Raw genomic sequence first — 55,124 nt, forward strand, 5'->3', positions numbered from 1 at the left:
TTCCATGCCGCACCGATCGTCGACACCGGCCGCGACGGGTACTACCTGCACACCGTCGAGTTCGGCTCGATCGGTCTCGGCCTGGGGACCGCGCTCGGCGTCGCCGCGGTCGACCCCGGGTCGGCCTCGATCCTGATCTGCGGCGACGGCGGCTTCATGCTGGGCGGGCTCACCGAGTTCAACACCGCCGTGCGCCACGGGCTCGACGTCGTCGTGGTGGTCCTCAACGACGGGGCCTACGGAGCCGAGCACATCCAGTTCGTCGACCGCGGGCTGGACCCGGGCATGTCGGAGTTCGACTGGCCCGAGCTCGCCGACGTCGCGACGGCGCTCGGGGGCACCGGATTCGCGGTCCACACCGACGCCGACCTGACCACCGCGCTGGTCGGCATCGAGGAGCGCACGGGGCCGGTCCTGGTCAACATCCACCTCGACCCGCACGGCATCACCTCGGCGCCCCACTGAGGCGAAGCACCACCTACGCGAAGGAGAGACCATGTCCACCACGTTCACCGTCGCCGCCGCCCACGCGGCACCCGTCCTGCTCGATCGCGACGCCACGATCGACAAGGCGTGCGCCCTGATCGCCGAGGCCGGCGGGAAGGGGGTCCAGCTGCTCGTGTTCCCCGAGGTCTTCGTGCCCGGCTTCCCCTACTGGATCAACCTGTACGCGCCGCTGGACCAGTTCGGCCTGAACCTGCGCTACCGCGAGGCCTCGGTCGAGGTCCCCGGCCCCGAGATCGCGCGCGTCCGGGCGGCCGCCCGGGAGGCCGGGGTCAACGTCGTGCTCGGCGTGTCCGAGCGCGACGGCGGCACCCTCTACAACACGCAGGTGCACATCGACGAGCACGGCGAGCTGCTCGGCAAGCACCGCAAGCTCCAGCCGACGTACGCCGAGCGCTACGTCTGGGGCCAGGGCGATGGCTCGACGCTGAGCGTCTTCGACACCCGGCTCGGTCGCGTCGGCGGGCTCGCGTGCTGGGAGCACACGATGAACCTGGCGCGCCAGGCCCTCATCGTCCAGGGCGAGCAGATCCACGCGGCGAGCTGGCCCAGCCTGTCGACCCAGCGCGGCATGGAGGACTCCTTCGACCTGCAGGTCGAGGCGATGTCGCGCACCCACGCGCTGACCGGCCAGTGCTTCGTCATCGTCGCCCAGAACCCCTGGACCCAGGAGATGGTCGACGTCATGGAGTCCGAGCTCGGGCCCCAGGACATCCAGCCCGCCGGCGGCGGCTGGTCGGCGATCATCCACCCCACCGGCACCGACGTCGTGCCGCCGCACACCGGGCTGGAGGAGAAGCTCCTCATCGCCGAGATCGACCTGGCCGACATCCAGTTCCTCAACCTGCTGATCGACGGCAAGGGGCACTACGCCCGCCGCGAGGTGCTGCGGCTGTGGATCGACGACGAGCCGAAGGACGCCGTCGTCGAGCGCGGCACGATCCCCGGCGAGGCCGACCGCTGAGCAGCCGTCGACCCGCACCGCCACGGCGCTGACGGCCGGGGGACACTGGACCCGTCGAGCCGCACGCCGGAGGGAGCCCGATGGGTCGCGTCGCGTGGACAGCGCTGCTCGCGAACTCCGTGCTCGTGCAGGCCGTCACGTTCCTGCTGCGCCCGGCCAGCACGTACCAGGCGATCGCCCTCGACGTGCCCGGCGGTGCGCTCGGGGCCATCGGGGCGACGTTCGCGATCGTGCCGCTGCTGCTCGCGATCCCGGTCGGGAGCCTGGTCGACCGGCTCGGCGAGAAGCGCCTCATGATCGGCGGCGCGGTGCTGATGATCGCGGCCTCGACCGTGTTCCTGACCGCGACCGAGTCGGTCGCGGGGCTCGTGGTCGCCAATGCGCTGCTCGGGGCGGCGCACCTGGCGTGCGTCATCGGCCAGCAGTCGCTCGTGGCCAACACCGCGCCCCCGGGACAGCTCGACGCTCGGTTCGGCTACTACACGTTCATGGCCTCGCTGGGCCAGGCCGCGGGCCCCAGCCTGATCGGTGCCGTCGCGGGCACCTCGGTGCAGCCCGACACCCGGCCGATCTTCGTGGTCGCCGTCGCGATGAGCGCCGCGATGCTCGCGACCTCGGTACTCGTGCCCCTGCACCGCCGGTCCGCGGCCGACCGGGCCGAGGCCCGCGGTGGCCTGGTGGGTCTGCTCCGCACGCCGGGCCTGGGCCGCGCGCTGACGACGAGCGCGATCATCCTCGCCGCCGTCGACCTGACACTCGTGTACCTGCCGGCCCTCGGCGCCGAACGGGGACTGACGGCGGCCACGGTCGGCGCGCTCCTGACCGTGCGGGCGGTCTTCTCGATGGCGTCACGCCTCCTGCTGGGACGGTTGTCGGCCTGGCTGGGACGCACCCGCCTGATGGCGACGTCGATCGTCGCGACGGCCGGTGCACTGGTGCTCTGCGCCGCGCCGCTGCCGCTGCCGCTGCTGCTCGTCGTCGTGGCCGTGCTCGGTCTGGGGCTCGGCGTCGGGCAGCCGCTCACGATGTCCTGGCTCACCGAGCAGGCGCCGCCGGCCCGGCGGGGTCAGGCGCTGTCGCTGCGCCTGGCCGGCAACCGCATCGGCCAGGTCGTGATCCCGACGGCGCTGGGCGTCGCCGCTCTCGGCACGGGCGCCCCGGGCGTGCTCGCCGCCACGGGCATCACGGTGGGCGCCTCGGGCCTGCTCCTGCGCGGCTTCAGCATCGACCGCCCCGATCCCCCCACCTGAGGAACGCTCGCGAGAGACTTTGTTGGTGGTCACGAGCGATTTTGTTGGTGGTCATGAGCGACTTCGTGCCAACAAAGTCTCTCCTGTGTACCAACAAACTCTCTCGCGAGCGGAACCTCAGGTGGGGGGCGTGAGGGCGGCGGCGAAGAACGCGCGCTCGTGGTGGGCCGAGGTGGCGAAGGCCTGCCACATGCGGTCGCGGACCTCGGGCGTCGTGGCCGGGTCGGCGGCGACGCGGTCGGTGATCGCGCGGGCCCGTGCGGCCGCCACGGCGAACGCCGGGTCGCCGTAGGTCAGGAGCCAGTCGCGATACGGATGGTCGTCGGTCACGGCGGCCGCCAGACGGGCCCCGATGTCGGCGTACATCCAGTAGCACGGCAGCACCGCTGCGACCGCCTCGGCGTAGCCGCTCTCGGCGGCGCGGCGCAGGTGGTCGACGTACGCGACGGTGGCCGGTGCCGGATCGACTCGACCACCTCCGGTCCACTGCTGGTGCAGGCGGAGCTCCTCCTCCAGGCACTCGGCGGACCCCGCCGCCCAGAACGCCGCCTCCGCCGGATCGTCGGCGAGCTCGGCGGTGCGGGCGAGCACCTCGGCGTAGGCGTGCAGGTACTCCGCGTCCTGCGCGAGGTACCAGCCGAAGGCCTCGCGGGGCAGGCTTCCCGCGGCCAGGCCCGCGACGAACGGATCGGCGTCGGTGCCGTCGCGAACCTCCTCGATCTGTTCCCACCAGTCCGACGTGACGCGCGTGACGACGCCCCCGCGGTCCCACAGACCGGCGAAGTGGCTGACCGGCCCATGACCCTGACCCACCTCGAGTGCCGCCCCGTGCCGCAGGCTCTCGGTGAGCCACTGCTTCGCCCGGTCGACGCTCGCGAACCAGTCCCCACCCCCGCCGAGGACCGCTGCCCCCTGCCACGTCGCCACGGCCGACGACAGCGAGCATCCCGTGCCATGGGTCGCGCGCGTGTCGACCCGCGGCGCCGCGAGCGGACGGACCGTGTCCGGCGCTGCGGCGTCGACCAGCGCGTCGTGCACGAGGTCGCCCTGGAGGTGCCCGCCCTTGGCCAGCACCGCGACGCCGTAGCGCTCGGAGACGGCCAGCGCCTGCGCGACGACGCCGTCCCACGTCGCGGCCGGATCCTGACCCGCGAGGACTGCCAGCTCGGGCACGTTCGGGGTGATCAGGTCGGCCGCCGGCAGGAGGTCACGCACGGCCTGCTCGGCCTCGGCGGCGAGCAGGCGGTCACCGCTCGTCGCCACCATGACCGGGTCGAGCACGACGACGGGCGGCCGCACGCGCTCCAGCCACGCACGGACCACCTCGATCGTGGGGACCTCGCCGAGCATCCCGATCTTGACCGCGTCGATCACGACGTCGTCGCTCACGGCCTCGAGCTGCTGCCGCAGGAAGTCCGCCGGGGGCGTGTGGACTGTCCGGACGCCCTGGGTGTTCTGCGCGACGAGCGCTGTCACGACGGCCATGCCGTAGCCGCCGTTCGCCGCGATGCTCTTGAGGTCGGCCTGAATGCCGGCACCTCCGGTCGGGTCGGTCCCGGCGATCGAGAGAACCCGCGGCACGGCGGGACGGTTCGAGGTCATGCGGAGGTTCCTCTCCAGGCAGTGGCGTAGGACCGAGCAGCGGCGGCCGGGTCAGGCGCACCGCAGATACCGGAGACGACCGCGAGCCCGGCGAGCCCGGACCCCCGAAGCGCTCGCGCGTCCGCGACCGTGATGCCGCCGATCGCCACGGCCGGCACGGGCGAGAGCGCGACCCGCGTCCGCATCCCGTCGATCCCGAGGGGCTCGGGCGCATCGGGCTTGGTCGCGGTGCCGCGCAGCGCGCCGATGCCGACGTGGTCGACGACCTCCGGGTCGACTGCCCCGAGCTCGGCCGGGGTCGCGGCGCTCAGGCCGAGCAGGGCTGACGGGCCGATCGCGGCCCGCACGTCGGCGGGCGGGTCGTCGTCCTGGCCCACGTGCACCCCCGCCACGGCGATCCCGTCGGCCCGCGCCGCGAGGAAGGCCTCGACGTCGTCGTTGACGACGAGGGGCACCTGAGCGGGCAGCACGGCAGCCACGCTCCCGAGGGTCTCCAGCAGCTGCTGGGTCGTCGCGCGCTTCTCCCGGACCTGCACGACCGTGACGCCGCCCGCGACCGCCGCGGTCACGACCTGCGCGAGCGTGTGCCCGGCCGCCGCGGCCACCGCGGTGTCGGTCACGAGGTAGAGCGACAGGTCGGGCGTCGCGCGAGTCGTCACGAGAGCCGGGCGCGGACCCGCAGGTCATCGCCCGAGACGGAGGCCAGGGCATCCAGGAACCCCACCGCGAAGGACCCGGGGCCCGCTGCGCGGGCCGCCGCCAGCTCGGCCGCGACGGTGTAGGTCGTCACGGCGGCGACCGTGGCGACGAACGGGTCGTCGGACTCGGCGGCGAAGGCCGCCATGACCGCACCCAGGGCGCAGCCGCCACCTGTGACCTTGGTCAGCAGCACATCGCCATTGGCGACTCGCGCGGTGCGCGCGCCGTCGGTCACCAGGTCGACCGGGCCGGACACCGCCACGACGGCACCCGTCGTCCCGGCGAGCCGGGTCGCGACCTCGGCGGCGGCATCGACCTCGTCGAGCGCGTCGACCCCGCGACCACCCGCGCCTGCCTCGGCGAGCGCGAGCACCTCGGAGGCGTTGCCGCGCACGACGGTGGGCCGGGCGTCGCGCAGCCGGTGGGCCAGCTCGGTGCGGACGGGCAGCGCCCCGATGGCCACCGGGTCCAGGACCCACGGCGTGCCGGCCTCCCCCGCGGACGCCACGGCCGCCTCGATCGCGGCGCGCTGCTCGGCGTGCGGCGTGCCCAGGTTCACGAGCAGTCCCCCGGCGACACCCGCGAACATCCCGGACTCCTCCGGGATGTCGACCATGGCCGGCGCGGCACCCACCGCGAGCAGCGCATTGGCCGTGAAGTTCACGACCACGTCGTTGGTCAGGCAGTGCACGAGCGGGCCCGTGGCCCGCAGCCGGTCGAGCGCCTCGATCACGGACCCGAGCAGGTCGGTGTCGGACGGGTGGGCGGTGGTCGAGGACGACGTCATCGCAGGACATCCCTTCGCTAGTGCGAGCTAGAGCAGGTTGTGCGGGTGTGTTCTCAGCCCCGAGCGGGGCACCCCGTGTCTGGTCGTCAGGCTAGCCGACCGTCGGGCTCCCGGAGCACGGGGCCCGGGCGCACTACCGTGGACCCATGCATGGGGTCCGGGTGCCGTGGTGGCCGCTGTTCGGTGTCGTGGCGGTGACGCACGTCGTGTTGCTGGCGGGCGGGGTCACCCCCTGGGACAGCATCACCAAGTGCCTGGCGGCTCCCCTCCTGATCGGGTGGGTGCTGACCAGCGGGGCGCCTCGGATCCTCGCCCTGGCCCTCGCGTTCTGCCTGGGTGGTGACGCGTTCCTGGAGATCGACGGGATGTTCCTGGCCGGAATGGCTTCCTTCGCCCTGGCCCACGTCTGCTTCATCTCCTGGTTCGTGCGCCACGACGCGCTGAGCCGCCTGCGCGCGCGACCAGCCGTGGCGATCGGCCTGGTCGGTGCCGCCGCGATCCTCGTCGCGCTCGTCTGGGGCGGGATCGACGACCCGGTCGTGCGGGCCGTGCTGCCCCTCTACGCCCTGCTGCTGTCGGGCACCGCGGCCACCGCGATCGTGACCGAGCGCCTGGCCGGCCTCGGTGCCGTGCTCTTCCTGGTCTCGGACGCCCTGATCGCTCTGACCGAGTTCGACCGCCTGGCGACGACGGCCGCGAGCCAGGTCGCGATCATGGTGCTCTACCTCGCCGCGATCGCGCTGCTCACGGCCGGCGGCGCGCGACTCGCCCAGGCCCCCGCGCCGACCCCCGCCCCGGCATCGTGACGGACGCACCGGTCGCCTCGGACCGGGTCTACCGCGCCGTGGTCGGCGCCGTGGCTGCGCTGTTTCGCCTGCAGGGCTACCGCTTCGACGTGCAGGGCACCGAGCACCTGCCCGCCGAGGGCGCCGCCGTGCTCGCGGCGAACCACAACAGCCTGCTCGACTTCACGCTCGTGGGACGCGCGGCCCGCCCGCGCGGCCGGCTCGTGCGCTTCATGGCGAAGCGATCGCTGTTCGGTCGCGGACCGGTCGGCTGGGCCATGCGCCGCATGGGTCACATCCCGGTCGACCGCGCCTCGGGGGCCGTGGCCTACCGCCGCGCCCGTCGGTGGCTGGAGCGCGGCGACGTCGTCGGCGTGTTCCCCGAGGCGACGATCAGCCGGTCGTGGCTGGTCAAGCCGCTGCGCCGCGGGGCCGCCGCGCTCGCCCTCGAGACCGGCACACCGCTCGTGCCGGTGGTGACGTGGGGCGGACACCGGATCCTCACGGTCGACGGCCACCGCAGCCTGCGCCGCCGGATCCCGGTGACGATCCGCGTCGGCACGGCCCTGGACCCCCGGCCCGGGGAGAGCGTCGCCGCGCTCACCGAGCGCCTCCACGAGGCCCTGTCGAGCCTGCTCGCGACGGCGATGGACGCCTATCCCGAGACACCGCGCGATGACGAGGACCGCTGGTGGCTGCCGCACGATCGCGGCGGCACGGCACCCGATCCGGAGACCGCCCACGCACTCGACGTGGCTGCGGTGCAGCGGATCGGCGACAGCCTGGAGTAGCGCTCAGGCGCTGCGCTGGTCGCGGACGGCCGAGGCGAGAGGCCAGCCCGCCGGGTCGTCGAGACCGCGGCCGTGGTCGATGGCCCACCGGTTCCAGCTCTCGGCCTTGGCCGAGAACCACCGCTGCTGCTGCGCCATGAGCTGACGCGCCGTGAGGTCGGCGAGCTCGAGGTGGCGGTCGGCCTGGACACGAGCCACCTCGAGGGCCGCGCGGGCGTCGGCCTGCGCGTCGTGCGCCGCGTCGAGCCGGACCCCCAGCCGCTCCGCGACGTCGACCAACCGGCGCTGGCCCCGGCGCCTGGGCGCCAGGCCCCAGTCGACGAGGTAGGGGTCGACGACCACGAGGCGCCACCAGTCGGGCTCGGTGACTCCGTGGCGCCGGCACTCGGCCGCGAGCATCGTGAGGTCGTAGGAGGCGTTGAACACCACGAGCGGGACGCCGCGGTCGATCAGGCGGTCGACCCAGCGCGCCACGACCGCGATGGCGACGACCGAGGAGGGTGCGCCACGCAGGGCGCCGGCATCGAGGCCGTGGATCGAGGACGCGGCCGGCGGAACGGGCACCCCCGGGTCGACCAGGCCCTGGTGTGCGTCCTCGTCGGTCAGCAGCGCGAAGCTGACGACCCGGTCGCGCAGCGGGTCGACGCCCGTCGTCTCGAAGTCGAGCGCGGCCAGCGGCCCGTCGTGCCAGCGTCGATCGGCCCCCGGGGCCGAAGCCCGCGCTGCGAATCCTGCCAACCCTGCGATTCCTGCGTGTTCCATCGCGCCTCCCACGTGTGGGCGTCACGCTAGTGCGCGGCACCGACAGGTCCGGGCCGACACGCACCGCGAGCGGACGGCAAAACTGGTACGGTTGTCCAACTAACTTCGCCCCACATCCGCCCGGGAGGCCTCGTGCGCAGGACCAGGTTCGCCGGAGCGCTCACGCTCATCACCGGAGCCGGCAGCGGCATCGGACGAGCGACCGCGCTGCTGGTCGCCCAGCGGGGCGGCCGTCTCGTGCTCACCGACCTGCAGGCCGACGGGCTCGCCGCCACGATCGCGCTCCTGGCCGAGGCAGGCCACGACGAGGCCGTGGTCCATCACGAGTCGCTCGACCTGACCGACGCCGACGCGGTCGCCGCCTTCGCGGGCCGGGTCCACCACGGGACCGACGCGGTCGACGTCGTCATGAACGTCGCCGGCATCTCGACCTGGGGCCGGCTCCAGGACCTGGACCTCGAGCACTGGCGCCGCACGATCGACGTCGACCTCATGGGACCGATCCACGTCCTGCACGCGTTCGTCCCGGCCATGATCGAGGCCGGACGCGGCGGGCACGTCGTCAACGTCAGCTCGGCCGCGGGGCTCTTCGGCCTGCCCCTGCACGCCCCCTACAGCGCCGCGAAGTTCGGCCTGCGCGGCGTGAGCGAAGTCCTGCGGTTCGATCTGGCCGCGCACGACATCGGGGTGACCCTCGTGTGCCCCGGCGCCGTGGCCACCCCGCTCGTCGGCACGGTCGACATCGTCGGCGTCGACCGCACCGACCCCCGGGTCGCCAAGGCCGTCGCGGGGTTCGAGAAGCACGCCGTCAGCCCCGAGACGGCGGCGGCCGCCATGGTCCGCGCGGTCGAGAGGGGACGACACACGGCGTTCACCTCCCCCGACATCCGCCTCGGCTGGTACGCCCAGCGCTACGTCCCGTTCGGCTACTCGATCGCGATGCACGCGATGAACCGGGTGGCCCGCCGCACGCTGCTGCGCTCGGCTCAGCCGGTAGGCAGCCCGGAGACCAGCTCACGCACGGCCCGGCCGTAGCCCGCCACGCCCTCGCCCACCACGACGACCGTGGCGACGTCGCTCAGGTAGGAGTGGTGCCGGAAGCTCTCGCGCGCGTGCACGTCGGACACGTGCACCTCGGCGAACGGCAGCGCCACCCCGGTCAGGGCGTCACGCAGCGCGACGGAGGTGTGCGTCAGCCCGCCGGGGTTGATGACGATCGCCGAGGCCGTGGACCGGGCCGCGTGGATCGCGTCGATCAGGACGCCCTCGTGATTGCTCTGCAGGGCGTCGACGCTGAACCCGAGCTCGGCCGCCGTGGCACGGACGAGCGCCACGACGTCGTCCAGGGTCTCGGTCCCGTACACCTCGGGCTCGCGCGTGCCGAGCAGGTTGAGGTTCGGGCCGTTGAGCAGCAGCAGCGAGGGCACGCGTTCACGGTAGCGGCCCGGCAGGGGTGCCGGGCCCTGGGCGGCGAGATGAGAACAGGGTGCCGGACCCTGGGCGGCTAGATGAGGACGGCGCCGATCCGCTCGAGCGCCTCGGTCAGGATCTCGGGCGTCGTGGCGTAGTTCAGGCGGGCGAAGTCCGGTCCACCCCGTCCGCCATCGCCCCGGAAGGGTGAGCCGAGGCCCAACGCGACCCCGGCCCGCTCGCGCAGCACCTCGGCCGCCTCACCCCCGAGCGCGTAGGCGCTCAGGTCGAGCCAGGCGAGATAGCTGTCGTGGCCCACGACGACGGTCGCTCGTGGCAGGTGCTGCGCCAGGAGGCCGGTCAGGATGCGGCGGTTCTCGGCGAGGTCGGCCCGGACGCCGTCGAGCCACTCGATCCCCTCGGTCCAGGCCGCCGCCTGGAGCTGGGAGCCGAGATGGCTGACCCCGTGTGCCACCAACGGCGGCAGGTCGCGCACGGCGGCGACGGCGTCCTCGCCGGCGAGCAGCAGGGCCGCCTTGACCCCGGCCAGGTTCCAGGCCTTCGAGGCCGAGGTCACGACGAAGGCGTCCTCCGAGCCCGGCACCGACAGGTAGGGGACGAAGCCCACCGGGTCGGCGAGCGGGGCGTGGATCTCGTCAACGACCACCCGGACGTCGTGCCGCCGCGCCAGCTCGGCGAGGTGCACGAGCGCGGGCCGGCCGGGCGCGATCGAGGTCGGGTTGTGCGGATTGCACAGCAGCACCGCGGCCCGGCCCGCGTGGGTCGCGAAGGCCTGCTCGAGCCCATCCAGGTCGAGCTGCCACTCCCGGTCGAGCGGCACGTCGACCTGCTGGGCCCCGACGAGCGCGACGGCGTCGAAGAAGGGCGGGTAGACCGGCGGCGTCACGATCACGACGTCGCGCCGGGTCAGGCGCAGGGCCTCCACGACGCCGGTCATGACGTCGGCCACCGGCAGGGCGGCGCCGGGCTCCCAGGCCCACCGGCCGCGGGCGAACGCCCGGAACGCGTCCTCGAGAGCACTGTCGGTCGCGGGGTACCCCAGGTCGCCCGAGGCGGCGACGTCCTGCAGGACCCGGGTCACGGCCGGGGCCAGCGGCGCGTCCATCTCCGCGACCCACAGCGGCAGGACGTCGGGACCGTACGCCGACCACTTCAGGCTCGTCCGGGCCCGCAGCTCTGGCAGGGACAGCTCGCGCAGCGGTCGCATACCGTCATCGTCGCGCACCGGACCACATCGTGCAGCGGCTCGCCGCTGAGCCGCTCGGCCGCGTCCCGATAGACTGGACGTCGAATGATCACCCTGCTGACTGCGCACCTCGTGGCCGCAGCGGGTGCCCCTGCCCTCGTCCGCCTCCTCGACCGCCGCGCGTTCCTCGTGCTGGCCCTCGTCCCGGCGGCGAGCTTCGCGTGGTTGCTCCCCCAGGTCACGGACCGCGACGTCGTGAGGCAGGACGTCGCCTGGGTCCCTGGGCTCGGTCTGGACATCTCGCTCCGCCTGGGGGAGATCAGCGGGCCGTTCTCGCTGCTGGTCACCGGCGTCGGGGCTCTCGTGCTGTTCTACTGCGGGTGGTACTTCAAGCCCGGCGACACCGAGCTCTGGCGGTTCGGCGCGGTGTTCACGGCGTTCGCCGGCGCGATGCTCGGCCTGGTGCTGTCCGACAACGTCTACCTGCTCTACGTGTTCTGGGAGCTCACGACGGTCCTGTCGTACCTGCTCGTGGGTCACAACCCCGAGCGGCGCGCCAACCGGCGAGCCGCGATGAACGCCCTGCTCGTCACGACGCTCGGCGGACTCGCGATGCTCGCGGGCCTGGTGATCCTGCACTTGACGTCCGGCTCGCCGCTGCTGAGCGAGATCGTCGCCGATCCGCCGGAGCCCACCACGGCGGTGCAGGTCGCCGTGGCCCTCGCGCTCGTCGGCGCCGTCTCGAAGTCGGCCCTCGTCCCGTTCCACTTCTGGCTGCCGGGCGCGATGGCCGCCCCCACTCCCGTCAGCGCCTACCTGCACGCGGCCGCCATGGTCAAGGCGGGCATCTTCCTCGTCGCCGTGCTGGCGCCCGCCTTCGCCGACCTCGCCTGGTGGCGCCCCGTGCTCGTCACGCTCGGCCTCGTCACGATGGTCGTGGGCGGCCTGCGGGCCCTGCGTCAGTACGACGTCAAGCTCCTGCTCGCCTACGGCACGGTCAGTCAGCTGGGCTTCCTGACCCTGGTGGCCTCGATCGGCACGCGGTCGGCCGCCGTGGCCGGACTCGCGATGGTCGTCGCGCACGCCCTCTTCAAGTCCACCCTGTTCCTTGTGGTCGGCATCATCGACCGCAGTGCGGGCACGCGCGACCTGCGCGACCTGTCGGGCCTGTGGCGCCTGCTGCCCTGGCCCTTCGCCGCCGCCGTCGTGGCCGGGGCCTCGATGGCGGGCATCCCGCCGACCTTCGGCTTCGTCGCCAAGGAGGCGGTGCTCGCCTCGGTCGAGGACCTCGGCGCCGACACCGGCGCCGGATGGGGCGCCGTCGCCCTCGCCGGCATCGTGGTCGGCACGATCCTGACGGTCGCCTACACCGCACGCTTCGTGTGGGGCGCGTTCGCCACCAAGGCCGACGTCCCCGCCTGCGACATCGTGCGCCGCTCCCCCTGGTTCGTCGTCGCCCCCGTGGTGCTGGCCGCCGCCTCGATCGTCGCCGGCTTCTCCGGCCCCTGGTTCACCTCGATCCTGGCCCGCGCGGGCCAGGCGTACCCCGCGGGAGCCCACGAGCTCGAGCTCACGCTGTGGCACGGCGTGAACCTGCCGCTGCTGCTCTCGCTCACCACGCTCGTGCTCGGCGTCGCGCTGTTCGTGGCCCGTCGCCCCGTCGCGGCCCTCCAGCACGCCATGACCGATCGCCTCCCGATGCCCGATGCCGAGCAGGCGTACTACGCCGCAGTGCGCGGGGTGGAGCGCGTCTCGATCGAGCTCACCGGTCGCGTCCAGCGCGGTTCGCTGCCGTTCTACCTCGGCACCATCATCGTGGTCCTGGCCCTGGTCCCCGGCTCGATGCTCGTCCGGGCGTTCGCCCTCAACGACGGCGAGATGCGCCTCGACCTGGCCGACCGCCCGGCCCAGGTCGTGGTCGTGGCCCTCGTCGTGGCGGCCGCGATCGCCGCGGTGCGCTCGCGGCGCCGTCTGCGCGCGGTGCTGCTCGTGGGCGTCACGGGCTACGGCACGGCGGTGCTGTTCGTGCTGCACGGCGCGCCCGACCTCGCGCTGACCCAGGTGCTGGTCGAGACCTTCCTGCTCGTGACCTTCGTGCTGGTGCTGCGCCGCCTCCCCCCGTTCTTCTCCGAACGGCCGTTCACGGCCGACCGCTGGATCCGCGTCACGGCCGGAGTCGTCGTGGGCGGCGTCGTGGCCGGCCTCGCCCTCCTGACGGCCACCTCGCGCACGGCCGAGCCGATCGGCCCCCAGTTCGCCGAGCCCACCGTGAGCTACGGCGGCGGCTACAACATCGTCAACATCACCCTGGTCGACATCCGCGCGTGGGACACCCTGGGCGAGCTCTCGGTCCTGGTCGTCGCGGCCACCGGCGTCGCCAGCCTGATCCACCTGCTCACCGACCGCGCCGAACGCATCACCCGGGTGCCGGCCGGCTCAGGCTCGCAGCGCTGGCTGCAGCGGGTCGAGGCGGTGCGCTCCGCACGTCGCTCGGTCGTGTTCGAGGTCGTGACCCGGCTGGTCTTCCACGCCGTCATCATGTACTCGATCTATCTGATGCTCGTGGGCCACTACGAGCCCGGCGGCGGGTTCGCCGGCGGCCTCATCGCCGGCCTCGCGCTGATGGTGCGCTACCTGGTCGGCGGTCGCCAGGAGCTCGACGCCGCCGCCCCCGTCGACGCCGGGCTCGTGCTCGGCCTCGGCCTCGCCGTGGCCGCCCTGGCCGGCCTCCTGCCGACGCTGCTGGGTGGCGGGGTGCTCCAGAGCGCCATCATCGACATCCCTCTCGGCCCCTTCGGTGAGCTGCACCTGGTGACGTCGGTGTTCTTCGACATCGGCGTCTACCTCGTGGTGATCGGTCTGGCGCTCGACGTGCTTCGCAGCCTCGGCGGCGGCATCGACCAGCACGTCGCCGACGAGGACCGGGCGGTGGGCGTGTGAACCCGCGACGAGTGAGGACCCCCGTGAGTGAGCGTCAGCGAGCCTGGCACGACGTGATCATCGCGGCCCCGCCGCGGCTCGTGCTCGTCCAGGCGGTGCCGCGATGAGCGTCGACCTCGCCCTGATCGTCGCGATCGGCGTGCTCGTGGCCTGCGGCACGACGCTCGTGCTGGAGCGCAGCCTCTCGCGGATCCTCGTGGGCTTCGTGCTGCTGAGCAACGGCGTCAACCTGTTCTTCATCGTGGCCTCCGGGCCCCCGGGGGCCGCCCCCATCGTGGGGGCCTCGGACGAGCGCATGGCCGATCCGCTCCCCCAGGCCATGGCGCTCACCGCCATCGTCATCACGCTCGGGGTCACGGCGTTCGGACTCGCCCTGGCGTACCGCACGTGGCAGCTCGAGGGGCATGACGACGTGCAGGACGACGTCGAGGACGCCCTCGTCATCCGGCGCGCCGAGCGCGACGACACCTCGGCCAGCTTCGACGAGGTCGACGCCTCGCTCCCCGAGGAGGAGGGCGCCGACCTCCCCAGGGTCGAGGACGACGTCACCCAGGAGCCCGACGGAGGGCCCCGATGAACCACCTCGCGAGCCAGCTCGTGCTGGTGCCGGTCATCGTGCCGCTGCTGGGGGCCGGGCTCTGCCTCGCGTTCGGTCGCTCGGCCCGCGCGCAGCGCATCATCAGCATCCTGACGCTGACGATCGTGGTCGTCGCCGCCAGCGCCCTGCTCTGGCGGGCCGACCAGTTCGGCCCGCAGGCGGTCAACGTCGGCGGCTGGCCGGCCGACCTCGGCATCAGCCTGGTCGCCGACCGCCTCTCGGCGCTGCTGCTCGTGGTCTCGACCATCGTCACCCTGACGGTGCTGCTGTACTCCTTCGGTCAGGGCATCGTCGAGTTCGGCCGGGACACCCCGCTGTCGGTCTTCCACCCGACGTTCCTCGTGCTGAGCGCGGGCGTCTCGGCCGCCTTCTTGTCCGCCGACCTGTTCAACCTGTTCGTGGGATTCGAGATCCTGCTGGCCGCGAGCTACGTGCTCATCACCCTGGGCGGCACCGAGGCCCGGGTCCGCGCGGGCACGATCTACGTGATCGTCAGCCTGATCTCGTCGGTGCTGTTCCTGATCTCGATCGCGGCGGTCTACGCGGCCACCGGCACCGTCAACCTGGCGGCGCTCCCCGAGCGCATCGCCGCACTGCCAGAACCGCTCCAGCTCGTCCTGCAGCTCATGCTGCTGCTGACGTTCTCGATCAAGGCCGCCGTGTTCCCCCTCTCGGCCTGGCTGCCCGACTCCTATCCCACGGCCCCCGCCCCCGTCACGGCCGTGTTCGCCGGGCTGCTGACGAAGGTCGGCATCTACGCGATCATCCGGGTGCAGACCACGGTCTTCCCCGAGCAGCCGTTGCGCACGCTGCTGCTGACGGCGGCGATCCTGACGATGGTCGTGGGCATCCTCGGCGCCGTCGCGCAGTCCGACATCAAACGTCTGTTGTCGTTCACGCTCGTGAGCCACATCGGCTACATGCTGTTCGGCATCGCCCTCGCGAGCGAGGCGGGCTACGCCGGCGCGATCTTCTACGTCGTGCACCACATCACGGTCCAGACCGCGCTGTTCCTCGTCGCCGGGCTCATCGAGTACCGCAGCGGCACGACGCAGCTCGACCGCCTGGGCGGGCTCGCGCGCGCGGCACCCGTGCTCGCGCTGCTGTTCTTCATCCCGGCCATGAACCTCGCCGGCATACCGCCGTTCTCGGGATTCCTCGGCAAGCTCGCCCTGATCCAGGCCGGGACCGAGGCCGGTGACTGGCTCGCCTACACCGGCGTGGCCGCCGGCCTGGCCACGAGCCTGCTCACGCTCTACGCCGTGGCCAAGGCGTGGAACCGCGCCTTCTGGCAGCCGCGTGACGAGAACATCGAGAACGACGTCCCGTCGACCGGTGCCCTGCACCCGGGGCACCGGACCATGACCGAGGACAAGGTCCTGCGTCTGCCCCGCGGCATGGCGCTGCCGACCCTCGCCCTGGTCACGTTCTCGGTGGCCCTCACGGTGGCGGCCGGTCCGCTCGTGGGCGTCAGCCAGCGCGCGGCCGCCGAGCTCGTCGACCGCACCCCCTACATCGACGCCGTGCTGGGTGATGTGCCGTGATCCGTTGGACCGCCGTGCTCGGCCTGACCCTGCTGTGGCTCCTGATGTGGGGCGACGTCACCGCCGTCCTCGTCGTGGGCGGCCTGCTCGTCTCGGTCATCGTGCTCGTGGTGTTCCCGTTCCCGAAGGCCGACTGGGGCGGCTCGTTCCGCCCCTGGCCCTTCCTGCTGCTGGTGGGGCGCTTCGCCGTCGACCTGGTCGTGGCCAGCGTCCAGGTCGCCTGGCTCGCCATCCGCCCGCAGGCGCTGGGTCGCAGCGCGATCATCCAGGTCCAGCTCCACACCCGCTCGGACCTGCTGCTCGTGCTCACCAGCGAGCTGGTCTCCCTCGTGCCGGGCAGCCTGCTGATCGAGCTCGACGCCGATCTCGGCATCCTGACCCTCCACGTCCTCGACGGCGGCCAGGACCTCGCCCGGGTCGAGGCGCGGGTGCTGGCCCAGGAACAGCGCCTGATCGCCGCCCTGGGCTCGCGCGCGGAGCGTGACGCGTACTGCTCGGGTCCGGCCACGACCACCCCGGAGGCGACCCCGTGACCACCGTCGGCATCGTCTGCATCGCCCTGCTCGCGGTCACGGGCACGCTGTGCCTGATCCGCATCGTCCGCGGGCCGACGACCCTCGACCGCACCGTGGCCACCGACGTCTTCATCGCCGCGTCCGCAGGCGCGATCGGCATCGAGGCCGCGATCGGGCGGCACACCACGACGCTGCCGATCATCATGACGCTGTCGCTCGTCGGCTTCCTCGGCTCGGTCAGCATCGCGCGGTTCGCCGCGCGCGACGACGGGCCGTCGCAGCGCACCGCCCGCGATCGGAAGGGACGCTCATGATCGACGTCGCCGCCGGCTTCTTCCTCCTCGCCGGAGCCCTGCTCGCCCTGGCCGCCTCGATCGCCCTCGTGCGGTTCCCCGACGTGTTCTCCCGCATGCATGCGGCCACCAAGCCCCAGACGCTCGGACTCTTGTGCATCCTCGTGGGCCTGGCGCTGCGCCTGCAGTCCGTGGGCGCCATCACGACGATCGTGCTGATCATCGCGTTCCAGCTGCTCACGGCACCCGTGGCCTCGCACATGGTGGGGCGCGCCTCGCACCGCATCGGACTGCTCGACGAGAGCCGTCTCTCGCGCAACGACCTCGACGACTGACCTACTTGACGAACTTGCTGGTGGAGCGGTCCTTGAGCGGCTTGCCGTCGGTCTGACAGGTCGGGCAGTACTGCAGCGAGGAATCGGCGAAGACGACCTCCGCGACGGTGTCACCGCACACCGGACACGCCTCGCCGGTGCGCCCGTGCACGCGCATGCGCGTGCGCTTGTCGTCCTTGAGCTCGGCCGGTGGCTTGCCGTGCGCCTCCTGGAGGGCCTCGGTCAGGACCTGCTGGACGGCGGCCGCGAGGCGCTCGACCTCCTCGTCGTCGAGTGACTCGGCGATCGCGAACGGCGACAGCTTCGCGGCGTGCAGGATCTCGTCGCTGTAGGCGTTGCCGATGCCGGCGATGATCTTCTGGTCGCGCAGGAGACGTTTGACCTGCATGCGTCGCTGCAGCAGGGGGCGCAGGTCGAAGCCGTCGGCGAGCGGGTCAGGGCCGAGGGCCGCGATCCCGGGCACGTCGGCGGGGTCGCGCACGACGTAGACCGCCAGACCCTTGCGGGTGCCCGCCTCGGTGAGGTCGAACCCGATCGTCGGACCGTCGCCGTGGTCGAGGCGCACGCGCAGCGCGATGGGCCCAGGACCCATCGTGACCCGCTTCGTCGCGAGGTGGTCGGACCACCGGATCCAGCCGGCCTTCGCCAGGTGGATCACGAGGTGCAGGCCGTCGACGTCGACGTCGATGAACTTGCCGTGCCGGTGGACGCCCGTGACGGCCAGGCCCAGCAGCGCGTCCGGCGGCGGGTCGAACGTCTTCAGCACCGCGAACGAGGCCGGCTCGACGCCGGCCACGACGGCCCCGACCATGCGGTGGCGCAGGTCCGCGACGAGCGCGTCGACCTCGGGCATCTCCGGCATGGACCTATCGTGCCACCGCCCGCGGACTCCCTCCGCCGACCTGCCTCAGTCGACGGTCGTGAAGAAGCCCTGCATGCCGGGCCAGGTGGTGCGCCCGGCGGCGCGGCCCGTGAGCACGCCCAGGTGCCCGCCCGGCGCCTGGAGGAGCTGGGTGCGGGGCGCCCCCGTGACGAGGTCGAGCAGATGCTCGACGGCCGGCAGGGGGGCCAGCGTGTCGTTGAGGCCCGCCACCACCAGCACCGGCACGTCGATGTCGGCCAGCCGCACCGGCCGTCCGCCGAGCTGCATCGTGCCCGTCGCGAACTCGTTGGTCCGCATGATGACGTGGTACAGCTGGCCGAACGTGCGGCCGGGGTAGGCGTACATGCTGCTCATGAACCGGTCGACGGCCTCGAGCTGGGCGAGGAAGTCGCGGTCGTCGGCGTGCGTCAGCATCGAGATCGGCTTGGTCAGGTACTTGTCGGCCGCCGACAGCTGGAAGCCCCACTTGGTCAGCGGCGCCGGCACCCCGCCGAGCGCACGGTACGTCGGACCGACCAGGCCCCCGAGCACGCGGTCGACGGGTCGCGCGAGCGCGAGCAGCGGCACCTGACGCAGGTCGAAGGGGCTCGCCACCGCCGTGACGGAGGCGACTGGCAGGTCCTGCCGCGCCGCCGCGGTGAACATCGTGAAGATGCCCCCCAGGCTCCAGCCGGCCATGTGCAGGTCCTGCCCGCCGGAGTCGACCGACGCCTCGGCGAGGGCCTCCGGCAGGAGCTTGTCGACCCAGTGCTCGATGCCGAGCGCCCGGTGGCCGAAGTTCACGGGCCCGTAGTCGACGAGGTACACGTCGCGCCCCTGGTCGACGAAGTACTCGGCGACGCTGCAGCCGCGCCGCAGGTCGAAGGCCAGGGCGGGTGCCGCGAGCGGCGGTGTCAGGAACAGCGGCTTGCCGTGCGGCCGCACCCCGTCGGCGCGGTCGTAGCGGTAGAGCGTGAACCGCTCGTTCTCGCGCACGACCTCGCGCGGCATGGGCCGCAGGTCGGCGAGCGGACGCCGCCGCACCTTGTCGACCAGGTTGACGCGAGCGGCACCGAGGTCCCGCGGGATCCGCAAGGGTGTCATCGCCACCCCGGGATCATGGCACACCCGCGACTGGTCAGCCGCCGAACGTGAGCCAGAGCAGCGCGAGGTTCAGGCTGATGACCACCGCGGCGACCGCCCAGGCCGAGGCGGTCACGAACCGGCGGTTGACGTGCTCGCCCATGACCGACGCGCGCGACGTCAGCAGCACGAGCGGCACGAGCGCGAACGGGATCCCGAGCGAGAGCACGACCTGGGAGACGACGAGCGCCCGGCTGGGCTCGATCCCGATGGCCAGCACCACGACCGCGGGGATCGCCGTGACGAGCCGGCGCACCAGCCGGGGCAACCGGATGCCCAGCAGGCCCTGCATGACCTCGGCACCGGCCGCGCTGCCGACCGAGGTCGAGGCCAGGCCCGAGCCGAGCAGCGCGACGGCGAACAGCAGCGCCACCCCGGCCCCGAGCTCGGACGTCACGACCTCGTGGACGCCCGTGAGGGTGTCGGTGCCGTCGATCCCGAACAGCGCGGACGCGGCGAGCACCAGGAGCGAGAGGTTGAGGAGCCCCGCCAGGACGAGGGCCGAGGCGACGTCGACCCGGGTCACCCGCAGCAGCGTCGGCACGCTGAGCCCCTCGGCCCGCGGACCGAGCCGGTCGACCGTGAGGCTGGAGTGCAGGTAGATGACGTGCGGCATCACGGTCGCGCCGATGATGCCCGACGCCAGCAGCACGCTCTCGGCCCCGTCGAAGCGCGGCACGAGGCCCCCCACGAGATCGATCGGCGCGGGCGGGGCGACGACCAGGCCCGCGACGAACCCCACGGCGATGAGCGCGAGGAATCCCATGATCGTGCGCTCGAGCGCGCCCTGGCCGTGGCGGTCGCCGATCATCAGGATCAGCACCGAGACCACGACCGTGACGCCGGCGCCGAGCACGAGCGGGAGGTCGAACAGCAGGTACAGGGCGATCGCGCCGCCGACGACCTCGGCGAGGTCGGTCGCGATCGCGATGGCCTCGGCCTGGAGCCAATAGGCGATCCGGGGCGCCCGGGGCAGTCGCTCCCCCAGGTGCGTCGCGAGCGAGCGCCGGGTCACGAGGCCGAGCTTGGCCGAGAGGTACTGCACCAGCACCGCCATGACGTTGGCCAGCACGACGACCCAGACGAGGGTGTAGCCGAAGGTCGCACCGGCCGTGACGTTGGTGGCCACGTTGCCCGGGTCGACATACGCGACGGCCGCGATGAACGCGGGGCCGATCAGCGCGATCCGGCGCCACCTGTTCCTCACCAGCACGGGTCCACTATGGCGGAACCGTGCCTCCCCGCCCCCGGCGGCAGCACACCGGCCGCCACGGACCAGACCCCCGGGCGGTGAGTAGGTCGGCTATCCCTCGCGCCAGCGGTGAGTGAGTCGGCTTTCGAGGGGATCGATAGCCGACTCACTCACCGCCCCGGTCCCGCGATAGCCGACTCACTCACCGCCCCGGTCCCGCGATCAGCGCGAGGCGCCGCCGGCGCGACCACCGGAACGGTGCTGCTGGCCGCCCTGGCCCTGGCCGCGACCGGACGCCTGCGGACGACCGCCCTGGCCGCCCTGACCCCGGGGGCGCCGGCGGCGCGAGCCACCGTTGCCGCCACGAGCGCCACCGGGGCGCCCCTGGCCGTGCTCGCCGCCGCGACCGCCGGCCGCCGGGGCGGTCTCGCCCGGGCGGCCCGTGGTGGCCATCGACTCGACCGTGAACGGCGAGGCCAGCTCGTGGCGCCGGTGCTGGCGTGCGGTGACGCCGGCCTTGCGCTGCAGCTGGAGGAGGTCGCGCAGGTCCTCGGGGGTCGTCATCGTGACGACGGTGCCCGACTCGCCCGCACGCGCCGTGCGACCGGACCGGTGGGTGTAGGCCTTGTGCTCGGCCGGGGCGTCGAAGTGCAGCACGAGCGGCACGTCGTCGACGTGGATGCCACGCGCGGCGATGTCGGTCGCCACGATGACCTGGGCGTCCCCGGAGGAGAAGCGCGCCAGGTTGCGCTCACGCTTGCGCTGGTCGAGGTCGCCGTGGAGGTCGACGGCCTCGATGCCGGCCTGCGTGAGCTGCCGCGCGACGCGGGCGGCGCCGCGACGGGTGCGGGCGAACACGATCGTGCGAGGCGTGTTCGCCAGGAGGTCGCGCACGACCTGCAGCTTCTCGGTGCGCTCGGCCACCACGACGTGGTGGGTCATCTCGCCCTGCTCGACGAGCGGCTCGGCCACGTCGTGCAGCACGTGGGCCGGCAGATGACGCTTGACGAGCTTGTCGACGTCGCCGTCGAGCGTGGCCGACAGCAGGAGGCGCTGGGCCGAGCGCGGTGTGGCGGTCAGCAGTGCGTCGATCGGCTTGTAGAAGCCCAGGTCGCAGAGGTGGTCGGCCTCGTCGAGCACGATGATCTCGAGATCGTCGAGGGTCACGGCCTTGCGGTCGATCAGGTCGGTCAGACGACCCGGCGTGGCGACCACGAGGTCGACGCCGTCGCGCAGGCGCGCGGCCTGACGCCCGATCGGGACGCCGCCGAGCACCGTCATGGTGCGCAGGTGCAGGGCCTCGGCCATGCCGGCGATGTCGCGCTCGATCTGCGAGGCGAGCTCACGGGTCGGCACGAGGATCAGGCCGCGCGGGGCACGCGAGCGGCGCTGGCCGCCGGCCAGCGTGTCGAGCACGGGGATACCGAACGACAGGGTCTTGCCCGATCCGGTGCGGGCGCGGCCCAGCACGTTGACGCCGGACAGAGCCGCCGGGATGACGACCTGCTGGATCGGGGTCGGCTCGACGATGCCCTGGCGCGCGAGCGCCTTGACGAGCGGCTTGGGCAGCCCGTAGTCGGCGAAACCGGTGACGGTGGGCAGGGTGGACGGGGTCGACGCAGTGTCGACAGGTGTGGAGTTCACGTATCTCTCAGACGAGTTCGGGCACCGGCGCGCGACACGACGTCGCGCTGCGAGATGGTGCTTCGGGGCCCTCGAGACGGTGCCGGCATGTCGCACGACACAGGGTCCAGCATTGGACTGAACAGCGGGCCTCCGCCCTCAGCCTATCGCGAAACCACGCTCGGTCCCGCATCGGTCGACGTGCGTTGCCCCACGTCGGCTGTCTGAGTCAGGCGACGAGGTCGGTGTACGACGGGTTCTTCTCGAGGAAGGACCGGATGTACGAGCACACCGGCTTGATGCGTTCGCCGCGCTCACGGATGTCGTCGAGCGCGCCCGTCACCAAGGTCTTGGCGAGACCCTGGCCCGAGTAGGCGTCGTCGACCAGGGTGTGCGGCATGATCAGGACGCCGTCGCGGGGCTTGATCTCGGTGAAGCCGGCGACGGCCCCGTCCACCAGGATCTCGTAGCGTCCCGCGTCGTCGTTGCGTCGAACTTCGGTGGCCATGTCTCTCCCCCTCGGGATCGGTGCTGGGCTACTGGAACAGCGCGACGAGTCCCACGAACCCGACCGCGAGGCCGAGCGCGAGCGACACCGTGATGAGGATGGCGTGCACCGTGAAGAACGTGGTGCGTCCGCCGTTCTCGTCGCGCGAGCGGGGGTCGGCGATGATCCGCTTGGCGAACTGCGGCCAGATGATCAGGTTCCAGGCACCGGCCACGACCAGCAGGACGGCGGCGCTGATCGGGAGCGTCATCGGGCCACCAGCGAGGTCAGGACCGAGGTGAAGAACCCCAGGCCGTCGGTGCCGGGGCCCGTGAGCTCCTCGACCGCGTGCTCGGGGTGCGGCATCAGGCCGACCACGTTGCCGCGCTCGTTCGTGATGCCGGCGATGTCGCGCAACGACCCGTTGGGGTTGACGCCGCCGTAGCGCGCGACGACCCGGCCTTCGCCCTCGAGGGCGTCGAGCGTCGCGGCGTCGGCGACGAAGCCGCCCTCACCGTTCTTGAGCGGCACCGTGATGGTCTGGCCCGCGGTGTAGTCCGACGTCCACGCGGTCGACGCGTTCTCGATCACGAGCTGCTGGTCGCGGCACACGAACGTGCGGTGGTCGTTGCGGATCAGGGCACCGGGCAGGAGGTGCGACTCGCACAGGATCTGAAAGCCGTTGCAGATGCCGAGCACCGGGACGCCGGCGTTCGCGGCCTCGACGACCTCGGTCATGATCGGCGCGAAGCGGGCGATCGCGCCGCAGCGCAGGTAGTCGCCGTAGGAGAACCCGCCCGGCAGCACGATCGCGTCGACGCCCTGCAGGTCGTGGTCGCCGTGCCACAGCGCGACCGGCTCGGCCCCGGCGACCCGCACCGCGCGGCGCGCGTCGACGTCGTCGAGCGATCCCGGGAACGTGACGACTCCGACCTTCATCAGGCGTCCACCCGCACGGTGTAGTCCTCGATGACCGGGTTCGAGAGCAGCGTCTCGGCGATCTGGGCGACCTCGGCGAGCGTCGCCTCGTCGGTCGCGGCGACCTCGAGCTCGAAGCGCTTGCCCTGGCGGACATCGGTGACGCCGTCGAAGCCGAGCCGCGGGAGGGCGCCGTGGACGGCCTTCCCCTGCGGGTCGAGGATCTCGGGCTTGGGCATGACGTCGACGATCACGCGGGGCATGGCTGAAGTCTATCGGCGACCTCGGCCAGGACGGCACGCGGAGCCTGCAGTTCGCCGGTGGGCGGTGGATCCTCCACCCAATGCGCCCTGATTCGGTGGAGGATTCACCGCCTCCCCCGCGCCACGGAACGACGACGCCCCCGGGACCGTCGGGGCGACGGAGCCGGGGGCGGTCGGAGAGCGGTGTCAGCCCGTGGTGGGGACCTGGGGTCCCTCGGACGGCTGCACGATGACGAACCCGGCCCCCTGGAACGCGACCTGGAACGCCTCGCCCGAGCCACGACCGATCAACGAGCCGGCGGTGAAGCTGGACTTGATCGAGGTCTGCAGGCCCAGTGACCACGCGATGAGCGCGTTGGCGTCGGCGTACGTGGCGGCCTCGGCGGGATTGAGCACGACCGGCTCACCGTCGGTCGTGATGGCGACCCACCCCGTGCCCCGCAGGGTCGTGTTGAACAGGCCCCCGGCGACCATGCTGCCGCCCTTGACCCGCTCGACGTTCCAGTCCAGCGACGCGCTGAACGCCAGCACGGCGTTGCCGTTGACCGACAGACCACCGTTCTCGATCTGCAGGATGTGGACGTGCTTGCCGGTGTCGGCGAGGAACACGTCGCCCTGCCCGCTGACGCCCATGAGCGACAGGCCCTCGCCCGTCAGCGCCTTCTTGAGGAACTTGGCCGCGCCGCCGCCGGAGTACTGGAAGTCGACGTTGCCCTGGTAGGCCACCATGGAGCCCTGCTTGGCCATGAACGGCTCGGCGATGCGCACCCGCAGCAGCCGGTTGTTCTGCTTGCGCGGGCCGATGCCCTCCACCTCGCTGAACGTGCCGTCGACCAGGTCACCCGACAGGCCGGCCCACGGGTCGCCACCCACGGCCGGCTGCGGGGTCAGGCCGCCCGACTGCTGCGGGGCACCACCGCCCGCCGCGCCCGCCGCGGCGCCGGCCTGCACCGGCGGCGCTCCCAGCGGGGAGACCGACTGGGTGCCCTGGTTGCTGACGTGCTCGGTCCAGACCGTGCCGTCCCAGTAGCGGTACTCGTGCCGGCCCTCGGGGTCCGGGTGCCATCCTGCTGCCGACATCGCCGTCAGCTCAGCTCACGCTTGAGGATCTTGCCGGTGGAGGTCATCGGCAGCTCGTCGCGGAACTCCACGACGCGCGGGTACTTGTACGCCGCGAACTGCTCCTTGCCCCACGCCACGAGGGTCTCCTCGGTGACGTCGTCGTGGTCCTTGTTCTTGACGACGACCGCCTTGATCTCCTCGCCGTGCGACTCGTGCGGGACGCCGATGACCGCGACGAGCGAGACCGCCGGGTGCTGCATCAGCACCTCCTCGATCTCGCGCGGGTACACGTTGTAGCCGCCGCGGATGATCATGTCCTTGGAGCGGTCGACGATGAAGTAGTAGCCGTCGGCGTCCTTCTTGCCCAGGTCGCCGGAGCGGAACCAGCCGTCGCGGATCGCCTCGGCGGTGGCCTCGGGGCGACCGTAGTAGCCCTTCATGATGTTGTGGCCCTTGATCGCGATCTCGCCGATCGCCTCGGGGTCGCCGTCGGGGACGTCGCTCCAGTCGTCGTTGATGAGCTTCATCTCGACGCCCGGGATCGGCTTGCCGATCGAGCCGACCCGCGGCTCCTCGCCGAACACGCTGAACGAGGCCACGGGCGAGGTCTCCGAGAGGCCGTAGCCCTCGAGGATCGTGACGCCGAAGCGCTCCTTGAAGTTCTTGTGCACCTCGACGGGGAGGGCGGACCCGCCGGCGGCGGCGACCCGCAGGTTCGCGGCGATCTCGGCGACCGGGTGCTCCGGGGTCAACGCACCGAGCAGACCCCAGTACATCGTGGGGACGCCGGCGAAGAACGTGACCTTCTCGCGCAGCATCAGCCCGATCGCCGGCTCGGCCTCGAAGCGCGGCAACATCACGACGGTGCCGCCGAACGCGAACGCGCCGTTCTGGATCACGGTCTGTCCGAACGAGTGGAACAGCGGCAGGACGCACAGGTAGGTGTCCGGGGTCTCGGGGTTCGCGGCGAACAGCTCGGTGCCCGCCAGCGCGTTGTCGCGCATGTTGCGGTGCCGCAGCTCGGCGCCCTTGGGCTGGCCCGTCGTGCCGGAGGTGTAGAGGATCACGGCGGTGTCGTCGTCGTCGCGCTCGACCGTCTCGAAGGCGGGCGGCTGGGCGGCCACGAGCGGTGCGTAGTGCTCCGGGCCCTCCAGCGGCGCCGGGGCGGCCGAGTCGAGCTTGATCAGGAAGAACTCCCGGCAGGAGTCGGTGGCCTGGAAGCCGTCCCACGCGGCCTCGCCGATCGGCAGGTCAGCCGTGCCCTCGAAGGCGAAGTAGGCAACCGCGTCGGAGTCGTCCAGGTGGTAGGCGACCTCGCGGGCCTTCAGGAGCACGTTGAGCGGCACGACCGTCGCGCCGGCCTTGAGGATGCCGTAGTAGATGATCGAGAAGTACGGCAGGTTCGGGCAGGACAGCGCCACCTTGTCGCCGGGCTTGACGCCACGCTCGACCAGGAGGTTCGCGACCTGGTTGGCCGCGCCGTTGACCTGGGCGTAGGTCAGCTTGGTGTCACCGAACACGATCGCCGTGCGCTCGGCGTAGGTCTGGGCGGAATTCTCCAGCAGGGCGGCGAGATTGGCCACGACGGCTCCTTGATGGTGGGAATGCGGTGCGCGTCACAGCCTACCCACGGCTCGACAGCACGTCTGGTGGCCACGAGCATGAACTCATGTGCCCTCAAGAGGAACGGAGCCAGTTGTGACGACCACTGCCACCGTGCTGGTCACCGTCGGGCTGCTGGGCCTGCTCGTGGCCACGCTCTCCGCGCGCCTGCGCGAGCTGCCGCTCTCGGAGCCGCTGCTGGCCCTGGCCGTCGGCGCCGCCCTCGGTCCGGCAGCCACCGGCCTGGTCGACCTGCCGGCCGTGACCGAACGCTCCGAGGAGCTGCACGAGATCGCCCGGGTCCTGCTGGCGATCTCGGTCATGGCCGTGGCGCTGCGCTATCCGGCCCGCGACGCCTGGCGGCTCCGGGGCCCCGTGGCCCTGTTGCTGCTCGTGGTCATGCCGCTCATGGCGCTCGCTACCACCGTGGTCGCCTGGCCCCTGGGGCTCGGGCTCGCGGCCGCCTTCGCCCTCGGCTGCGCGCTGTGCCCGACCGATCCGGTGCTCGCCTCGAGCGTCGTCACCGGCACGCCGGCGGAGCGGGACCTGCCGGCGCGCACCCGGCAGGTCCTGTCGCTGGAGTCCGGCGCGAACGACGGGCTCGCGCTCCCGCTGGTCCTCCTCGCGCTCGTGCCGCTCGGCCTGGCCACCGGCGGCGAGACCGGTGTCGAGATCGGGCGCGAGGTGCTCGGCGCGCTCGCGCTGGGCGTCGTGGCCGGGTGGGTCGCCGGGCGCGCCATCCGCTCCGGCGAGCACCACGGCGCGACCGACACCGCGCCGGTCCTGGTCTTCACGTTGGTGCTCGCCGTCGGGGTGCTGGGCGCCGCGGTGCTGCTCGACGTCGGCGGCGTGCTCGCGGTCTTCATCACCGGCCTGACCCTGAACGCGACCACGTCGGGAAGCGACCGGATGGACGCCATGGTGCTCGACGAGGCGATCAACCGGTTCGTGCTGCTCCCCGGGTTCGTGGTGCTGGGGGGCGTCCTGCCGTGGGCCGCGTGGCGCGACCTCGGCTGGGCCCTGCTGCTCGTCGTCGCCGGCGCCCTGCTCCTGCGCCGCCTGCCCTGGGTGCTGCTGCTGCGCCGGCCGCTGCGGCTCGCGTGGCGCGATGCGGTGTTCCTCGGCTGGTTCGGACCGATCGGCGTCTCCGCGGTCTTCTACCTGACCCTGCTCGCCGAGCGACTGCCGGCCGCGGACGCGACCCCCGTGCTGGCCGCCGGAACCGCCGTGGTGGCCGCCAGCACCGTGGTGCACGGTGTCACCAGCTCGCCGGGGCGCCGCCTGTACGCGCGGGCGAGCCGCGCGGCGGGCGAGTCGGGCTCGGCGGGCTAGAAGGTCAGCCCGGTGAGCCGCTCGTAGGCCTCGATGTACCGCGCCCGGGTGCGCTCGACGACCTCCGGCGGCAGCGACGGCGGCGGCGCGTCGCCGGCCTTGTCCCAGCCCGACTCGTCCGACAGCAGCCAGTTGCGCACGATCTGCTTGTCGTAGGACGGCTGCGGGCCACCGGGGCGCAGGTCGTCGGCCGGCCAGAAGCGGGAGGAGTCCGGGGTGAGCACCTCGTCGGCCAGCACGATCGTGCCGTCGGCGCGGGCCCCGAACTCCAGCTTGGTGTCGGCCAGGATGATGCCGCGCTCGCGGGCGACTCCCTCGGCCCGCGCGTACACCGCGAGCGTCAGCTCCCGCAGCCGCTCGGCGATCTGCGGCCCGACCTCGTCCACGACGTGCTCGAAGTCGACGTTCTCGTCGTGCTCGCCGATCTCGGCCTTGGTGGCGGGCGTGAAGATCGGCGCGGGCAGACGCGAGCCGTCGACGAGCCCGTCGGGCAACGGCACGCCGCACACCGCGCCGGTCTGGGTGTAGTCGATCAGGCCCGAGCCCGTGAGGTAGCCGCGCGCGACGCACTCGACGGGGAACATCGCGAGGTTCTCGCACACGACGGCCCGCCCGGCGACCTGCTCGGGCACATCGGTCGAGAGCACGTGGTGCGGCACGAGGTCGGCGAGCTGGTCGAACCACCACAGCGACATCCGCGTCAGGATCTCGCCCTTGTCGGGGATGCCCGGGCTGAGGACGTGGTCGAACGCGCTGATGCGGTCGGAGGCGACCATCAGCAGGTGCCCGTCGGGCAGCGTGTACAGGTCGCGGACCTTGCCCGAGTGCAGGTGGGTGGCTCCGGGGATCTCAGGCGTCACGGGATCAGGCTAGTGGTCGCTCAGAGGATCGCGCCGGGGGCGTACGCGGCGGCCTCCGGGTCGGCGTCCAGGACCTCCTGGATCCGCGCGAGGACCTCGGCGACCTGGTGGGTGGCGGCACCCGTGAACGCGATCGGCTCGGCCACGAGCGAGGCCAGGTCGGCCTCGGACAGGCCGAGACGGTCGTCGGCGGCCAGGCGCGCGAACAGGTCGTTCTCCGCCGTGCCCTGCTCGCGCATCTCGAGGGCCACCGTGACGGCGTGCTCCTTGATGGCCTCGTGCGCAGCCTCGCGGCCGACCCCCGCGCGGACGGCGGCCATCAGGACCTTCGTGGTGGCGAGGAACGGCAGGTAGCGGTCGAGCTCGCGCTGCACGACGGCAGGGAAGACCCCGAACTCGTCGAGCACCGTCAGGAAGGTCTCGAACAGCCCGTCGGTCGCGTAGAACGCGTCGGGCAGGGCCACGCGCCGCACGACCGAGCACGAGACGTCGCCCTCGTTCCACTGGTCGCCCGCGAGCTCGCCGATCATCGAGACGTAGCCGCGCAGGACGACCGCGAGGCCGTTGACGCGCTCGCACGAGCGGGTGTTCATCTTGTGCGGCATCGCGCTGGAGCCGACCTGGCCGGGCTTGAAGCCCTCGGTCACGAGCTCGTTGCCGGCCATCAGACGGATCGTCGTGGCGAGGTTGCTCGGCGCGGCCACGGTCTGGGCCAGCGCCGTGACGACGTCGTAGTCGAGCGAGCGCGGGTAGACCTGGCCGACGCTCGTCAGGACCGTCGCGAAGCCCAGGTGGGCCGCGACCCGGTCCTCCAGCTCGGCCAGGAGGGCCACGTCTCCCCCGAGCAGGTCGAGCATGTCCTGACCCGTGCCGACGGGGCCCTTGATGCCGCGCAGCGGGTAGCGCTCCAGGAGCGAGTCGAGACGACCGAGCGCGACCAGGAGCTCGTCGGCGACCGTGGCGAAGCGCTTGCCCATCGTGGTGGCCTGCGCGGCGACGTTGTGGCTGCGGCCTGCCATGACGAGCTCGGCGTTCTCGCCCGCGAGGTGGCCCAGGCGCGCCAGCGTCGCCACGACGCGGCTGCGCACGAGCTCGAGGGAGGCCCTGACCTGCAGCTGCTCGACGTTCTCGGTGAGGTCGCGCGAGGTCATGCCCTTGTGGATGTGCTCGGTACCGGCGAGGGCGGCGAACTCCTCGATCCGAGCCTTGACGTCGTGGCGCGTGACGCGCTCCCGGGCCGCGATCGAGTCGAGGTCGACCTGGTCGACGACCGCCTCGTAGGCCTCGACGACGCCGTCGGGGGTCTCGATGCCCAGATCGCGCTGCGCCTTCAGGACCGCGATCCAGAGCTGGCGCTCCAGCACGATCTTGTGCTCGGGCGACCAGAGTCGGGCGAGCTCGGCGGAGGCGTAGCGCGAGGCGAGGACGTTCGGTGCGGTCACCGGCCCATTCTCGCAGGGGCCTCCGGCCCGACCGCCCCCGGCGGTGCGTCAGCGTCCGTTCCGAGCCCCGGGCGGTGCGTCAGCGTCCGTTCGGCGAGCGAAGACGGACGCGAGGTCACCGCCAGGCGGGAGCCGACGAGCCAGACCGACGCTAGGTCACCGCCTACCGGGGCGGGAGGGTCAGGGGGCGATCTCGCCGAGCTCGGCCTTGAGCGCGATGTCGGTGCGGTGCTGGCCGCCCTCGATGATGATCGCGTCGACGCCGGAGTACGCACGCACGCGGGCCTGCTCGAGATCCTCGCCGACACCCGTCACGGCGAGCACCCGCCCACCCGCGGTGACCAGATGGCCGTCCGGGTCGAGCGCGGTGCCTGCGTGGATCACGTCGACGCCCTCGATCGCGTTCGCCGCGTCGACACCGAGGATACGGTCGCCGGAGCTGCTGGTGGCGGGGTAGCCGGCCGAGGCCATCACGACCGCGACGGCCGAGCCCCCCGTCCACTGCGGCAGACCGACCTCGGCGAGCGTTCCGTTGGCCGCGCCGCGCAGCAGGGCCGAGATCGGCGTGCGGAGCATCGCCAGCAGCGCCTGCGTCTCGGGGTCGCCGAACCGGGCGTTGAACTCGATGACGCGAACGCCACGACTCGTCAGCGCAAGACCCGCGTAGAGGAGGCCGCTGAACGGGGTGCCGCGGCGGGCCATCTCCTCGACCGTGGGCACGAGCACCCGCCGGGTCACCTCGGCCACGAGGTCGTCCGGCGCCCACGGCAGCGGCGTGTAGGCGCCCATGCCACCGGTGTTCGGGCCCTCGTCGCCGTCGAGGGCACGCTTGAAGTCCTGCGCCGGCTGCAGCGGCAGCACCGTCGATCCGTCGGTGATCGCGAACAGCGACACCTCGGGACCGTCGAGGAACTCCTCGATCACGACCCGGTCGCAGGACAGTGCGTGGTCGAGGGCCTCCTGCCGGTCGTCGGTCACCACGACGCCCTTGCCGGCCGCGAGCGCGTCGTCCTTGACGACGTGGGGGGCGCCGAACGCGTCGAGCGCCGCCTCGATCTCCTCCTGCGTCGTGCACACGCGCGCCATCGCGGTGGGCACCTCGGCGGCCGCCATGACCTCCTTGGCGAACGCCTTGGACCCCTCGATCTGCGCCGCGGCGGCACTGGGCCCGAAGCAGTCGATGCCAGCGGCGCGGACCGCGTCGGCGACGCCCGCGACGAGGGGGGCCTCCGGGCCGATCACGACGAGCTCGACCCCGAGGTCGGTGGCGAGCCGGGCCACCGCCTCGCCGTCGAGCGGGTCGACGTCGTGCAGGGTCGCGACCTGCGCGATGCCGGGGTTGCCGGGAGCGGCGTGCACCTCCGAGACGCCCGGGTCGCGAGACAGTGCCAGGGCGAGCGCGTGCTCGCGGCCGCCGGTGCCGATCACGAGGGTCTTCACACGACACGACCCTACCGGCCGCCGCGGTCTCGTGGCCCACCTCGTCGTCACCAGGCTCGCGAGACAGGTGAAGGGCCCCGCCCGCAGGCGGAGCCCTTCACTGTCACGTGCTCAGGTCAGGCGGCGTGACGGCCCGTGAGACGTCGACGCATCAGCCAGGCCCCGGCGCCGACCATGGCCGCGCCGACGACTCCCGACATGAGCCAGACCGGCGCGCCCGTCGAGGGCAGCAGTCCACCGGCACCTCCACCGCCCCCGGAACCACCGGGAGCGGGCGGCACGAACGTCGCGGTCCGCGTCGTCGATCCGTCGGACTCGACCGGATCCCCGAAGGGGTCGGCACCCGAAGCCGTCGCCGTGTTGACGATCTCGCCCGCGGCGACGTCCTCGGCCGTGACCGTGTACGGGTCAGACGTGAACAGGACCTCGTCGTCGACCGCGATGTCGGCCGTCGCGGGATCGAGCCCGGTCACCATGGGGTCGTCGACCGTGACGTCCGTGAGGTCCACGTTCCCCGTGTTCTCGACGACGAAACTGAAGTCGATCGTCTCGTTCACATCGGCCAGGCCGTTGCCGTTGGCGTCGTTCAGCTCGGCGAGCTTCGTGATCTCCAGGGCAGGATCGGGCTGCACCACGTTCGAGGTGAACGTGGAGGTGTTGTTGTCCGTCACAGGGTCGGACTCATTGCCGAGCACAGATGCGGAGTTCGTCAAGGCCCCGGTGCTCGTGGCCTCCACCCGGGCGGTGATCGTGTACTCGGCGGACTCGCCGACAGCCAGGGCGCCACCGACGCAGGTCACCGTGCTGCTGCTCACGGAGCAGCCCGCGTCGTCGCTCGCGACGTCCACCACACCGGTCGGCACCGTGTCGGAGACCACGTGACCGCTCGAGCTGCCGGGGCCCATGTTGGTGACGGTCAGCGTGTATTCGATGGGCAGGCCAGCCACTGCCTGGTCGGGGCCTGTCTTGACGACGCCGAGATCGGCGGGCGCACCGAGCGCCGCCGTGCCGTCGTTGTTGTTCGTCGTGGGGCCGGGGCTCGAGGCGACGAAGGTGAAGGTCGGCGCGTCACTGGCCGGGTCCGCGATCGAGATCTGTCGAACCGTCCCGGTCGTGTTGTTGGAGAAGCCGAGGTTGCCGTTGCCGTAGGTCCACGCGGCACCATAGACGTAGGGCGTCTCACCCGTCGCCTCGGTCGCAAAGAAGTCGACCTCGCCCGTGCCGGGGTCGACGCGGGTCATCGTCCCGGTGGAGTTGATGCCCCAGAAATAGCCACCCACCTCCGCGAGGTCGGCCACGCCAGGTTCGGCCGACAACGTCTGCGAGCGCGCGGCGTTCTCGAGCCCCGTGGCCATGTCGATCGCCGTCAGCGTCGTGCTGCCGTTGTTGATGTAGAGGTGGCCCTCGTAGGCGACGCCGACGTGGTGCCCACCGAAGATCGTCGGTCCGACCTGCGTGACGACACCGTTCTCGCCGATCCGCACCAGGCTGCCCGCCTCGATCGCCGTCACGCCGTCACCGGCGGGGCGGTCGCTGGAGGCGATGCCGAAGATGTAGCCCGTGGCCTCGTCGAAGCCGATGGCGTTGTACGAGACGCCCGAGTTCGGCCCCTCAGGGTTGAACGTCACGGCGCCGCTTCCGTCCGTGGTGGCGGTGAACAGCGCGGTCGGCGCCTGCTGGGCGATGAAGATCGTCGCCCGGGTCGGGTCGAAGGGGTCGCCCGGAGCCGCGCCGGCCGGAGCCGACGAGAGAGCGAGGGCGGAGGCTGCGAGAGCTGTGACCGCAAGACTGGCTCCGAGCCGGGACGCGAGGCGTGGCACGCCACATTTCAAGAACATGATGAGGATCCTTCGGTTGCGGTTTGATCCTCGCGATTCCCCCGAGGATGATCCGCGCCGCGGCCCGTCAGCTCGGTCACGTGTACCGCCGGCCAGCAGCGTGGCGTGAGGAAACTAACAGAGCAGATCAGCGCCGCGGTGAACGCAATGGGCCTTGAGTCCATGACCTTGGTCACATCAGAGCAGGTCGTGCAGGACCACGGTCTCCTCCCGGCCCGGGCCGACGCCGACGGCGGAGATGCGCGCGCCGCTCAGGGCCTCGAGCTCGCGCACGTACGACTGCGCGTTGGCGGGAAGATCGGAGAAGTCGCGCGCCGACGACAGGTCCTCGGTCCAGCCGGGGAAGAACTCGTAGATCGGCGTGGCGTGGTGGAAGCCGGTCTGGGTCATGGGCATCTCGTCGACCCGCTCGCCGTCGACGTCGTACGCCACGCAGACCGGGATCTGCTCCCAGCCGGTCAGGACGTCGAGCTTGGTCAGCACGAAGTCGGTGACGCCGTTGATGCGCGCCGCGTAGCGGGCGATCGGCGCGTCGTACCAGCCGGTGCGGCGGGGGCGGCCGGTCGTGGTGCCGAACTCGCCACCGGCGGTGCGCAGCCGCTCGCCGTCGCCGGCCGGATCGACGTCTCCCGTGAGCTCGGTCGGGAACGGCCCCTCGCCGACGCGCGTGGCGTAGGCCTTGACGATGCCGATGACCCGGGAGATCTCGGTCGGGGCGATGCCCGATCCGGTGCAGGCGCCCCCGGTGGTGGCCGACGACGAGGTCACGAACGGGTACGTGCCGTGGTCGACGTCGAGCAGCGTGGCCTGGCCGGCCTCGAGCAGGACGGTCTCGTCGCGGCGCAGCGCCTCGTGCAGCAGCAGCGGCGTGTCGGCGACCATGGGCGCGAGGCGCTCGGCGTGCACGAGCAGCTGATCGACGATCTCGTCGACACCGACCGCCCGCCGGTTGTAGACCTTGGTGAGCATCTGGTTCTTGAGCTCGAGCGCGCCCTCGACCTTGGCCCGCAGGATCTTCTCGTCGAAGATGTCCTGCACCCGCACCCCGAGCCGGTTCATCTTGTCGGCGTAGGTGGGGCCGATGCCGCGGCCCGTGGTGCCGATCTTGCGGCTGCCCAGGAACCGCTCGGTGACCTTGTCGAGCGTGCGGTTGTAGTCGGCGATGACGTGGGCGTTGGCGCTCACGAGCAGAGCGCTCGTGTCGATGCCCCGGGCGTTGAGGCCGTCGATCTCCTCGAACAGCACGTCGAGGTCGACCACGACGCCGTTGCCGATGACCGGGATGCAGCCGGGCGTCAGGATGCCGCTCGGCAGGAGATGGAGCGCGTACTTCTCCGAGCTGCCGTCGGGCTGCGGGATGACGACGGTGTGGCCGGCGTTGTTGCCGCCGTTGAACTTGACCACGTAGTCGACCCGACTGCCGAGCAGATCGGTCGCCTTGCCCTTGCCCTCGTCGCCCCACTGGGCGCCGACGATCACGACTGCGGGCATGCGGGCCCACCCCTCACGACATGAGACAAGCCCCTCACGAGGGGCTCTTGCGACGGCAGTCTAGCCGCCGGAGCCCTACTGTCTCCATCATGAGCACCCCAGACCGACGGTCGTCGTCACCGTGGACCGTGGTCGTGAACTCCGCGGCGGGCAGCAGCGCGGACGACGTCGTCGACCAGGTCGTGGCGGCACTGCGCGACCGCGTCGAGGTCACGGTGGCCCGCACGTCCGACCTCGACGACCTCACCTCCGCACTCACCCGGGTCCCTGCCGACGGCACCGTCGTGGTGCTGGGCGGCGACGGCAGCCTGCACGCCGTGGTGGCGGCGCTGGACCACGTCGACCGCCTGCGCGACGTCGTCGTGGGCCTCGTGCCGCTCGGCACCGGCAACGACTTCGCCCGCACGATCGAGGTCGACCCCACCGACCCGGTCGCCACGGCGCGGGACCTGCTCGAGGCGACCGAGCGCGACGTCGACCTGATCCGCGCCGGCGACGGCTCGGTCGTGGTCAACGCCGCGCACGTCGGGGTCGGCGCCGATGCCGCCGTGGCCGCCAAGCCGTGGAAGGAACGATTCGGCATCGTCGGCTACGCGGTGGGCGCGATCGCCTCGGGCTTCTCGGCCGAGGGGTTCCGGGGCGAGGTCCACGTCGACGGTGAGGCCGTGCCCGTCCGGGGGCGCCTGCTCCAGGTCGCGGTCGGCAACGGGCGGTACATCGGCGGCGGCACCCCGCTGCTCCCCCAGGCCGACCCCTTCGACGGCCGGCTCGACGTCGTCGTGTCGTGGGCGGACCGGCCCCTGCGGCGGCTGAAGTACGCCTGGAAGCTCCGCAGCGGTCGCCACGTCGAGGGTGACGACACCGAGCCCGTGCGCGGCACGACCCTGTCGGTCCTGGTGCGCGGATCGGCCCTGCGCGAGGGCATCCCCGGCAACTCCGACGGCGAGCTCACCGACCCGGCCACGACCCACACGTGGACCCTGGAGCCCGGCGCCTGGCGACTGCTGGTGCCGACCCGCCCGTGAGCCGTCCCGCGCCTCGCGCCGGGACGTCGCGCCAGATCCTCGCGGTCGCGGTGCCGGCGTTCGCGGCCCTCGTGGCCGAGCCGGTCATGCTGCTGGCCGACACCGCGATGATCGGCCACCTCGGCACGCCCGAGCTCGCCGGGCTCGCGGTCGCCTCGGTCGTGCTGACCACCGCGATCGGGTTGTGCGTGTTCCTCGCCTACGGCACGACCTCGGCCGTCGCCCGCAGCCACGGGGCCGGCCGGGAGGCCGAGGCCGGCGCCCAGGCCGTGGGCGGGCTCTGGCTCGCCGCGTCGCTCGGAGTCGTGCTGGCCGTGCTGACGGTCGCGACGGCCGGACCCGTCGCGACCGCGCTCGCGAGCTCCCCCGACGTCGCGGGGCACGCAGCGACGTACCTGCGCATCAGCGCGGCCGGGGTGCCGGCGGCGCTGCTGATGCTGGCCGCCACCGGCGCCCTGCGCGGGGTGCTCGACCTGAGGACTCCGCTCGTCGTCACGGTGTCGAGCTGCGGGGCCAACGTCGCCCTGAACGCCGTGCTGATCTACGGCCTCGGCTGGGGCGTGGCAGGGGCGGCGCTCGGCACGGTCGTCGCGCAGTGGGGCGCCGCGGCCTGGCTCACCGCTGCGGTCCTGCGCCAGCTGCGCACGGGCGAGGTCAGCGGACGGCCCCGGCTGGACGCGCTGCTGCAGGCTGCCCGCGCCGGCGTGCCCCTCCTGGTGCGCACCGGGACGCTCCGGATCGCGGTGCTGCTGGCGACCGCCGTGGCCGCGACGTTCGGCGACGCGTCGCTCGCAGCGCACCAGGTGACGGCGACGCTCGTGACGCTGTGCGCCTTCGCCCTCGACGCCCTGGCGATCGCCGGCCAGACCCTGACCGGCCGCTCCCTCGGGGCCGGCGACGCGGACCTGACCCGAGCGCTGACCGGGCAGATGGTGCGCTGGGGCTGGGGCGTCGGGGCCGTGATCGGGACGGTCCTGGCGCTCGCGAGCCCCTGGGTCCCTGGCGCGTTCACGAGCGACTCGGACGTCGCGGCCGTGCTCGTGCCCGCCGTGCTGGCGGCCGCGCTCGTGCAGCCGCTCTCCGGTGCGGTCTTCGTGCTCGACGGCGTGCTGATCGGCGCGGGCGACGGCCGCTACCTTGCGGCTGCCGGCATCGTGGTCCTGATCGTGTACGCGCCGCTCGTGCTGCTCGTCGGCGTCGCGGACGCGGGACTGACGTGGCTGTGGATCGCCTACGCGGGCTTCATCGGTGCCCGCTGGGTCACGCTCGAGCACCGCCGCCGCAGCGAGCGGTGGATCGTGCTGGGCCCCGCCGCGGCGTCCTGAGGTGGCGCCTCAGCCGACGAGGATCGCGTACGCCTCCGGGCTCGACTCGCGCAGGAACTCGCGGCAGCGGTGGGCCTCGGGCGCGTCGCCGAGGCGCTCCGACCCGTCGGCCAGCACGGCCAGCGAGCGCAGGAAGCCACGATTGGGCTCGTGCGCCCACGGCACCGGGCCGAAGCCCTTCCAGCCGTTGCGACGGAGCAGGTCGAGCGAGCGGTGGTACGACGTGCGCGCGAAGGCGTAGCCCTCGACGTCGCTGCCTCCGGCGAGCGCCTCGGCGGCGAGCAGGGCCCAGGCGAGGGTCGACTCGGGGGTCGTGGCCGCGACGTCGCGCGCGGGCTCGCCCGCCGCGATCCGGCTCGCACCCGGGTCCTCGGGCAGCAGGGTCTCCGGCGGCTCTCCCAGCAGGTTCGTCATGACGCCGACCCTAGCCGGGGGATCTACCGCGGGTCTCACTCGGCGTCGAGGTCCTGGGCGAAGACGCGGAAGTCGCCGTGGTCGCGGTGCATCGTCCACAGGAGCTCGGCGAGGACCTCGGGATCCTTGCGCGGGTGGCCGGGCTCGATCGACCCCGGGATGATCAGCTGCCCGACGTGGATGTCGTCCGGAGCGAGCGCCTCGTGCAGCATCTGGCCGAGCGCCGACTCCCCCGCGAAGGCGACCGAGGTGCCGGCGAACTTCGCGACCGGCCGCACCGCGCTGCCGCCGTTGACCAGCAGCACCGTGCCGCCACCGAGGAAGCGCATGTGCTGGGTCACGTGGTGCACCGCGGCGAGCGGACCGAGGATCGAGAACTCGAGCGCGGGCTGGAGATCCTCGACCGTCGTCTCGAGCACGGGGCGCAGGTACTCCTTGGCCGGCAGCGGGCTGTACTGCAGCACGTCGATGGGTCCGAGGTCGGCCGAGATCGCGTCGAGCGCCTCGCGGATCGACGCGGGCCGGCGCACGTCGGCGGTGTACCCACGGGCTTCGATTCCCTCGGCCTGCAGCGTCTCCGCGAGCTGGCGGGTGCGGCCCACGTTGCGCGAGACCAGCCCGACCGAGAAGCCCTCCTGCGCGAACCGGCGGGCCACGGCCGCTCCGAGATTGGATCCGGCACCGATGATCGCGAGGGTCGGCATGGGTGTTCCTCCTGCAGCGTCGACGTGGGGACCTCCACCCTCTCCCGAGGGCGCCAGGTTTGCAGGTCGACGCCCAGCGCGCCCGCCGATTCGTCGGGAGGGGGATCAGCGATGGAGGGAGCGGCGGGCCTTGCCGGTGTCGTCGCGCAGCGGCGTGGACGTCGTCTCGAGGGAGCGGGGGCGCTTCTCGGGGTCGAGGCGGGAGCGCACCCAGGCCAGGAGCTCGCCGGGGTCCGCGGCTGACTCCGCGACGACGTGCACGACCTCGCCGAGACCAGGATCGGGCCGCCCGACGGCCACCGACGACAGCACCGCCGGATGCGCGTCGACGACCGCCTCGACGTCGGCCGGGTGCACCGTGACGCCCCCCGTCGTGATCGCGTCGTCGAGCCGGTCCGCCACGAACACGTACCCGCCGTCGTCGATCCAGCCTGCGTCCCCGAGCCCGTGCCAGCCGGGCAGCCCGCCGTCGCGCCGCATCAGCAGCTCGCCGACCTCCCCCGGAGCGCACGTCGACCCGTCCGGACGCACCGCGCGGAACCGGGAGCCGGCGACCGGCCGTCCCACCGAACCGGGGTGCTCGAGCCACTCGTCGCCGCGGATCATCGTGAGCCCCTGCGCCTCGGTGCCCGCATACACCTCGACGACCCGCTCGGCGCCGAGCCAGCCGATCCAGTCCCGCTTGAGCGGCTCAGGACACCGCGCCGCCAGGTGCATCACGGAGTGGAGCGAGGAGACGTCGGTCGACGCCCGCGACGGGTGCTCCCAGATCCGCGCCATCGTGGTCGGCACGAGCATCGTCCAGCCCACCCGACGACGGCCGATCGCGGCCAGCGCCGCGCCCGCGTCGAACTGCGGCAGCACGACGAGCTCGTGGCCCGTCATGAGTCCGCGCATCGCGTAGACGAACGGCGCGGCGTGGAACAACGGACCCGACACGAGCTGCACGACGTCGCGCGGCACGAACGGGGCCACCACGCCGTCCGGGTCGACGATCGACGGGTGCGGGTCGCGCAGCAGCTTCGGCATGCCCGTGCTCCCGCTCGAGGTCGGCGCCTTCCAGGAGGACGCCACCGCGTCCGGGAGGGGCCGGTCGTCGGTCGCGGTGATCCGGACGGGCCGGTCCACGACCAGCCGGGGCGACACGAGCTCCAGCAGACGGGCACGTTCAGCCGGCGGCAGGCGGGGCGACAACGGCTGCGGCGTCGCCCCGAGCTTCCACGCCGCGACGCAGGCGAGCACGACGTCGAGCCCGTTCGGCAGGCTCACCGTGACGAGGTCGTCGACCCCCACCCCGTCGTCCGCCCAGGTCCGGGCCAGGCGGTTCCCGAGCGACTCCAGCTCGGCCCGGGTCACGACCCGCTCCCCCACCGTGATGGCCGGCCGGTCGGGCTCGCGCTCGGCCAGGAGCGTGAACGCGCGCCCGATCGGCATGCGCGTCATCGGGCGGGCAGGCGACCTGCGAGGTGCGCCTCGTAGAAGGCGACGTGCGACCGGGCCGCCCGCTCCCACGTGTAGCTGCGCGCGAGCGCCCGGCCCACCGAGGGAGGCGGCGGCGAGGTCACGGCGGTCGCGAGCGCGGCGGCGATCCCGAGCGGCGAGTCGGCGTAGGCGACGGCCGACCCGAAGACCTCCCGCAGCACCGGCAGGTCGCGCGCCACGACGGGCACACCCGCAGCCAGGGCCTCCATCGCGGCGAGCCCGAAGCCCTCCTTGGTCGAGACGAAGGCGAGGGCCTCGGCCTGCGCGACGAGCGAGGGCAGGTCGACGTGGTCGACGGCACCGAGCACCTCGTGGTCGACCGCGAGCTGACCCGCGCGACGCTCGAACTCACGGCGGTAGTCGCGGTAGTCGAACAAGGTCTCACCGCCGGCGAAGACGAGCCGCAGCTCGGGTCGTCGCCGCCGGAGCATCGCGTAGGCCTCGAGCAGGTCGATGCTGCCCTTGCGCGGCTCGATCCCGCCCAGCGCCAGGACGTAGGGCCCGAGCTTGTCCGCCCACCGCGTGCGACCGGCCGTGTCGGCGGCGCCCGCCTCGAAGCGCTCCGCGTCGACCCCGTTCGCGATGACGCTCGGCGCGAGCCCCCACCCCTGGCGGACCTCGGCCGCGACGGCCTCGGACACGCAGATCCGCGCCGCGGGTCGCGTCACGGCCCGTTCGTGGCACGCGGCCAGCTCGGGGGTCGTGAACGTGTCGAGGTGGTGGATCGTCCGCACGCACGGCACTCCGGCGGCCATCACGGCGTTGGCGCTGATGCAGTCCTGGGCGTGCACGACGTCATAGCCGGTCCGGACCCGGGCGAACGCCTCGGCCAGCGCGGCGATCGACCGCAGGATCCGGGCGCCGACCTCCTCGCCGTCGACCCCCGGGAACGGCACCGCGTGCACCGTGACCGCGGGATCGACCGGTCGGAAGAAGCCCACGTCACCGCCCCGCGCGAGGGTCCACACGTGCACGTCGTGGCCGAGTGCCGCGAGCGCCTCCGCGAGTGCGAGCGTGTGGACCACGCCGCCGCGTGGCTTGGAGGAGTACGTCAGCAACGCGATGCGCAGCTCGCCCTGGGCTCCGGTCGTCATCGGGACCCGCCCGGCCCGTAGCTGCTCGGGCTGAGCTCCTGGAGGTGGTGCAGGATCCGCCGCGAGCGCGCGATCTCGAGCGCGACGTCGACCTCGGCGACCGCCAGGGCGCCCTTCGACCAGGTGCGGGCCAGCACGTCGCCCCCGGGCCCGACGACCTTGGCCTGGCCGAGGAACCGCAGCCCGCCCATGACCCCGGTCTGGTTCGACGAGACCCACACGACCTGGTTCTCGGCCGCCCGCGCGCTGTCGTACAGGTCGAACAGTCGCGACTGACGGTCCTGCGGCAGTCGCGAGGCGCGGTCGGTGACGCTCGCGGGCCACGCCGACAGGCAGGCGATGACCTGGGCCCCGTCGAGCGCGAGCGTGCGCGCCGACTCCGGGAAGGTCTTGTCGTAGTCGATCAGCATCCCCAGGCGACCCACCGGGGTGTCGAACGCCGCGAACGCGTCCCCGGCGGCGTAGACGAGCGACTCGCCCGCCGGCTGGTGCACCTTCCGGTGCCGGCCCAGGACGCCGTCACCCGTGACGCAGAGCGCCGCGTTGTGGTGCCGGAGCTCCCCGTCAGCGACGGTCTCCTCGGTGTAGCCGAAGCACACGACCATGTCCTCGGCCATGGCCGCGACCTGCTGGACCTCGGCCGAGCCCTCGGCGAAGGCCGGTGGCAGGGCGTCCGGGTCCGGGCTGCGCAGGTCGGCCAGGTACCCGCCGAGCGTCGCGTCGGGCAGGACCAGCAGGTCGACGCCCGCCTCGCGGGCGTCACCGATGATGCCCGCGATCTTCTCGAGGGCCCGGGGGACGTCACGCCCGAAGTGCGCGGCGACGGCGGCGAGGCGCACGGTCTAGTGCCGGGCCGAGGCGGGCTGCCGCGCCCCGACGATGGCGTGGAAGACGTGCTCGGCGTCGCGGGCGATGCCGGCGAAGCGTCCCGAGCCCCACGTGTGCATCCACGGCAGCCCGAGGAAGTACAGCCCCGGCACCGACGTGATCCCGCGCGTCTGGGTGGGCGCCGCGGCACCGTCGAAGACCCCGACCTTGACCCAGCGGTAGTCGGGCCGGTAGCCGATGCCCCAGACGATCGAGGTGATGCCGGCCTCCGCGAGGTCGAGCATCCGTGGCTCGTGGTCGGGCGTCCAGACCGGTTCGTACTGACCGCCCGGCGGCGCGTCGATGCCCTCGCGCTCGATGAACGCGTCGATGTCGCGGCAGATCGAGTTGTAGACCGCGTCCGCGGAGTCCAGCGCCGCCGTCATGGTGGGCTCGAAGGACAGCCGGGTGCCCTCGGCGCCGGACATCAGGCCGTAGAGCCGCATGCCCTCGACGGCGAACTGGCGCAGGTCGATGTCGCGACCGCCCTCGCGTCCCGTGACGTAGTGGTTGGTCTTCTCCCGCGCCGCCCGGCCGCCGGGATACTGCTGCACCGGGGTGTCGTAGAGGCCCATGTCGGACAGCCAGGTCATGCAGTCGCGGCCCCGGTAGAAGCGCGCGACGCGGGGCGCGTCGCCCAGTGCGAGATGGACCGCGCGGCCCTCGAGGTGCAGGTCCTCGGCGATCTGCGCCCCCGACTGGCCCGAGCCGACCACCAGGACCTCACCGTCCGGCAGCTGGGCCGCGTTGCGGTAGTCGGCCGAGTGCACCTGGGTGATCGACGGGTCGATGCCCGCGGCGAAGGGCGGCACGATCGGCAGGTGGTAGCCGCCCGTGGCGAGCACCACGTGCTCGGCCTCGAGCAGCTCCTCGCCGCCGGGCCCCTGGAGGGTGAGCTCGAACCCGCCGCCCTCGCGCTCGGTCAGCAGCGTCACCGCGGTGTGCTCACGCACCGGCGGGTCGAAGCTCGCGACGTAGCCCGCGAGCCAGGCCGCCACCTCCTCGCGGTTCATGAATCCATCGGGGTCGTCGCCGTCGTAGGCGTAGCCGGGAAGGCGGCAGTGCCAGTTCGGTGTCACGAGCGTGAAGTTGTCCCACCGCCGATCGGTCCACTCGTGGGCCGTGGTGGAGGCCTCGAGCAGCACGTGCTCGACGCCTTCGCGGGTCAGGAACCAGCTGACCGACAGACCGGCCTGGCCGGCTCCGACGATCGCGACGGGGATGCTCATGACGACTCCTGGGCAGCGGACACTGAGGTCTCGGGGAGGGGCGGCTGCATGTCGAGGACCTCGACGAGGTCGGCGGGCGCGAAGCCCGCCGCGGTGGCACGGATCTGCTCGAACGAGGCCGCCGAGGCGGTGCAGGCGAAGCCGTACCGCGCCCGCACCCGCTCGCTGGCCTCGGCCAGCGCCGCCTGCGACCGGCGGGTGAAGTCGTCGACCCGGTACGTCGCGCCCGGGGCGAGGTGGTCGTGCATCACGAGCGACGGGGAGTAGCAGTCGGCGACGCGACCATCGGGCCAGCGCACGGTCACGGTCATCTCAGGCATGGGCCGGCGCCTTCGTGTAGGTGTCGGGGCGCCGGTCGCGCAGGTGAAACATCGAGCGTCGCGCCGTCGCGAGAGCGGCTTCGACGTCGAGGCCCGCGATCGCCAGGCCCGCCTCGGTGCCGGTCGTGGCGAGCACGTCGCCGCCCGGACCGACCACCTTGGCGTTGGCCACGAACCGCATCGAACCGAACGTGCCGACCTGGTTGGCCGCGAGCCACACGATCTGGTTCTCGAGCGCCCGCGCCTGGTCGAAGAGGTTGAACCGCGTGGTCCAACGGTCCTCGGCGATGTCGCTCGCGCCGGCCGTGCGCGACGAGGGCCAGGCCGAGATGCAGGCCACGATCTCGGCACCGTCGAGGGCCAGGGCCCGGGCCGCCTCGGGGAAGGCCTTGTCGTAGCAGATCAGCATTCCGACGCGACCGACCGGCGTCTCGAAGGTCTCGTAGACGTCACCGGCCTGGTAGTAGAGGTTCTCCCCGAGCGGTTGGTGCACCTTGCGGTGCACGCCGATCACGCCGTCGCCGGTGAGCGCGGCGGCGGAGTTGTACCGGGTGGGCCCGTCGGCCTCGCAGAAGCCGACGACGACGGTCATGTCGCCCGCGATCTCGGCGACCCGGCGCAGCTCGGGACCGTCCAGGTCGAGCACGGGCGGGAGGGAGTCGGGCCCGTCCCCGTCGGTGTGCAGGGTCGAGAGGTAGCCACCGAGCGCCGCCTCGGGCAACGCCAGGAGCGCGACGTCGCGCGATCGCGCCTCGGCGACCAGGTGGGTGATCTGGGCGTAGGCCTCGTCGAGGTCGCGCCCGAAGTTGGCGGCCGCGGCGGCCAGGTGGGTCATGGTCATGCGGAGAGCCCTTCCGTGAGGTGCTCCGTCGCGGGGCCCAGCCCCGTGACGGTGCCGGCGATCGTGGAGGTCACGAGGCCGTCGGGCCAGCGCAGGTCGACCCCGCGGCCCTCGGTCAGCCGTCCGCAGACGGCGGTGTCGACGTGCGGCGGCAGTGCCGCCCGTGCCGGGGTGCGCTCGGCCGAGATCATCGCGAAACCCGGGAAGCAGGTAAGCCAGTCGCCAGCCTTCGCCGCGGTCGGCATGGGGATCTTCGCGACCTCGAGCACGGCCTTGCACCCGCTGGCCTCGGCGAGCATGCCGGTGGTGCCGATGACGCCGGTCATGCTGACGTCCTTGGCGGCGGTCGGGTGCAGCGCCGGCACCACGTCGGCCAGGGCCCGCAGCTCGTCGGCCGACCGGTGCGAGGAGCTGTCCCACTGCAATCCGGTGTACCCGGGCCGCCAGCCCCCGCCCAGGTCGGCCGTGAGTCGCAGCGACTCGCCGGGGCGGCCTCCGCCGCCGGGGACCGGGTGGTCGGCGCGACCCAGGGCCGTGACGCTGAGCGACGCCGGCACGCCGAGCTGGGTGTGCCCGCCGAGCACCGGGACGCCCCAGGCCTGCGAGGCGGCGCGCAGGCCCCGGACGATGCGCCGGGCGAACGACGCGTCGCGGGCGCCCACGGCGTCGAGCAGGCCGACGGGCGCGGCACCCATCGCCGAGATGTCGTTGAGATTGACCAGGACCGCGCACCACCCGGCCCACTCCGGGTCGCGCTCGACCATCGACGGCAGGATCGCGTCGCACGCGGCGAGCAGGTCGGACCCGGGCACCGGGGCGGCGTCGTCGCCGACGAAGCCGTCGGGCGCCCCGAGGCCGTCGGTCCCCAGACCGTCGAGGACTGCGCCGAGCGCAGCCTTCGTGGCCCGGGCGAGGCGCTCGACGCGGTCGATCGGCCAGAGCATGTGCACGTGCGGGCGCCCGTGCACGTCGAGCGTCCCGAGGGTCGTCCAGCCGAGCCGGGCGAACAAGGGCTCGTTCTGCGCCTGCACCGTGGCGTCGAAGCGCAGGGCGCCCTCAACCTCGGCTCGGGCGCAGGCCGCGCGGACCAGCGCACCGCCGATGCCTCCGCGGACGCCTGCGTGGGCGCGTGCCGCGGCGCTGACCGCCAGCCGACTGCCCGACCACCAGCCGATGTCGCGTCCCTCGACCGCGGGCGCGATCCGGACGCCGCCGAGCACGGCCCCCTCCGGCGTCCGCGCCACCAGGACGATCGTGCGGGGGTCGTCGTCGACGCGATCGGCGTCGTGAGCGGCGAAGATCCCCTGCTCGGCCACGAACACGTCGCGTCGCAGCGCCCGGTAGGCGTCGAGATCGGCGCGCGAGTGCGCTTGCTCGACCAGGAAGGTCGGGGCGGGCGAGGGCCGCGTGCCGGTCAGGATGCCCCGGTCGAGGTCTCCCGCCGTCGTCACGTCGGCCATGTCAGGCACCTTCGCTCTGCAGGACGCTGCAGGCTCCGCACGCGGCGCATCCCGCGGCCTGGTCCGACCCGTGCATGCCGGCCTCCATCAGCGCGTGGGCGACCCGGCGCGTGACGTCCTGCAGCACCGGCGCCGCCGGTGGGGGCACCCGGTCGACATCGGTCGCGAGCGTGCCGGCCAGCGGGCGGAAGGGCACGACGAACGGGTAGACGCCCAGGTCGATGAGCTCCTGGGCCGCCTCGACCATCTCGTCGGGGTCCTCGCCGAGACCGACCAGCAGGTAGGTCGAGACCTGGTTGTGGCCGAAGACCCGCACGGCCTCCTTCCACGCCGCGCGGTACTCGTCGAGCGGGACCTGTGCCTTGCCCGGCATCCAGCGTCGGCGCACGCCGTCGTCCATCGACTCCACGTGGATGCCGATCGACCGGGCGCCCGCCTCGTACAGGTCGGTGATGGTCTGCAGGTCGGCCGGAGGCTCGCACTGCACCTGGATCGCGAGGTCGGGCAGCACCGCGCGGACGGCCCGGACGCAGCGCGCCAGGTGGGTCGCGCCCCGGTCGCGGCCGTTCGACGTCCCGGTGGTCATGACCATCTGCGTGATGCCGTCGAGGTCGTGCGCAGCCTTGGCGACCTCGGCGATCTGCGCGGGCGTCTTGACCGCGATGGTCGAGCCCGCCTCGAGCGACTTCTCGATCGCGCAGAACCGGCACCGTTCGGCCTCGTCGTACCGCACGCACGTCTGCACGACGGTCGTCGCGAGGACGTGAGCCGAGTGCAGCCGGGCGATCTTCTCGTACGAGACTCCGTCAGCCGTCTCGAGGTCGTAGAACGCCGGGCGGCGCACCGGCTCCACGCCGAGGCCGGTGTCGGCCCCGTCGAGGAGCAGGCGCCCCCGGTTGATCGTGAACGGGCTGTCGGGGTTGATCGGGACCGCGGTCCCGATCCCCCCGAGCAGCACGTGACCGTCGTCGCTCGGTCCCGCGCCCGACTGCCGGCTGACCGGCGCATCGAGCAGTCGGATGCCCGAGATGGCGACATCGACTCGAGTGCTGGTGCGGGTCGCTGTGGCTCCGCAGCTGGGCGCGTTCATGAGCTCTCCTCAGTCCCTGGTGGGTCGGCCGGTCGGGATCAGAGGTTGTAGACCGAGTTGATGATCGCGCCCTTGCGGGCGTAGTGGATGACCGCGTCCTGCACGTCGAGCGGGTGCGCCGGGATGACGCCCTCGATCAGGTCCTCCTCGCGGATGCCGTGCAGGGCCAGGCCGAATCGGCAGCAGTACACCGTGCCGCCCTCGGCGATGTAGGTCTCGAGCGAGGCGTTCATGTTGAGCTCGCCCGGGAACCCTGCGTCGCCGGTGGTCGGGAAGCCGCGGTTGGCCGAGCACGCCAGGGTGCCCGGGCCGTAGAAGTAGATCGCCGTCTCGAAGCCCTTGCGCAGGGCCCGCGTGGCCTGCAGGATCGCGACGAAGCTGACCGACGACTCGTGCGGGATGCCGTGGATCAGGGTGAAGTACGACTGGCCCTCCTCGGCCTGGTAGTCGGGGAAGATCTTGGTGGAGCCGTAGAGGTTCGTGCCCTTCGGCAGCGACGGGTGCGCGATCTCGGCGAGCGAGGCCTCGATGTTGGCGGCGATCTGGTCGTCGATGTCGGTCATCAGTTCTCCTGGTGGTGTCGGACTGGCGTGCTGCGGTGGTGGGTGTGGGGTCGTGCAGCTGGCGTCGCGCCGTTGCGGGCCAGGGCTGGTGGTCGAGGTCAGCTGCCGTAGAGCGCCTCGAAGTTGCGGTGGAAGAAGTGGTCGGCGAGCTCGCCGTCGCCGGCGGCGGCCGCGAGGCGTGCGTGCTCGCCGGCGAAGTCGCCCCACGGGGCGTCGGTCGCGAAGAGGATCCGGTCATGGCCGATGCCGCGCTTCTCGATCTCGTCCACGAGCCACAGCGGGGCGAAGCCGATCGTCCAGCTCGTGTCGGTGTAGACCTGCTTGCCCGCCTCGATCCAGTCGAAGAGGCGGCCGCCGATGAGCTTCATGTGGCCGCTCATGCCGCCGCCGAGGTGGACCAGGTGGATCTTGACCTCGTCGCCGTACCGGTCGACGAGATGACCGATCTGGTCGATGTCGCTCGCGGCGCCTGGCGAGGTGTGCACGTGCACCACGAGGTCGTGCTGGGCGGCGGCCGTGAAGATGCGGTCGATCTGCTCGGCGCAGTCGGGGTCGGTGGGCGAGCCGCCGAGGAGGAAGCTCGTCTTGAGCGCCTTGACCCCTCGCTCGGTCGCCAGGGCGAGGGCGCCGTCGTTGCGCGCGGCGTCAGAGGCCTTGGGCGAGACCCACAGGCCGCAGCTGACCCGGTCGTCGGCCTGGGCGGCCTCGATCGCGAGCGGGTTGAGGTCGAACGCGGCGTCGGGGATCGGCACGCCGTAGTTCGGCAGCACCAGCGCCCGCTCGGTACCCTCGGCGTCGAGCGTCGCGAGGAACTCCGCGACCGTGGCCTTGGCGGTGATGTCGGCCTGGACCGGCGGGCCGCCGTAGAAGGCGTACTCCGGCAGCCGGCCGATGTGGCGGTGGGAGTCCCAGTGGGGTCGCGCACCGTGAGCCGAGGTCATGGCTCAAGTTCACGGCCCAGATGTTGCCGACTGGTTCCACCCGGAACAAGAGCGTGTGAGGTCGCGTGTCATCCACGTTTCGTGTCGACACGGCCGCGCCGGGCGGTCGCCCGTGGCCGGTTGTCGCTCGGGTCTGCCCGGGCCGATCCACCGACGCCACGCCCGCGAACGGCGAAGCCCCTCCAGGACCGGGTCCTGGAGGGGCTTCGCACCTGAGCAGGACTCAGAGCTTGGTGCCGGTGCTGCGGAGCTCGGCGCAGGCCTGCACGATGCGCGCGGCCATGCCGGCCTCGGCGGCCTTGCCCCAGGCGCGCGGGTCGTACTGCTTCTTGTTGCCGACCTCGCCGTCGACCTTCAGGACGCCGTCGTAGTTCGCCAGCATGTGGCCCGCGACCGGGCGGGTGAACGCGTACTGCGTGTCGGTGTCGACGTTCATCTTGACGACGCCGTAGTCGACCGCGGCCGAGATCTCCTCGGGCAGGGAGCCCGAACCGCCGTGGAAGACCAGGTCGAACGGCGCCTCCTTGCCGTACTGCGCGGCGACGGCCTCCTGGGCGGCCTTGAGGATCTCCGGGCGCAGCGTGACGTTGCCGGGCTTGTAGACGCCGTGGACGTTGCCGAACGTCAGCGCGGTCAGGTACCGGCCCTGCTCCCCGACACCCAGCGCCGAAGCCGTGGCCAGCGCGTCCTCGGGGGTCGTGTAGAGGTGCTCGCCCATGCCACCCTCGACACCGTCCTCCTCGCCACCGACGATGCCGATCTCGACCTCGAGGATGATCTTGGCAGCCGCGCAGCGCGCCAGGAGGTCCTTCGCGATGGCGAGGTTCTCCTCCAGCGGCACGGCCGAGCCGTCCCACATGTGCGACTGGAAGTACGGCAGACCGCCCGACTTCACGCGCTCCTCCGAGGCCGCGACGAGCGGGCGCACGAAGCCGTCGAGCTTGTCCTTGGGGCAGTGGTCGGTGTGCAGCGCGACGTTGACGGGATACTTCTTGGCGACCTCCTGCGCGAACGCGGCGAAGGCCAGCGAACCCGAGACCATGTCCTTGACGGTCGGGCCGGAGAGGTACTCGGCGCCTCCGGTGGAGATCTGGATGATGCCGTCGCTCTCGGCCTCGGCGAAGCCGGCGAGGGCCGCGTTCAGGGTCTGCGAGCTCGAGACGTTGATGGCCGGGTACGCGTACGACTCGCGCTTGGCCTTGTCGAGCATCTCGGCGTAGATCTCGGGAGTGGCGACGGGCATGAAGGCTCCTGGGTCACGGCGGGTCAGAGGTGGAGACGCGGACGATGTCCGCAGGCCAGTATTCCAGCCGTGCGGCTGTCAGGCACCGAGGGCCTTGACCGCCGCGCGCGCCGCGACCTGGATCGGGCTCCACACCGAGGCGAACGGTGGCGCATACGCGAGATCCAGCATCACGACGTCGTCGACCGTCATGCCCGCGGCGAGCGCCGTGGCCGCAGCGTCGACCCGGAGCCCGGCGTTCTCGGTGCCCACGACCTGCACCCCGAGCAGGCGCCGCGACCCGCGGTCGGCCACCAGGAGCACCGTCATGGAGCCCGCATCGGGCATGTACCCCGCCCGGTCGCTGGTCTGGATCGAGACGACGACCGGATCGAAGCCGGCGTCCCGGGCCTGCTGCTCACCCAGTCCGGTGCGCGAGATCTCCAGGGCGCAGAACTTGGTGATCGCGGTCTGGACGACGCCCGGGAAGGTCAGCCGGTTCGGCTCCTGGAGCAGCGTGGCCGCGACGTCGTCGGCCACGACCATCCCCTGCTTGTTGGCGTGCGTGCCGAGCGGCAGGTGGATCGGCAGATCGGTCGTGCGGTCGCGCGTCTCGACGCAGTCGCCCGCGGCCCAGATCCGGTCGGCTCCGACGACCCGCTGGCGCGCGTCGGTCACGATGCCGCCCTTGACCCCGGTGGGCAGGCCCGCGGCGGCGGCCAGGTCGGACCTGGCCCTGACGCCAAGGCCGAGCACGACGAGGTCGGCGGGGAGCGTCCGCCCGCCGACGACGACACCGCGGACGTGACCGTCGTCGTCGAGCTCGAAGCCCTCGACCTCCGCCCCGGTCAGCAGCTCGATGCCGCGGGCGCGCATCGTCTCGGCGACGATCTCACCCAGGGCCGGCTCGATGATCGACAGGGGCACCGGCGCGCGCTCGACGACCGTCGTGCCGATCCCGCGCACCACGAACGCCTCCGCCATCTCCAGGCCGACGTAGCCGCTGCCCACGACGACGACGTCCTGCGGCTTCTCCTCGAGCGCCTCGATCACGGCCCGGCCGTCCCCGAGGCTCTGCACGCCGAGGATGCCGGCGCCGTCGATGCCGGGCAGGTCGGGCCGCAGCGGCTCGGCGCCCGTGGCGATGATCAGCACCTCGAAGCCGATGCGCTCGCCTGCGGCGGTGTGGACCTCGCGCGCCTCGAGATCGATCGCGACGACCTCGGTGTCGGTGCGCAGGTCGATACCGTTCCGGCGGTGCTCCTCGGGGGTGCGCGCCACGAGATCATCGGCCGACTCGACCTCGCCCGCGACCCAGTAGGGGATGCCGCACGCGGAGTACGAGGTCCACTCGCCCCGCTCCAGCACGATCACCTCGTCGGAGTCCGGAAGACGACGACGCAGCGCCGCCGCGGCGCTCATGCCAGCGGCGTCACCACCGATCACGACGACGTGGGCCATGCGGCCGAGCCTAGGCGCACCCCCGCGAGCCCGCTGAGCGCCAGCGGTCAGCCGACGTGCTTCTCGAACCAGTGCTGGGCGTACGGGTTGTCGTTGTAGCGGGGCACCTCGCGATAGCCCGATCGCCGGTACATCGCGATCGCCGCGGTCAGCTCGGCATTCGTGTCGAGCCGCACGACGGGGCGTCCGTGCCGGACTGCCTCGGTCTCGAGCCGGGTCAGCAGCCGCTGCGCGACCCCGCGGCCCCGCCAGTCGCGATTCACCCACATGCGCTTGATCTCGGCCACGCCGGGCTCCAGCCACCGCAGGGCCCCACAGCCGACGACCTCGACCCCCGAGCGACCCACCAGGAACAGACCACGGTCGCCGGTGAACTCGAGCTCGTCCTGGGCGGCCTGATCCGGGTCGAAGCCCGTCGCGAAGATCTCGTCGAGCTCACGCAGATAGGCCGCGACCGCAGCACGGGCGGCTGCCGAGCTCGGCTCCACGACCTCGACGACGACGTCGGACATGCCGCCGATGCTAGTCAGCCGGCTGGGCCGCGTGCTGGCGGATCCAGGCGTGCATCGCCACGGCCGCGGCTGCGCCGGCGTTGATCGACCGGGTCGAGCCGAACTGGGCGATCGAGAGCAGCCGCTCGCTGGCCGTGCGCGCCTCCTCGCTCAGGCCCGGGCCTTCCTGCCCGAACACCAGCACGCACCGCGCGGGCAGGCCCGCCGACTCGATCGGCTCCGATCCCTCGACGTTGTCGATGCCGAGCAGCGGCAGATCGCGCTCGGCCGCCCACGCCACGAGGTCGGCGACGGTCTCGTGATGACGCACGTGCTGGTAGCGGTCGGTGACCATCGCCCCGCGCCGGTTCCACCGGCGTCGCCCCACGACGTGCACCTCGGCCGCGAGGAACGCGTTGGCCGTGCGCACGATCGAGCCGATGTTGAAGTCGTGCTGCCAGTTCTCGATCGCGACGTGGAACCCGTGGCGTCGCGTGTCGAGGTCGGCGACGATCGCCTCGTGGCGCCAGTAGCGGTAGCGGTCGACGACGTTGCGGCGATCGCCCGCCGCCAGCAGCTCGGGGTCCCAGTGGTCACCGGCCGGGAGTGGCCCGTCCCAGGGCCCGACGCCGACCTCCGGCCGCTCCGGCCCGGGCCCATCGGGCTCCTGGGTCATGCCCCGTAGGCGCTGCGGTACTGCCGCACGGCCTCGAGGTGCTCGGCGTGCCGGCCGGTCTCGGCGAGGCAGGCGATGAGCTGGTCGAGATTGACGATCGCGTCGACGGCGATGCCGAGATCACGCTCGACCTCGCCGATGGCCGACAGCTCGCCCTGTCCACGCTCCTGCCGGTCGACCGCGACCGTGACCCCGACGAGCTCGGCGCCCGCGGACTCCACGATGTCGGCGACCTCGCGGATCGCGGTGCCCGCCGTGATGACGTCGTCGATGACCAGGACCCGGCCCTCGAGCGGCGTGCCCACAATCGTGCCGCCCTCGCCGTGGTCCTTGGCCTCCTTGCGGTTGAAGCACCACGGGACGTCGCGACCGTGCCGCTCGGCCAGCTGGACGGCCGTCGCCGCGGCGATCGGGATGCCCTTGTAGGCCGGCCCCATCAGGACGTCGAACTGCCGGTCGGCCGCCACCAGGGCGTCGGCGTAGAAGCGGCCGAGGCCCGCCAGGGCAGCGCCGGTGCGAAAGCCCCCAGCGTTGAAGAAGTACGGCGACGTGCGGCCCGACTTGAGCGTGAACTCGCCGAAGGAGAGCACGCCGAGGTCGAGCGCGAACTCGACGAACTCCCGCTGGTAGTCGTGGACCTGCGTCACTCTGCTCGACTCATCGGGCTCGACTCACGGGGCGGCAGGGGCGGCCTGGACCGCAGGCTTGTCCACGACGTCGAGCAGGTCGCCGATCACGACCCGGCGGTTGTCGGTGTGGAACATCTCCGCGCAGGTGATCATCGTCAGGACCGGCTCGGTGGGCGTGGCGCCCCGCGCATTGGGGTCCGGGACGGGAAACAGCGGCCAGCCGGTCGTGTAGTCGACCTTGATCTCGTCGCCGTTCATGCGCAGCTTGTAGGTGAAGACCTGCGTGCGGGTCTCGATCTCGATGACGTCACCGGCCCGCAGGTCGGGAAGGCGCTTGAAGACCGCACCGCGGCCACTGCGGTGGCCGGCGATCACGAAGTTGCCGACCTCGCCGGGACCGACACCCTTCTCGTACCAGCCCACGCCGCTGGCCAGGGCCGACCGGCCCTGGGCGTCGAGCAGGTCGCTGCCGGGGATGATCGGCATCTCGTAGTCGCTGCCCCAACGATCGACGCGCAGCAGGCCGATCGCGTTGGAGTCGATGTTGTTGGCCCAGTCCTCGGAGATCTGCTCCTTGATCTCCTCCTGCTTCTGCGCCGCGACGATGTTGGTGCCGTAGAGCTCCCACCCGACGTAGGCGATGAAGCCGACTCCGGTCAGCACGAGCGCCAGACCCAGGATCGTCAGAAGGCGGCTACGACGCCGCGGCTTGCGACGCCGCGGCGGAGGCGAGGAGGGCTGCTGAGGAGCCTCGATGACGGCCATGATGCCGCCATCATTCCACACGACTCCGAAGAGTCGTCAGGAAATCGCGACCTCCGGTGTCCGGACGCCATCACCTAGTTGACGAGCCAACCACGGGTGTGGGTACACTGGGACCAGCCCCGCCGTTTCACCCCCCGAGAACGGCGGGGTCTTTACATGTCCGGGGTCGTTCGTGCAGCGGCACCTGGCGTCTAGGCTCGCCGACATGGCCCGTCCCAGCACCCGCGTCGCGCACCTCGGCACCACGATCTTCGCCGAGATGAGCGCCCTGGCCGCCCGCACCGGCGCGGTCAACCTCGGCCAGGGATTCCCCGACACCAGTGGGCCGCCCGAGCTTCTCGACCGCGCCCGCGCCGCGATCGCCGCAGGCGAGAACCAGTATGCGCCCGGCCTCGGCACGCCCGAGCTGCGCGCCGCGATCGCCCGGCACCAGGCTCGCCACCACGGGATCGAGCTCGATCCCGATCGTGAGGTCGTGGTCACGACGGGTGCCACCGAGGCCATCGCCGCGGCGGTGCTCGGACTCGTGGACCCCGGCGACGAGGTCGTCGTGCTCGAACCGTTCTACGACTCCTACGTCGCGATGGTGCAGATGGCCGGGGCGGTGCCCGTGCCCGTCACGCTGCGGGCTCCGGAGTTCCGGCTCCCGGTCGACGAGCTCCGTGCTGCCGTCGGGCCGCGCACCCGGGCCATCATGGTCAACACCCCGCACAACCCGACGGGCGTCGTGCTGGGTGACGACGAGCTCGTGGCCCTCGCGGAGATCGCCGAGGAGCACGACCTGGTCGTCATCAGCGACGAGGTCTACGAGCATCTGACCTTCGACGGCGTCCGGCACCGGCCGCTGGCCACCGTGCCGGGCCTGACCGACCGCACGGTGACGATCTCGAGCGCCGGGAAGTCGTTCTCGGTCACGGGCTGGAAGGTGGGCTGGGCCACGGGTCCCGCCGAGCTCGTGGGCGCCGTCATGGCCGCGAAGCAGTGGCTGAGCTACACCTCGGGCACCCCGTTCCAGGGCGCCGTCGCATGGGCTCTCGACCACGCCGACGGCTTCGTGGACCAGCTCGCCCGCGACCTGCAGGGGCAGCGCGACCTGCTGTGCGACGGCCTCGAGGCGGTGGGCTTCGACGTGATCCGACCCGCAGCCACGTACTTCGCGACGACCGACATCCGTCCGCTCGGCTTCGACGACGGGCTCGACTTCTGTCGCCGTCTGCCCGAGCTCGCGGGTGTCGTGGCGGTGCCGCACCAGGTGCTCCACCTCGATCCTGAGCCGGGCCGGCCGTACGTGCGGTGGGCCTTCTGCAAGAGGCCGGAGGTCATCGCTGAGGCGCTCGTCCGACTTCAGCGACTCTCGTCACGCTGAATAACGCTCCCTCCGCCCGGTCGTTGATCATGGCAGGACCCCCAGAAAGGCGGAGGCATCGTGGACCAGTGGCTCGGACTCATCGTCTCGACCCTCCTGCTGGTGGAGGCCTTCCTGCTCGCGGTGGTCATCTACCCCGTGCTCTTCGAACGCGGCTCGGGCCAGCAGGGCTGAGCGCCCGCCCTCGCCCTCGCCCTCGCCCCGGGGCGGTGACTTACTCGCCTATCGCCGGGGGCGGCGGTGAGGGACTCGTCGATCGAGGGCCTTGATAGACGACTACCTCACCGCCCAGCGAAACGTCACCGAACGACAGAACCCCGAACCGGGGGTTCGGGGTCCTGGGTGGAGCCGCCTGTCGGAATCGAACCGACGACCTTCTCATTACGAGTGAGACGCTCTGCCGACTGAGCTAAGGCGGCGGAGTCCGCCGAGGATCGCCCGCCGGACCGAGGCCCGACTTTACCCACCCGGGGACGGGGAGGCGAATCCGGGTCGGCCGGCGCCTAGGATCGCGGCGTGAGCAATGACGACGTGACCGACGAGCTGGCCCGGATCCGGGCCAGCATCGACAACATCGATGCGGCGCTGGTGCACCTGCTCGCCGAGCGGTTCAAGCAC

Annotated in this window: 56 protein-coding genes, 1 tRNA gene and 1 riboswitch (2 of these 58 running past the window's edge); of the genes, 17 read left to right on the top strand and 40 right to left on the bottom strand. The window is 72.4% G+C overall.

The annotated features are described in order from the left end of the window. The 3 genes from KAG51_RS07205 to KAG51_RS07215 all read left to right on the top strand — a co-directional run. Positions 1 to 465: the final stretch of a thiamine pyrophosphate-binding protein gene (locus KAG51_RS07205; protein WP_290582116.1), read on the top strand. It extends 1,143 nt beyond the left edge of the window; 465 of the gene's 1,608 nt are visible here — the last part of the coding sequence; its start codon lies beyond the left edge, outside the window; it ends in the stop codon at positions 463 to 465. 31 nt (positions 466 to 496) lie between these two features. Next, positions 497 to 1,468, top strand: coding sequence for a carbon-nitrogen hydrolase family protein (locus KAG51_RS07210; RefSeq protein WP_290582118.1), 972 nt, complete (start codon positions 497 to 499; stop codon positions 1,466 to 1,468). Positions 1,469 to 1,548: 80 nt separating this feature from the next. Next, the gene (locus KAG51_RS07215) at positions 1,549 to 2,718 is read left to right on the top strand and encodes an MFS transporter (protein ID WP_290582120.1); all 1,170 of its coding nucleotides are present in this window, start codon (positions 1,549 to 1,551) and stop codon (positions 2,716 to 2,718) included. A gap of 117 nt (positions 2,719 to 2,835) precedes the next feature. Here KAG51_RS07215 and thiD read toward each other — a convergent pair whose 3' ends face one another. The 3 genes from thiD to thiM form a co-directional block, all read right to left on the bottom strand. Further along, entirely contained in the window at positions 2,836 to 4,320 is a 1,485-nt protein-coding gene (gene thiD, locus KAG51_RS07220) for a bifunctional hydroxymethylpyrimidine kinase/phosphomethylpyrimidine kinase (RefSeq protein WP_290582122.1), read from the bottom strand. Beyond that, complete coding sequence (thiE, locus tag KAG51_RS07225) at positions 4,317 to 4,979, bottom strand: thiamine phosphate synthase (protein WP_290582124.1); 663 nt, start codon at positions 4,977 to 4,979, stop codon at positions 4,317 to 4,319. The genes thiD and thiE overlap by 4 nt, the downstream gene beginning before the upstream one ends. Next, entirely contained in the window at positions 4,976 to 5,806 is an 831-nt protein-coding gene (gene thiM, locus KAG51_RS07230) for a hydroxyethylthiazole kinase (protein WP_290582126.1), read from the bottom strand. The genes thiE and thiM overlap by 4 nt, the downstream gene beginning before the upstream one ends. After that, a riboswitch (TPP riboswitch) is annotated at positions 5,799 to 5,892 on the bottom strand. (Overlaps the previous gene by 8 nt.) 60 nt (positions 5,893 to 5,952) lie before the next feature. Between thiM and KAG51_RS07235 the strand changes: the two genes are divergently transcribed. Together KAG51_RS07235 and KAG51_RS07240 are read left to right on the top strand one after the other, a co-directional pair. After that, complete coding sequence (locus KAG51_RS07235; RefSeq protein WP_290582127.1) at positions 5,953 to 6,612, top strand: lysoplasmalogenase; 660 nt, start codon at positions 5,953 to 5,955, stop codon at positions 6,610 to 6,612. After that, positions 6,609 to 7,382: a lysophospholipid acyltransferase family protein gene (locus KAG51_RS07240; RefSeq protein ID WP_290582129.1), complete on the top strand. Its 774-nt coding sequence runs from the start codon at positions 6,609 to 6,611 to the stop codon at positions 7,380 to 7,382. Before KAG51_RS07235 ends, KAG51_RS07240 begins: the two co-directional genes overlap by 4 nt. Before the next feature lie 3 nt (positions 7,383 to 7,385). Here KAG51_RS07240 and KAG51_RS07245 read toward each other — a convergent pair whose 3' ends face one another. Beyond that, positions 7,386 to 8,144, bottom strand: a complete 759-nt coding sequence (locus tag KAG51_RS07245) for an exonuclease domain-containing protein (protein WP_290582131.1) — start codon at positions 8,142 to 8,144, stop codon at positions 7,386 to 7,388. Positions 8,145 to 8,276: 132 nt separating this feature from the next. Here KAG51_RS07245 and KAG51_RS07250 point away from each other — a divergent pair, with 132 nt between their 5' ends. Further along, positions 8,277 to 9,179: an SDR family oxidoreductase gene (locus KAG51_RS07250; protein ID WP_290582133.1), complete on the top strand. Its 903-nt coding sequence runs from the start codon at positions 8,277 to 8,279 to the stop codon at positions 9,177 to 9,179. On the opposite strand, the gene aroQ is transcribed toward KAG51_RS07250, so the two are convergent. Next, positions 9,131 to 9,571: a type II 3-dehydroquinate dehydratase gene (aroQ, locus tag KAG51_RS07255; RefSeq protein WP_290582135.1), complete on the bottom strand. Its 441-nt coding sequence runs from the start codon at positions 9,569 to 9,571 to the stop codon at positions 9,131 to 9,133. The genes KAG51_RS07250 and aroQ overlap by 49 nt on opposite strands. A 77-nt stretch (positions 9,572 to 9,648) precedes the next feature. Next, positions 9,649 to 10,782, bottom strand: coding sequence for an aminotransferase class I/II-fold pyridoxal phosphate-dependent enzyme (locus KAG51_RS07260; protein ID WP_290582137.1), 1,134 nt, complete (start codon positions 10,780 to 10,782; stop codon positions 9,649 to 9,651). A gap of 84 nt (positions 10,783 to 10,866) precedes the next feature. Between KAG51_RS07260 and KAG51_RS07265 the strand changes: the two genes are divergently transcribed. From KAG51_RS07265 to mnhG, 6 genes are all read left to right on the top strand, one after another. After that, complete coding sequence (locus KAG51_RS07265) at positions 10,867 to 13,701, top strand: Na+/H+ antiporter subunit A (RefSeq protein ID WP_290582139.1); 2,835 nt, start codon at positions 10,867 to 10,869, stop codon at positions 13,699 to 13,701. Between the two features lie 103 nt (positions 13,702 to 13,804). After that, positions 13,805 to 14,278 carry a Na(+)/H(+) antiporter subunit C gene (locus KAG51_RS07270; protein ID WP_290582140.1) on the top strand — a complete coding sequence of 158 codons (474 nt, stop codon included), beginning with the start codon at positions 13,805 to 13,807 and terminating at the stop codon, positions 14,276 to 14,278. After that, positions 14,275 to 15,843 carry a Na+/H+ antiporter subunit D gene (locus KAG51_RS07275; RefSeq protein ID WP_290582142.1) on the top strand — a complete coding sequence of 523 codons (1,569 nt, stop codon included), beginning with the start codon at positions 14,275 to 14,277 and terminating at the stop codon, positions 15,841 to 15,843. Before KAG51_RS07270 ends, KAG51_RS07275 begins: the two co-directional genes overlap by 4 nt. Continuing rightward, positions 15,840 to 16,376 carry a Na+/H+ antiporter subunit E gene (locus KAG51_RS07280; protein WP_290582144.1) on the top strand — a complete coding sequence of 179 codons (537 nt, stop codon included), beginning with the start codon at positions 15,840 to 15,842 and terminating at the stop codon, positions 16,374 to 16,376. The genes KAG51_RS07275 and KAG51_RS07280 overlap by 4 nt, the downstream gene beginning before the upstream one ends. Beyond that, positions 16,373 to 16,672: a monovalent cation/H+ antiporter complex subunit F gene (locus KAG51_RS07285; RefSeq protein WP_290582146.1), complete on the top strand. Its 300-nt coding sequence runs from the start codon at positions 16,373 to 16,375 to the stop codon at positions 16,670 to 16,672. Before KAG51_RS07280 ends, KAG51_RS07285 begins: the two co-directional genes overlap by 4 nt. Then, complete coding sequence (gene mnhG, locus KAG51_RS07290) at positions 16,669 to 16,986, top strand: monovalent cation/H(+) antiporter subunit G (protein ID WP_290582148.1); 318 nt, start codon at positions 16,669 to 16,671, stop codon at positions 16,984 to 16,986. Before KAG51_RS07285 ends, mnhG begins: the two co-directional genes overlap by 4 nt. Position 16,987: 1 nt before the next feature. On the opposite strand, the gene KAG51_RS07295 is transcribed toward mnhG, so the two are convergent. The 10 genes from KAG51_RS07295 to KAG51_RS07340 all read right to left on the bottom strand — a co-directional run bounded on the left by KAG51_RS07295 (position 16,988) and on the right by KAG51_RS07340 (position 26,119). After that, a complete protein-coding gene (locus tag KAG51_RS07295) occupies positions 16,988 to 17,848 on the bottom strand; it encodes a DNA-formamidopyrimidine glycosylase family protein (protein WP_290582150.1) in 861 nt (286 codons plus the stop codon). Between the two features lie 45 nt (positions 17,849 to 17,893). Continuing rightward, positions 17,894 to 18,952, bottom strand: a complete 1,059-nt coding sequence (locus KAG51_RS07300; protein WP_290582496.1) for an alpha/beta fold hydrolase — start codon at positions 18,950 to 18,952, stop codon at positions 17,894 to 17,896. A 34-nt stretch (positions 18,953 to 18,986) separates the two neighbouring features. Beyond that, positions 18,987 to 20,198: an Nramp family divalent metal transporter gene (locus tag KAG51_RS07305; RefSeq protein ID WP_290582498.1), complete on the bottom strand. Its 1,212-nt coding sequence runs from the start codon at positions 20,196 to 20,198 to the stop codon at positions 18,987 to 18,989. Positions 20,199 to 20,405: 207 nt separating this feature from the next. Next, positions 20,406 to 21,827, bottom strand: coding sequence for a DEAD/DEAH box helicase (locus KAG51_RS07310; protein WP_290582152.1), 1,422 nt, complete (start codon positions 21,825 to 21,827; stop codon positions 20,406 to 20,408). A gap of 208 nt (positions 21,828 to 22,035) precedes the next feature. After that, positions 22,036 to 22,332 carry a GNAT family N-acetyltransferase gene (locus tag KAG51_RS07315; protein WP_290582500.1) on the bottom strand — a complete coding sequence of 99 codons (297 nt, stop codon included), beginning with the start codon at positions 22,330 to 22,332 and terminating at the stop codon, positions 22,036 to 22,038. Positions 22,333 to 22,342: 10 nt separating this feature from the next. Next, positions 22,343 to 22,564 (bottom strand): SCO4848 family membrane protein, encoded by a 222-nt coding sequence (locus KAG51_RS07320; protein ID WP_290582154.1) that lies wholly within the window; start codon positions 22,562 to 22,564, stop codon positions 22,343 to 22,345. Further along, positions 22,561 to 23,232 (bottom strand): phosphoribosylformylglycinamidine synthase subunit PurQ, encoded by a 672-nt coding sequence (purQ, locus tag KAG51_RS07325; RefSeq protein ID WP_300234571.1) that lies wholly within the window; start codon positions 23,230 to 23,232, stop codon positions 22,561 to 22,563. The genes KAG51_RS07320 and purQ overlap by 4 nt, the downstream gene beginning before the upstream one ends. After that, positions 23,232 to 23,474, bottom strand: coding sequence for a phosphoribosylformylglycinamidine synthase subunit PurS (purS, locus tag KAG51_RS07330; protein WP_290582156.1), 243 nt, complete (start codon positions 23,472 to 23,474; stop codon positions 23,232 to 23,234). Before purS ends, purQ begins: the two co-directional genes overlap by 1 nt. A 186-nt stretch (positions 23,475 to 23,660) precedes the next feature. Then, a complete protein-coding gene (locus KAG51_RS07335; RefSeq protein ID WP_290582158.1) occupies positions 23,661 to 24,554 on the bottom strand; it encodes an AIM24 family protein in 894 nt (297 codons plus the stop codon). Between the two features lie 5 nt (positions 24,555 to 24,559). Then, positions 24,560 to 26,119, bottom strand: a complete 1,560-nt coding sequence (locus KAG51_RS07340; protein ID WP_290582160.1) for a long-chain fatty acid--CoA ligase — start codon at positions 26,117 to 26,119, stop codon at positions 24,560 to 24,562. A gap of 115 nt (positions 26,120 to 26,234) precedes the next feature. Here KAG51_RS07340 and KAG51_RS07345 point away from each other — a divergent pair, with 115 nt between their 5' ends. Then, the gene (locus tag KAG51_RS07345) at positions 26,235 to 27,470 is read left to right on the top strand and encodes a cation:proton antiporter (protein WP_290582161.1); all 1,236 of its coding nucleotides are present in this window, start codon (positions 26,235 to 26,237) and stop codon (positions 27,468 to 27,470) included. On the opposite strand, the gene KAG51_RS07350 is transcribed toward KAG51_RS07345, so the two are convergent. The 5 genes from KAG51_RS07350 to KAG51_RS07370 form a co-directional block, all read right to left on the bottom strand. Continuing rightward, positions 27,467 to 28,330, bottom strand: a complete 864-nt coding sequence (locus KAG51_RS07350) for a phosphoribosylaminoimidazolesuccinocarboxamide synthase (RefSeq protein WP_290582163.1) — start codon at positions 28,328 to 28,330, stop codon at positions 27,467 to 27,469. The two genes, KAG51_RS07345 and KAG51_RS07350, sit on opposite strands and share 4 nt — an antisense overlap. 20 nt (positions 28,331 to 28,350) lie before the next feature. Beyond that, positions 28,351 to 29,772 carry an adenylosuccinate lyase gene (purB, locus tag KAG51_RS07355; protein WP_290582165.1) on the bottom strand — a complete coding sequence of 474 codons (1,422 nt, stop codon included), beginning with the start codon at positions 29,770 to 29,772 and terminating at the stop codon, positions 28,351 to 28,353. Positions 29,773 to 29,952: 180 nt separating this feature from the next. Next, a complete protein-coding gene (purD, locus tag KAG51_RS07360) occupies positions 29,953 to 31,212 on the bottom strand; it encodes a phosphoribosylamine--glycine ligase (protein WP_290582167.1) in 1,260 nt (419 codons plus the stop codon). A gap of 116 nt (positions 31,213 to 31,328) precedes the next feature. Next, positions 31,329 to 33,050 (bottom strand): DUF11 domain-containing protein, encoded by a 1,722-nt coding sequence (locus tag KAG51_RS07365; protein WP_290582169.1) that lies wholly within the window; start codon positions 33,048 to 33,050, stop codon positions 31,329 to 31,331. Positions 33,051 to 33,227: 177 nt separating this feature from the next. Further along, complete coding sequence (locus KAG51_RS07370) at positions 33,228 to 34,541, bottom strand: adenylosuccinate synthase (protein ID WP_290582171.1); 1,314 nt, start codon at positions 34,539 to 34,541, stop codon at positions 33,228 to 33,230. A gap of 89 nt (positions 34,542 to 34,630) precedes the next feature. Between KAG51_RS07370 and KAG51_RS07375 the strand changes: the two genes are divergently transcribed. Further along, entirely contained in the window at positions 34,631 to 35,566 is a 936-nt protein-coding gene (locus KAG51_RS07375; RefSeq protein WP_290582173.1) for a diacylglycerol kinase family protein, read from the top strand. After that, positions 35,563 to 36,891 carry an MATE family efflux transporter gene (locus tag KAG51_RS07380; protein ID WP_290582175.1) on the top strand — a complete coding sequence of 443 codons (1,329 nt, stop codon included), beginning with the start codon at positions 35,563 to 35,565 and terminating at the stop codon, positions 36,889 to 36,891. Before KAG51_RS07375 ends, KAG51_RS07380 begins: the two co-directional genes overlap by 4 nt. Positions 36,892 to 36,900: 9 nt before the next feature. Here KAG51_RS07380 and KAG51_RS07385 read toward each other — a convergent pair whose 3' ends face one another. From KAG51_RS07385 to KAG51_RS07470, 18 genes are all read right to left on the bottom strand, one after another. Beyond that, positions 36,901 to 37,305: a DUF3151 domain-containing protein gene (locus tag KAG51_RS07385; protein ID WP_290582177.1), complete on the bottom strand. Its 405-nt coding sequence runs from the start codon at positions 37,303 to 37,305 to the stop codon at positions 36,901 to 36,903. 35 nt (positions 37,306 to 37,340) lie between these two features. Beyond that, positions 37,341 to 38,009, bottom strand: a complete 669-nt coding sequence (locus KAG51_RS07390; protein WP_290582179.1) for an SDR family NAD(P)-dependent oxidoreductase — start codon at positions 38,007 to 38,009, stop codon at positions 37,341 to 37,343. A 105-nt stretch (positions 38,010 to 38,114) separates the two neighbouring features. After that, positions 38,115 to 39,452, bottom strand: a complete 1,338-nt coding sequence (locus tag KAG51_RS07395) for an AMP-binding protein (protein ID WP_290582181.1) — start codon at positions 39,450 to 39,452, stop codon at positions 38,115 to 38,117. Next, a complete protein-coding gene (locus tag KAG51_RS07400) occupies positions 39,449 to 40,585 on the bottom strand; it encodes an MSMEG_0565 family glycosyltransferase (protein ID WP_290582183.1) in 1,137 nt (378 codons plus the stop codon). The genes KAG51_RS07395 and KAG51_RS07400 overlap by 4 nt, the downstream gene beginning before the upstream one ends. Beyond that, a complete protein-coding gene (locus KAG51_RS07405; protein WP_290582185.1) occupies positions 40,582 to 41,424 on the bottom strand; it encodes a carbon-nitrogen hydrolase family protein in 843 nt (280 codons plus the stop codon). The genes KAG51_RS07400 and KAG51_RS07405 overlap by 4 nt, the downstream gene beginning before the upstream one ends. A gap of 3 nt (positions 41,425 to 41,427) precedes the next feature. Continuing rightward, complete coding sequence (locus KAG51_RS07410; RefSeq protein ID WP_290582187.1) at positions 41,428 to 42,681, bottom strand: MSMEG_0569 family flavin-dependent oxidoreductase; 1,254 nt, start codon at positions 42,679 to 42,681, stop codon at positions 41,428 to 41,430. Then, a complete protein-coding gene (locus KAG51_RS07415) occupies positions 42,678 to 43,001 on the bottom strand; it encodes an MSMEG_0570 family nitrogen starvation response protein (protein ID WP_290582189.1) in 324 nt (107 codons plus the stop codon). The genes KAG51_RS07410 and KAG51_RS07415 overlap by 4 nt, the downstream gene beginning before the upstream one ends. Then, on the bottom strand, positions 42,994 to 43,842 hold the full coding sequence (locus KAG51_RS07420; protein ID WP_290582191.1) for a carbon-nitrogen hydrolase family protein: 849 nt from the start codon (positions 43,840 to 43,842) through the stop codon (positions 42,994 to 42,996). The genes KAG51_RS07415 and KAG51_RS07420 overlap by 8 nt, the downstream gene beginning before the upstream one ends. Next, on the bottom strand, positions 43,839 to 45,302 hold the full coding sequence (locus tag KAG51_RS07425; protein ID WP_290582193.1) for an MSMEG_0567/sll0787 family protein: 1,464 nt from the start codon (positions 45,300 to 45,302) through the stop codon (positions 43,839 to 43,841). Before KAG51_RS07425 ends, KAG51_RS07420 begins: the two co-directional genes overlap by 4 nt. 1 nt (position 45,303) lies before the next feature. Continuing rightward, positions 45,304 to 46,392: an MSMEG_0568 family radical SAM protein gene (locus tag KAG51_RS07430; protein ID WP_290582195.1), complete on the bottom strand. Its 1,089-nt coding sequence runs from the start codon at positions 46,390 to 46,392 to the stop codon at positions 45,304 to 45,306. A 38-nt stretch (positions 46,393 to 46,430) separates the two neighbouring features. Beyond that, positions 46,431 to 46,955, bottom strand: a complete 525-nt coding sequence (locus tag KAG51_RS07435; protein ID WP_290582197.1) for an MSMEG_0572/Sll0783 family nitrogen starvation response protein — start codon at positions 46,953 to 46,955, stop codon at positions 46,431 to 46,433. A 98-nt stretch (positions 46,956 to 47,053) separates the two neighbouring features. Then, positions 47,054 to 47,896, bottom strand: coding sequence for an amidohydrolase family protein (locus KAG51_RS07440; protein WP_290582199.1), 843 nt, complete (start codon positions 47,894 to 47,896; stop codon positions 47,054 to 47,056). 223 nt (positions 47,897 to 48,119) lie between these two features. Continuing rightward, on the bottom strand, positions 48,120 to 49,139 hold the full coding sequence (fbaA, locus tag KAG51_RS07445) for a class II fructose-bisphosphate aldolase (protein WP_290582201.1): 1,020 nt from the start codon (positions 49,137 to 49,139) through the stop codon (positions 48,120 to 48,122). 78 nt (positions 49,140 to 49,217) lie between these two features. Further along, positions 49,218 to 50,579, bottom strand: coding sequence for an FAD-dependent oxidoreductase (locus tag KAG51_RS07450; RefSeq protein WP_290582203.1), 1,362 nt, complete (start codon positions 50,577 to 50,579; stop codon positions 49,218 to 49,220). A gap of 47 nt (positions 50,580 to 50,626) precedes the next feature. Then, positions 50,627 to 51,091, bottom strand: coding sequence for a GNAT family N-acetyltransferase (locus KAG51_RS07455; RefSeq protein ID WP_290582205.1), 465 nt, complete (start codon positions 51,089 to 51,091; stop codon positions 50,627 to 50,629). Between the two features lie 10 nt (positions 51,092 to 51,101). Beyond that, positions 51,102 to 51,746, bottom strand: coding sequence for an RNA methyltransferase (locus tag KAG51_RS07460; RefSeq protein ID WP_290582207.1), 645 nt, complete (start codon positions 51,744 to 51,746; stop codon positions 51,102 to 51,104). Beyond that, positions 51,743 to 52,393, bottom strand: coding sequence for an orotate phosphoribosyltransferase (gene pyrE, locus KAG51_RS07465; protein WP_290582209.1), 651 nt, complete (start codon positions 52,391 to 52,393; stop codon positions 51,743 to 51,745). Before pyrE ends, KAG51_RS07460 begins: the two co-directional genes overlap by 4 nt. Before the next feature lie 24 nt (positions 52,394 to 52,417). After that, entirely contained in the window at positions 52,418 to 53,140 is a 723-nt protein-coding gene (locus KAG51_RS07470) for a sortase (RefSeq protein WP_290582211.1), read from the bottom strand. 205 nt (positions 53,141 to 53,345) lie between these two features. On the opposite strand from KAG51_RS07470, the gene KAG51_RS07475 reads away from it, so the two are divergent. Continuing rightward, complete coding sequence (locus KAG51_RS07475; RefSeq protein WP_290582214.1) at positions 53,346 to 54,506, top strand: pyridoxal phosphate-dependent aminotransferase; 1,161 nt, start codon at positions 53,346 to 53,348, stop codon at positions 54,504 to 54,506. Between the two features lie 343 nt (positions 54,507 to 54,849). Here the strand turns inward: KAG51_RS07475 and KAG51_RS07480 are convergent. After that, positions 54,850 to 54,925 (bottom strand) — tRNA-Thr (locus tag KAG51_RS07480). A gap of 97 nt (positions 54,926 to 55,022) precedes the next feature. Here KAG51_RS07480 and KAG51_RS07485 point away from each other — a divergent pair. Further along, a protein-coding gene (locus KAG51_RS07485) for a chorismate mutase (protein ID WP_290582216.1) crosses the window boundary here: on the top strand, positions 55,023 to 55,124 show its 5' portion. The gene runs 189 nt beyond the window's last position; 102 of the gene's 291 nt are visible here — the first part of the coding sequence; it begins with the start codon at positions 55,023 to 55,025; the stop codon falls past the right edge of the window.

It is taken from the genome of Aeromicrobium sp. (genome assembly GCF_023146395.1).
Classification (GTDB): domain Bacteria; phylum Actinomycetota; class Actinomycetes; order Propionibacteriales; family Nocardioidaceae; genus Aeromicrobium.

What these genes read in the sequence shown, in the direction of transcription:
- KAG51_RS07210 (WP_290582118.1), top strand. Translation starts at nt 497, where the DNA reads ATGTCCACCACGTTCACCGTCGCCGCCGCCCACGCGGCACCCGTCCTG.
- KAG51_RS07215 (WP_290582120.1), top strand. Translation starts at nt 1,549, where the DNA reads ATGGGTCGCGTCGCGTGGACAGCGCTGCTCGCGAACTCCGTGCTCGTG.
- thiD (WP_290582122.1), bottom strand. Translation starts at nt 4,320, where the DNA reads ATGACCTCGAACCGTCCCGCCGTGCCGCGGGTTCTCTCGATCGCCGGG.
- thiM (WP_290582126.1), bottom strand. Translation starts at nt 5,806, where the DNA reads ATGACGTCGTCCTCGACCACCGCCCACCCGTCCGACACCGACCTGCTC.
- KAG51_RS07235 (WP_290582127.1), top strand. Translation starts at nt 5,953, where the DNA reads ATGCATGGGGTCCGGGTGCCGTGGTGGCCGCTGTTCGGTGTCGTGGCG.
- KAG51_RS07245 (WP_290582131.1), bottom strand. Translation starts at nt 8,144, where the DNA reads ATGGAACACGCAGGAATCGCAGGGTTGGCAGGATTCGCAGCGCGGGCT.
- KAG51_RS07260 (WP_290582137.1), bottom strand. Translation starts at nt 10,782, where the DNA reads ATGCGACCGCTGCGCGAGCTGTCCCTGCCAGAGCTGCGGGCCCGGACG.
- KAG51_RS07265 (WP_290582139.1), top strand. Translation starts at nt 10,867, where the DNA reads ATGATCACCCTGCTGACTGCGCACCTCGTGGCCGCAGCGGGTGCCCCT.
- KAG51_RS07270 (WP_290582140.1), top strand. Translation starts at nt 13,805, where the DNA reads ATGAGCGTCGACCTCGCCCTGATCGTCGCGATCGGCGTGCTCGTGGCC.
- KAG51_RS07275 (WP_290582142.1), top strand. Translation starts at nt 14,275, where the DNA reads ATGAACCACCTCGCGAGCCAGCTCGTGCTGGTGCCGGTCATCGTGCCG.
- mnhG (WP_290582148.1), top strand. Translation starts at nt 16,669, where the DNA reads ATGATCGACGTCGCCGCCGGCTTCTTCCTCCTCGCCGGAGCCCTGCTC.
- KAG51_RS07295 (WP_290582150.1), bottom strand. Translation starts at nt 17,848, where the DNA reads ATGCCGGAGATGCCCGAGGTCGACGCGCTCGTCGCGGACCTGCGCCAC.
- KAG51_RS07300 (WP_290582496.1), bottom strand. Translation starts at nt 18,952, where the DNA reads ATGACACCCTTGCGGATCCCGCGGGACCTCGGTGCCGCTCGCGTCAAC.
- KAG51_RS07320 (WP_290582154.1), bottom strand. Translation starts at nt 22,564, where the DNA reads ATGACGCTCCCGATCAGCGCCGCCGTCCTGCTGGTCGTGGCCGGTGCC.
- purQ (WP_300234571.1), bottom strand. Translation starts at nt 23,232, where the DNA reads ATGAAGGTCGGAGTCGTCACGTTCCCGGGATCGCTCGACGACGTCGAC.
- purS (WP_290582156.1), bottom strand. Translation starts at nt 23,474, where the DNA reads ATGCCCCGCGTGATCGTCGACGTCATGCCCAAGCCCGAGATCCTCGAC.
- KAG51_RS07335 (WP_290582158.1), bottom strand. Translation starts at nt 24,554, where the DNA reads ATGTCGGCAGCAGGATGGCACCCGGACCCCGAGGGCCGGCACGAGTAC.
- KAG51_RS07365 (WP_290582169.1), bottom strand. Translation starts at nt 33,050, where the DNA reads ATGTTCTTGAAATGTGGCGTGCCACGCCTCGCGTCCCGGCTCGGAGCC.
- KAG51_RS07370 (WP_290582171.1), bottom strand. Translation starts at nt 34,541, where the DNA reads ATGCCCGCAGTCGTGATCGTCGGCGCCCAGTGGGGCGACGAGGGCAAG.
- KAG51_RS07375 (WP_290582173.1), top strand. Translation starts at nt 34,631, where the DNA reads ATGAGCACCCCAGACCGACGGTCGTCGTCACCGTGGACCGTGGTCGTG.
- KAG51_RS07385 (WP_290582177.1), bottom strand. Translation starts at nt 37,305, where the DNA reads ATGACGAACCTGCTGGGAGAGCCGCCGGAGACCCTGCTGCCCGAGGAC.
- KAG51_RS07390 (WP_290582179.1), bottom strand. Translation starts at nt 38,009, where the DNA reads ATGCCGACCCTCGCGATCATCGGTGCCGGATCCAATCTCGGAGCGGCC.
- KAG51_RS07395 (WP_290582181.1), bottom strand. Translation starts at nt 39,452, where the DNA reads ATGACGCGCATGCCGATCGGGCGCGCGTTCACGCTCCTGGCCGAGCGC.
- KAG51_RS07400 (WP_290582183.1), bottom strand. Translation starts at nt 40,585, where the DNA reads ATGACGACCGGAGCCCAGGGCGAGCTGCGCATCGCGTTGCTGACGTAC.
- KAG51_RS07410 (WP_290582187.1), bottom strand. Translation starts at nt 42,681, where the DNA reads ATGAGCATCCCCGTCGCGATCGTCGGAGCCGGCCAGGCCGGTCTGTCG.
- KAG51_RS07415 (WP_290582189.1), bottom strand. Translation starts at nt 43,001, where the DNA reads ATGCCTGAGATGACCGTGACCGTGCGCTGGCCCGATGGTCGCGTCGCC.
- KAG51_RS07420 (WP_290582191.1), bottom strand. Translation starts at nt 43,842, where the DNA reads ATGACCATGACCCACCTGGCCGCCGCGGCCGCCAACTTCGGGCGCGAC.
- KAG51_RS07425 (WP_290582193.1), bottom strand. Translation starts at nt 45,302, where the DNA reads ATGGCCGACGTGACGACGGCGGGAGACCTCGACCGGGGCATCCTGACC.
- KAG51_RS07430 (WP_290582195.1), bottom strand. Translation starts at nt 46,392, where the DNA reads ATGAACGCGCCCAGCTGCGGAGCCACAGCGACCCGCACCAGCACTCGA.
- KAG51_RS07435 (WP_290582197.1), bottom strand. Translation starts at nt 46,955, where the DNA reads ATGACCGACATCGACGACCAGATCGCCGCCAACATCGAGGCCTCGCTC.
- KAG51_RS07440 (WP_290582199.1), bottom strand. Translation starts at nt 47,896, where the DNA reads ATGACCTCGGCTCACGGTGCGCGACCCCACTGGGACTCCCACCGCCAC.
- fbaA (WP_290582201.1), bottom strand. Translation starts at nt 49,139, where the DNA reads ATGCCCGTCGCCACTCCCGAGATCTACGCCGAGATGCTCGACAAGGCC.
- KAG51_RS07450 (WP_290582203.1), bottom strand. Translation starts at nt 50,579, where the DNA reads ATGGCCCACGTCGTCGTGATCGGTGGTGACGCCGCTGGCATGAGCGCC.
- KAG51_RS07455 (WP_290582205.1), bottom strand. Translation starts at nt 51,091, where the DNA reads ATGTCCGACGTCGTCGTCGAGGTCGTGGAGCCGAGCTCGGCAGCCGCC.
- KAG51_RS07460 (WP_290582207.1), bottom strand. Translation starts at nt 51,746, where the DNA reads ATGACCCAGGAGCCCGATGGGCCCGGGCCGGAGCGGCCGGAGGTCGGC.
- KAG51_RS07470 (WP_290582211.1), bottom strand. Translation starts at nt 53,140, where the DNA reads ATGGCCGTCATCGAGGCTCCTCAGCAGCCCTCCTCGCCTCCGCCGCGG.
- KAG51_RS07475 (WP_290582214.1), top strand. Translation starts at nt 53,346, where the DNA reads ATGGCCCGTCCCAGCACCCGCGTCGCGCACCTCGGCACCACGATCTTC.